Here is a 57,671-nt window from a genome sequence, read left to right on the forward strand (position 1 = left end):
ACTTTTAAGTAATATAAAACGTAATATATGATTTAACTTTAAAGAGTCTCTAATCTATCTTACATAATGACTTTTCATAGTGATTGTTTAATACTTAACTTAATATATTATGTAATATTAACAGTAAGTGGCCAAATTATACCTACACACCACAAAAAAAGAAATATGTACTTACTACTAGGCATTTTGAATTCACCTGTACTGCATAACGGTAAACTTAACATACATAGAGTATGGTGACTAAAACTCCATTGGCTTCATTCACATAAACGAAGAGGTTGACGGTATAATCATTCCAAGTAACATAAAATCGAATACGTTTGTAACAAGCAAGTGATTAGTTGATTCATACAATTATGCAGTTTTTACCCGCAGAGAGTTAATTGAGCAAACATATATGTCTATACAGTATATATTCATGTTTAAAAACCTGAATATATAACTGAATATATTCATATTAATTGAAGATCAAATATATATTCTTTTTTTACGTATGGAAATCAGGACTTATTTGGTTTTAGGCATTCAGTACTTAATGATTTGTTGTAAAAGTATTAGTAAACTCAATATTCACATGAATATATTCATGTTCAGTAATTTGATTATGCAGTATATACGAGCCAGCATAAATCTTATGGATGACTTATAATCATCTATTGAATTGTAGTTCTATGATTTCCAATGTAGCAAAACTGAATATTTAACTGTTACGTAATATACAACGTAATAAATGATGTAACTTTACTGCGAAACTAATCTACCTAATACAACCACTCTTTATAGAGAATGTTTAACACTAAACTGAAACGTCTGTAATAAGCAAGAGATTAGCTGCTTCATACAATTATGTTTTTAGTACCCGCAGAAAGTTCTCATGTTAACGGCTTTTCGAATACCGTGAATATTCAGATTTAAATAACTGAATATATTACTGAACATATTCAAGCTTAGTAATTTGAATAATCATATACACTGGCCAGTACAAATATTTATGGATGTCGTATAGTTCTACATTTCCAATGTAGCGTCAGCTGAACAAGTATCTATTCCATCATATACAATGTAATAGATACTGTAACTTCAAAGAGTCACTAATCTAACTGATACAATGTCTCTTTTTAGTTACTGTTTAATATGTAACTGAATATATTATGTAATATTAATAGTAAGTATTTAACACAAAATAGAAGTATTCACTTCTATGGCCATTAGAATTCTCATGTGAAGCGTAACGAAGCACTTAACATACATAAAGTGTGGTAACTAAAACCTTTCTGTTTAAGCATAAACTCAGGGATGACGAGATAATCATCAGTTCCAAGTAACAGTAAACTGAATACGTTTGTGATAAGCAAAAGAGTAGCTGCTTCATACAATTATGCTGTTCCCACCCACAGAGAGTTATTCCTGTTAACGTTTATCTCTATTACGATGTATATTCACGTTTAGAATCCTGAATATATAACTGAATATATTCATATTAATTGAATCTCAAATACACATCTTCTTTAACGTATAGAAATCAAGACATAATTACTTTCAGTACTTAATGATTTGTTTTAAAAGTATTCAGTAAACTCAATATTCACATGAATATATTCAAGTTCAGTAATCAGATTATGCAGTAAATACGAGTCAACATAAATCTTAAGGATGACTTTTAATAATTCATTGCATTTTAGTGATAGATTTCCAATGCAGCAAAACTGATTATTTAACTATTACGTAATATACAACGTAATAAATGATGTAACTTTAATGAGCTACTTCTCAAACTGATACTACGACTCTTCATAGTAATACTAAACTGAATATATTATGTAACACTAATAATAAATATTCAAATAAGACCTACATGCCACGAAATAGAACTATGCACTTCTATAGCCATTAGAATTCTCATGTACAGCGTAACGGAAACACTTAACATATATAAAGTGTGGTATCTAAAATCTTACTGTTTAAGCATAAACTCAGGAATGGAATGCCGAGATAATCATCAGTTCCAAATAAAAGTAAACTGATTACGTTTGTGATAAGCAAAAGAGTAACTGCTACATACAATTATGCTGTTGCCACCCACAGAGAGTTATCGTGTTAACGTTTATCTCTATTACGATGTATATTCACGTTTAGAAGCCTGAATATATAACTGAATATATTCAGATTAATTGAATATCAAATACATAACTTCTTTAACGTATAGAAATCAAGTCATAATTACTTTTAGTACTTAATGATTTGTTGTAAAAGTATTCAGTAAACTCAATATTCTCATGAATATATTCAAGTTCAGTAATCTGATTATGCAGTATATACGAGCTAGCATAAATACACTGATGGATGACTTATAATCATTCATTGCATTGAAATACTAGATTTCGAATGTAGCAAAACTGAATACTTAAATATTACGTAATATACAACGTAATAAATGATGTAACTTTAATGAGCTACTAATCAAACTGATACAACGACTCTACATAGTGACTATTTAGTACTAAACTGAATATATTATGTAATACTAATAGTAGGTATCAAATAAGATCTACAAGCCACGAAATAGAAGTATGCACTTCTACGGCCATTCAGGAAATACGAGATAATCACCAGTTCCAAGTGAAAGTAAACTGATTACGTTCGTGAAGCAGAGAGTTAATCGTGTTAGCATATTTTTATTACGATGTATTTTTACGTTTATAGAACTGAATATATAACTGAATATATTCAAATTAATTAAACAACAAATACATATCTTTATTACCGCATAGAAATCTAGACATAATTGCTTTTAGTACTTAATGATTTGTTGTAAAAGTATTCAGTAAACTCAATATTCTTATAAATATATTCAAGTTCAGTAATTTGATTATGCAGTATATACGAGCCAGCACGTATAGATGACTTATAGTCATTCATTGTATTGTAGTGTTAGATTTCTAGTGTGAGAAACTGAATACTTATGTATTACGTAATAGACAACGTAACAGTTTGTGTAATTTCAATGAGAATGAAACCTTATAGATTAAATGATTCTTCATTATTGATTGTTCAATACGTTACTGAATATATTATGTTGTTAAACTATCATTTTGTATTCTCCTGAGATGACTTCATGCCATCCATTGGATATGTATTCTCTCGGTAGTCTATTAAATACGCCTGTTGTAAACTGAACACGCATAAAGTGTGGTATAAAACTGCTCAGCTTAGTTCACCATTAACTGAGGGGCTGACTGTATAATCAATAGTTCGAAGTAATATTAAACTGAATACGTTTATATCAAGTAAGAATGTAACTTGTTCACACAGTTAAGTTGTTGAGACCAACAGAATAGTTAAACGAGTTAACACTACTTCTAGGATATGTATGTATTGACGGGTGAAAATCAGACACATGTTACATTAATACAGCGTATTACTTAATTCACTAAATATTATGTCTGAGTTTCAGAGATGTTCAGTAAACTAAATACTTTATTGAACTATATTATGTTCAGTTCATATGAGGTTTATACTTCGAACTAAAAGCTCCCTACTAATAGTATTAGCACATTAAGGATTTGCTATACACGATCTTTTGTATTTCATAAAATTATTCAGTTGTTTCAGTAGTATTAAAGTATTAGAACTCAAATTTTCGAGAAATATGAACATTTACCCGTTACAATTGAGTTGAAGATTAAGAGTAGGAATTAAACAAATAACCGAATCGATAATGTAATTCGGGTGCACTTAAATCTACTACCTACGAGTTTGGGCAATCTCAAGGTGAGATTATGAATCCTATACAATAACTACGAAAAACTCAGTAGTATCAAGGGTTTAGCTTGTCCATTTTTTGAAAAGGGGAAGAATAAACTATAAGAATGGTATAGATTTAAACATGAATGAATGTTATAAAATACGATAACGTATCAATTCTTCACTTAATAATTATCAGTTAATAATAAACTCTTTATTCCGAGTTTCGATCGTTAGTAAATCCAGTGCTATCAAGGATTTGAGAGCTACTTCAGATCAAGAAGGGAAAGAATAAAACAGAAAAATCGGTAAATAATTATATGATAGGATCTCCAGATATACGATAACGTATCATTTCGTTATGTATGACAGTTCATTATCTGTTTATTCTATGTATCACGTAAGTAGCATATTCAGAGTATAAATGATCAATGAAATGAAATATCTGTTACCACCTTAAATATACATAGCTATTCATCATAAAAGTATCGATACATTGAAGAAAATGCTTTTAGTCTTCAGGGAAATTTAAACAGTTTGAACTCCGATTACTTATACAACGGTCAAAAATGGAGAAGGCGTTGGGAAGCGGTACCGATCGAATGAATTTCTCGTAGCCATCAGTTAAGAGTTTAGGCTCGTACTAACATCCTCAATCTTCATGAAATGAATTTATGCACACCTCTATATGAATGTCTAAAGTATTTCTGTATCTATTCCCACAGAATGAACAAATTTCGCTTGTTGGACCCATTGCCCCAATTAAACAAGTTGTTTCCCATACCATTTTATTTTCTCAACAGTCATCACGAGTAGACCTCTCTTATGTATGATTTTTAACCAGCATTATGATATTTAGTGTCTCTATCTATTCTTATACGTTTTTATTGCTCTGTCTTGAAGGTGGTGCAATTTCGTCGGCAGAATGCCGTGTGATGTTTTTTGCTGATTGGTTGAAGTATTATTGATAATTTTCCGTACTTTCCTATTTGAGTTCAGTAAGTTTGCATTGTGTAACAAATTTCTCCTTACTAAATTCCTTACTTTTCTCTTGTACATGAACAACAGTCAAAATCAATAAGAGCTGGACATTTCTTAGTTGTGCGATTAATAGAAGTATTAAGTTTAAATAATATGTTAATATTACTGAACAATAATACTTACTATTTTAAGCTGTAGACGATATTCTATAGAGCAAAGTGATTTAAGTATTAAGTTTTATGTTCAGTAATATATTATTATTCATTAACCATAAGATGAATTTATTCTTGCTCCGGGAAAATAATAATGCATTTAAATGTTTAGCATTCGCTTCCTTATCTCATAAAGATAATTTAATGAACCCGATTAATATACGGGAATTTGAACTCGATAAAATAGTACATAATTGAACAATTAAATATTACATAATATATTCAGTAATATAAGTATTCTATTTAACCTTTCATAAGCAGAATAAGCAGAACCCATTTTTGGGGGAAGGGTGTTGGGAGTAAGATTCTGTTCATCTCTTCACTTAGAAATGAATAGTTATATCTATTAATTATTTGACCTTCCTGATTCAAGACCTTTTCCAACATCCAGTGTTGAGAAACACATTAAATAATGTTATCTTTATGAGAATCAAATAATCCATATGCGAAGTACGCATCTACCCAATCTTGGGCAAGGTGCGTTTTTTTGTGTTTAACCATTCACTAGTTTCTAACTCAGTTTAGGGCTTAAGGAGTTGAATTCATGGACCCGATATTACGAGGCCCACAAGAGGTTCGAGATCAAGCAGAGCAAGACATCGAATCCATCTCTAGTCAGTCAATAATAGCAATACAAGATACGATGTATTATTTACGTGCAGAAAAGCTTATCCCAGGTATTCATATATCCATTAGGATTAAAATAGACTCTTATGATTTAGGATTTTGGAACCGAATGATTTTAGATCGAGTGAATTGTGCTAAAGAATGGTTGAGGTCTACTGATAATTACGATAGCCAAGAGTCTGATTTAAGCATATTCTCAACTATTTATAAGGAATTAACAATTCACAAAACTAATAGTACCTCTAATGATCTGTATCTTAGTATGTCACTCTATATAATCCATTCAGTTATCGCTGCGTTAGAAATAGAATCTCATGTGATGATGTACGATGGAAACAAAAAGGGGCATCAAACTGCTCAGAAATATTCTCAATTAATTGCTGAAGCTGTAGAACCTTATCAGTTGGTAATGAATAAAATTGATCAGGTTTTGTATGGGAAAATTCAAGAGAGGTAATAACATCTGAAGGAAAAAACGGAGGAAATAAATGAATCTTACTAATGTATGGGGGAGAGAAGAAAATACTCTTCACATGCCATGGAGATCATAGAAGAAATCCATGTTCTAATGGGTTAGAAATGTTAAGTACAAGAGGTATTGGCGAAGAAGGAAATATAGGGAGTTGAGGCCTGGTTCTGCTTGACTTGAGAGTCTACTTCATTTCTTAAGAATATCTATTTTGTACAATTGAGAAACACCATTCAGGTCTCTCAATTGTACTGAGTTATGTGACGGCTATTTCTATAGTTATATATGGACATGCAGAATCACAGATGTAAGTCACTTTAGCAGAGTTTCAAGTAATGTCAGATAATCGGTTTATTTAGCTGGATATTAACGTTCTTAATTTGGAAAGGGATTTATAACAATTCAGTTATTGACTGAGGTAGTTTATAGCCTCCTGTAAGTTTCTTACCCCTACCAGTTTAATATTTTCTAAATTGTAGCTAGTTTTTGCTTTGGCAACCTCTTGTTCTTGATATTTAGGATAGATAAAAATATCTACTTTTTCATTCTTTGCAGTCAGCAATTTGAGATCCAGGTTACTTATTGACTGAATATCACCACCCCTAGTTATGCCTCCTGTGCCAGCAATCTTTCTTCCTCTAGCCAAATCGACATTCGGATCGAGTTGCTGTATTAAACCCAATGCCAACATGAAACCCCCTGACTCGCCTGAATAGTTGTTGTCCAAATGGATAACGTCATCAACAGATAACCCTTTAAAGACAAATTTGTTTTTTAAATAAACTCCTAACGTTGCTTTTCCTTGGCGATCCAGTTCCTTTATAGTCACTGGAATCTCTACGTTGCTAGTATCACGATGAACGATTACGTTTACGGTATCTCCGATTTTAAAACTCTCCAGATAAAAATTAATATCTTCTGGCGAGTCAACTTCTATATCATCTATGAACAGAACTTCATCTCCAATCTTAAGATCTTGACCTGTTTTAAACTTCTCTGGATGAAAAACGACAACTGGCTTAGATATCTCTTCTGGTAAATCAATCTTTTCATGTACCATTGCAGCCTTTACGATAGTATGTTTCATATAGGGTAAAAGTTCTTTATCTAAAATAGATAAATCTCTCTCGGTAAAGTCACTATTGCTTTCAGAAGCTGAGGAATAGGACCTTGTAACAGAAGTTCTTGTATAACCCTCAGACCCGAGGAATATTTTCTCCCATACAGAATTAATTTGTGTTTTTTTTACGTAAGTCATGTAAAGATTAGTGGGATGTGCTCTAGCGCTTTCGCGAATTGCTTTTGCATCGATAATAGGGTCAACTGAAAGAATACTCCCAGGTGCTGTCCAAACCTCTGGCACCTTTAAAGGCTTAAGCAGCAACAAACCCAAAAATATGATAACAACAATCAAGGGAGCTATATAAAGAATAATCACCTTGTAATCTTTTATGTCCAAGAGAATCACCTCAGTATTGTAAACTAGCAATGGAACTAATATAACAAAATAACTATTTGATATAGAAGGAATGAGAAGAACCCGATTCTTCATGTCATTAATGATTAACTACATAATACTATAGATGATTTACGATATGCTTTATTAGATGAGTTTTTAACACGGTTAAGGAACAGTAAAAGAAGCAAATCATTTAACGGCTTCATTTCTTGTTGGTGCGTTTTCGAATATAATATATGCAATAGTGAACCGTAGAGATGGGGGAGATATATGCATATAATGGATGATTATGAACAACGCTTAAAAGATCTTCGAGCTACACTTGGAACCCTTATAGATAATTATGATATACTCCCGGATGCCTCCTATCAGATATTTAGTATCGAAGGAGAGATTAGAAGCTTTGAGCAGAGAAAAGAAAGACTAAACCTCAGATTTTCTCGGATAGACTGCCATTTATGCAAGCAACCTATTTGGAACGAAGATGAACCAGCTAAACTTGGGGACAAAGGAAGCCTCCTAATATGTCCAAGGTGTTTATGTACGATTAAGCAGGTGAAAGGTACTACTGAAATGGAACGAGATCTTGACATCAACAGCCCAGGGACTGTAAAACAAGATTGTGAAGGTCCCCTTAAAATGCTGCAATCGCAGTTTCTAATCCGAAAATCTGAAAAATTCTGGCTTATACACGAGGTAGTAGGTGAGATCTACTATCGAGCTGGCCGGCGTAAAACAAACCTACTACATTCTTGGATTGATGAATTGATTAATCGCTTAGATCAACTCCAAGAACAAAAAAAATTTATGGAAGGGATGCGAACCTTAATCCCAGATTTGCATACTCAAATCTTTAGCTTACAAGCACAAATTCAAGATTTACAAAGTAAAGTAGATCGAATCAAAGGTGGAAGATTACCCTTTCGTTGCTCTCAATGTAATGTCTGGTTGAAAGAGAATGGTATTCCAACGTTTTTTGGAAACTACACAATTTGTAATCAGTGCAAAAAGATAATATCAGAAGTAATGACTACATCTGAAGCAGAGAAGAAACATGGTCTACCTAAGGGAACCATACGCCGGGATAACTCAAGAGGATCCCTAGAGAGATATAAGAAATTAGGATTACTAAGACAATCAGGAAGCTTATGGTTGCTTCACGACATAGTTATTTTGGACAAATATAAAAGAATCGAAACAAAAGAGGAAGTGTTACCAGTTCACTCTTCTACAACAATGAGTGAAGAAGGAATACCTTCAGATCTTCTTAGAAGATCTGCTTCGATTTACAAACAACTTATGGAACGAAAACAATTGGAGAAATGAGATATACTGAATAATGAAGTTTAATTGAATACAACTCAAAGTTGATCGAGAATTAAAACGTTGTTCTATATTTTGTGAAGGTTCAGTTGATAGACTGTATGAAGGATGATACAGTAAAAGATAACATAATAAAATATATGCGAAGCACGCATCTGCCCATATTGGGTAGGTGCGTTTTCTTATTTCTAAAGAAAGGTAGAATCATATGAGTTATCTGTTAATGAATTTGCTTTATATCTCTTATCGGTTGATTAAGGTTTTATCGAGAGTTACCTTGTACGTACTTGGGTATGGATTCGTCTTCGCAGTGGTATTATTTTTAGTCATAAGTATTGCCAATGCAATGTAAGGCCCGATTGTTACAGAAATAGAACAATAGGAGATCCGATGAGTATCCTTGAAAAAGAATAATCGTATAATAACTCGTGGAGCCATTCATGTGTATGATGTCATAACTGCTGCTAAGTATTTTAAATGATGTAGAGTTTCAGTAGTTTCAACTATAATCACGGATATTAGTACCCAAGCATTACAAAAATATTATTGATTTTCTAAGAAAAAATGGACTCAGGTAGCTCTACAAAGCAATCTCATTTCAGAGATTTGTTAATAATCGTGTATCAGGCTGGTTGAATAAGCACTGAGATGAAGTGTTAATACAATTTCAGTTCATAAAAAACAACATGGGTTTAAGACAATATATTTACAGCAGTATGACCATGGCTTATAATACAAATAACTTAATAGTAGAAACGGGGAAGCACCTCGATATTGGTTAACCACCAATATTGAGGTGCTTTTTTTGTTTTTACAGTTAGAAGGGTAGGGAGATCTATTGAAGAAGAGAAGGAAAGTTAGGGAGGCAGCACAAAAAGCTACTAAAGTGGTATTAGCTTTAGCTTTACTTGCACCCCCATTAGTGGCAACCGGCGTATTTACACCCGCTGCATATGCAGCAGTAGATACTATTTCTGTTGTTTCCAACACGACATCATTAAAAGCTGTTCAATCTTCCGTAGTAAAAGTGGAAATGAACGATCAGGGTAATTACCGAATTATTTTATTACCAAACACCAACGTATTTTATGGCAGCAATGCCGGTAACGTTTCAACGTTCCTGGACTATAACGGGGAAAGAATCAATTTTAACTCGCTACCTTTAAATTACTTTAGAATTAATGACAATATTATTGAAATGTCACGTCAAAAAGATAATGTTGAATTTATCCTACGTGTGTCGATTGTTAATGCAACATCACAAGGTGGATACATGAAGGTTGAGTTAGAGGCAGTCAATCGAGGTAGTGGTAATCAAAATCTAGGTGGAACCTTTTATTGGGATACTATGGTGAACGGTAATGACGCTTCACCGTTTGAAGTGATTCAAAATGGATGGAGAAATTACAGTGGTGGGGTGCAGATCACTGCTTTTTACGCAAACACATACAACGTAGTAAACGCAGATCGAGTTTTTATGGGAGCTTATCAGAGTCCAGCAAACGCCAGCTTGACAGGCGGCAGTCCTCCTTCCTCTTATTACGTGGGTCAACAGATTACTGCAGGGGATACAGCTGCACAGTTTTGGTGGGATAAGCAGACCGTTTCAAGCGGCGGATCGAGGAAAGTCTCAACCATTGTGGGAATTGGCCCACAGAATACACCGCCCTCATTTGCTTTAAGTTCTCCAGCTGCTAACCAATCTTACTACAAAGGCCAAACACTTCAGATTGCCGGTACTACCAAAGATACGGATATTGGTGACCTACTGACTGTGAAGTGGTCTATAGATGGGGGGGCCGAAAATGTTCTTTCTACATTGACGGCCAATGGATCTAATCAACAATTTAGCAGTAATTATACACTGCCTTCAACCCTATCGGATGGCGCTCACTCCTTACAGGTGTGGGTTATGGATGATAAAGGTGGCGTTTCTACAGCAAACACAGTCAATTTTACTATAAGAAGTTTTGTTGTTCCGGGTCAGCCCGTAATCAGTTCAACTTCTACCAATGGTCTTACGGTCACCTGGGACAAAAAAGAGAACGAGTCAGCTGTGACCTATGAGTTACTCAATGTCACGACGAACCAAACGATTAATGCAGGTTCTGCTAATACAGCAACGGTTACTGGATTATCACCTAATACCAATTATGTCTTTAAAGTTAGAGCTAAAAATTCTAGTGGTTCTTACACGGATTATTCTACTCAAACTAGTAGTTATACCTATGCTAATACTCCAACTTCAGCAACTGTCACGCAGACAGGAAACTCACCAACCGTAAAATGGTCAGCGAATGGAAACCCAACTGGGACTACATACAAATATGAATTACGTGATGCAGATAGCAAAATTGTAAAATCTGGGACAACGACAGCGACAACGCTGAATATTCCATTGGACGGAGTTGCAGATGGGAAATATAACGTGTTTGTCAGTGCGGTAAATGGAGGGGGAATTGCAACAGCATATACTGCGGCGGGCCAAATCATTAAGGATACCACGGCACCGACTGCACCTGAAGTATCGGTTGCTCCTTCAAGTTGGACTAATACATCTGCAATAGTGACCGTAAAAAACGGAACAGATGACTTAAGTGGTGTACAGAAAAGTCAATACAAAGTCGGATCAACCGGTGAATGGGTGGATTATAAAGAGCCATTTGAAGTTTCTAAAGAAGGTCTTCAGGATATCTATGCTAGAACAATAGACAACTTTGGAAATACAAGCATTGTTTCCTCTTCAACAGCTCGTATAGACAAAACTGCTCCGGAAGCACCTATTTTCTCATTGGATCCTTCTAGCTGGACCAATAAAGATGTAAATGTGACGTTATCTCCTGGTACGGATAATCTCAGTGGTGTTCAAAAAATCCAGTATAAAATCGGTCCCGGGGGTGAATGGAAAGACTATACAAAAGGCTTTTCCATTACTACGGAAGGACGAAGTGAAATTTACGGACGTTCCATCGATAATGCTTCAAATATAAGTGTTGAAGCAGTAGTTGAAGCTAAAATCGATAAAACTGGTCCAACAGCACCGAAGTTAACATTGAGTGATTTGGAGTGGACCAACAAAAACGTGACATTCACTATTACCGATGGGGTAGATGAGGGTAGCGGAGTTGCTAAGACGCAATATCGGTTTGGAGCTACAGGAGCCTGGGTTGATTATGTAGCCGAAGAAACCATTTCAGCAGAAGGTGAAACTGAAATATTTGCAAGAACGGTGGACAACGTAGGTAATGTTGGAGCATTGTCATCAGCTCTGGCAAAGATTGATAAGACGGCTCCGTCAACTCCTCAAGTCTTGTTGAGTGAATCATCCTGGACACAGGATTCGGTTACGTTCTCTATTAATGGAAGTACAGATCATAATCCAATCCATTACGAATATAAAATCAATGATACCGAGTTCGTGAAAGGAAGTACTGGAACAATTCATGATAACGGTATTACTACTTTAACGGTAAGAGCACGTGATGCAGTCGGCAATGTAGGAGAAGAAGTTGTCAAAAAAGTATTTATTGATAACCTTGACCCGTCAATTTCAATTACTCCGAATACTACAGATTGGACGGATAAAAACATTGACGTTTCTATTACTTACTCTGATGTACACTCAGGAGTGGATCCAAATCAACGATATTTTAAAATCACTAACAGTGCAGAAGCACCCGTAAGTTGGGATTCTGCTGATGAAAATGAAAAAATAGTTACTATTGATTCTGAAGGGACATGGTACGTGCATGCCAAAGTACAAGATAATGCAGGGAATTCAGTCACTACCGTGACTTCCCGGCTCAGGCTACAAAGGCTGCCCGATGTACCTGAACATTTAAAGGTAACTAATGTCTCTGAAGGGACCGCAAAAGTTTCTTTTGATCTACCTGAAGATGTACTCACAGATGGGTATCAATTTGAAATTGAAAACACAACAACAGGTCAGACTTGGAGTCTAGACTACCCTTCAAATGAGATTTTAGATGAAGCTCTATCAGGTGGAAACAGGTATGAATACAGAGTACGTGCCATGAATCATGTTGGACACAGTGACTTCTCAAGTACTGTTTCTACGCTCACACTACCACTTGCTCCAGAAAATGTTGTAATTCAAAAGGTTGGGACTGATTATAGTCAGGCGAGTGTTTCCTTTGATCCCGTGACGAGCGCTTCTTCCTATAGAATCACAGCGAGAGATAGGAACAATCAAATTGTTTCTGATCAAATCGTACATGGTACAAGTGCACAGTTAATAAGTGGACTTTCTGCAGGGACGGTCTATTCCGTAAGTGTAATTGCCATAAATGAATCCGGAGAAGGCTCTAGTCGAAATGCTGGTTTCTTATCTTTACCATCTGCTCCCGGTCATTTTGCAAGTGTACAAATAGAGGAAAAGAAAATAACACTCGGTTGGGATACGGTCACTTCAGCAACCTATTACTCATTGAATAGAGATGGTGAATCGCTATTTGAAGGACCTGAACTGACCTTTACAGACTCTGGTCTTGAATCAGGGACGTTATATCAATATGGACTAAGTGCTTCCAATGAAACAGGAACGGGCGAGACAGTTACTTTAAATGGACTGATGACACTACCTGGTAAAATACAAGGTTTACAAATCGTGAATCCGACTCAGCATTCGTTGGGCTTAACATGGCAGGCAGTTCAAGGAGCTGACCACTATGTGATTGTTCAAGAAGGCAGAGAGTATTTAACCGTCCCTAGTGAACAAACCACAGCTGTTGTCCAAGATCTTGCTCCGGGAACATCGTATTCCTTTGAAGTTTTTGCAGTGAATGAGAGTGGACAAGGTTCATCTGTTTCGGCAAGCTCTATCACCGTCCCTGATCAAGTACAAGAATTCAAGTTAGATTCAATAACTGAAACAAGTGCTACCGTTTCATGGCTTCCCGTACCTGGGGCAGATAGATATCGACTTAAGATTGGAGACCGTTCATTTGAAGTTGCGGGGACTCATATAGAACTTACGGGGCTTTCAGGTAGTAATGTGTACAACTACACAGTGGAAGCAGGCAACAACTCTGGTTATAGTGATTCTGTAGGAGGCGAATTCTTAACCAATCCTCACTCGCCTAATCAAGTTGAAGTGACTGAGACGACTGAGACGACTATAAGCCTTCGCTGGGAAACAGTAGCAACCGCTAATTCGTACATTGTCTCTATGGATGGACAAATTGTCGGAACTCCGACTTCAGCAGAATTCGAAGTCAATGATCTTATTCCAGGTTCAAAGCATACATTTACTGTTCAGGCTATAAATCAAACAGGTGAAAGTCAGAAGACAGCTTATGTATGGATGACTAAACCTTCATTCGTTACAAATGTTCAGTCATCCCCAGCAACGTATAAAGCAGAAGTGAATTGGGAACCCGTAACCGGAGCTATTGAATATATTATTGAACACGACGACAACGTATTGTATCAAGGGACGGAGACTTCTCTCGAAATAACCGGACTTTCGGATGGAACGAATTATGAATATGTGATTCATGCTGTCAATGAGTTTGGTGTCAGTTCCCAGAATTCAAAATTTGGATTTAAGACGCTGCCACGAAAACCCGTTAACGTGAATACGGTAGACATCGAGAAAGAGTCACTAACGCTTGATCTCTCTGATACACAAGTAACAGGAGCTGACACATATGTGATTAAACGTAATGGGGTACTTATTGCGAAGATTCCTTCATCAGATATCAGATACACAGATAAAGGACTTCTTCCAGGTACTAAATACAGTTATTCGATTCACGGGGAGAACACTAGTGGAGCAGGAGAAGTTAGGACGGTTCAAGTTACGACAAAGACAGAAGTCGTAAATGAGAACTCTATTGTAGTTCATCCTGAAACGAATCAAATTAACGTGACATGGTCTCCAGTCAAGGGAGCTGTTTCTTATCAAATTTTAAATAATGAAACGGGCGATAAATATTCAACTTCGAATTTGGAGAGTATCATTCCTAGCTTAAGTGCGGGTTCAATTTATTCGTTTACCATCACTTCTTTTAATGTAGAAGGTATTGAATCCGAGCCTCTTACATTTACAAGCTTAACAAAACCGACAGCACCATCTACAGCCACTATCAGTGGTATAACGGATACCTCCCTAACTATCGATTTATCCATGAGTGCTGTTCGCGGGGCTGAAGAGTATATCATTGAACGTGACGGTAAGGAAGTTGGACGAATCCCGTTGAATGAAACTTCATTTAAAGAAGATGGACTAGAAGCTGGAGAAGAATACACTTATGTTATTAAAACTTCAAATAAGTCAGGTCAGAGTGTAACAGGATTTGCACTAACAGCAAGAACCGTTCCAGCTACATCTTCAAAACTAGCTGAAGTTCTGTCTGTATCAGATAATAGCGTATCGATCTCGTGGGATAAAATTCAGGGGGCAGAGGGGTACAAAGTTTATTTTGACTCAGAATTAATTACTATAACGACCGAATTTAGTGCATCAGTGGACAATTTAATCAGTGCACAAACGTACAATAATATTCGTGTCGTTCCATTTAACAATGCAGGCGACGCCATAGCATTCTCGGTAGAAGAATTTACGACGCTCCCAGTAATTAAAGGGTTGATCGTGAATTCAAAACCTAAAACAACGGAAGCGGAGCTTTCATGGACTCTTCCATTGAAGAATGAAATTATGGTCATTGAGTATCAGGGCGAGGAAGTTTACCGAGGACAGGAAACGAACTTCACATTAACTGAATTAAGAGCGGGAACAAACGAAGAGGTTACATTTATCACGGAGAACAGCCAAGGAGATCGATCAGAAGAATTTACTCATTCTCTACTTACATTACCTGCAGCACCTCCAACTGTGAGTTACACATCTACATCGAACGGAGTATCTCTAGATTTTGCTTTAAGTCAGGTAAAAGGGGCTACAGCTTACATTGTTCAACGAGGTGGAGAGGAAATCGGCCAAGTCACAGTGACGGAGTCTGTATATAATGATGAAAACCTTGAGCCAGGAAAGACATATAAATACTTCATTAGAACCTTAAATGACACGGGTATAAGTGAGGAAGGTTTTGCATTAGATGCAACAACACTACCCGCTGATATGACCATCTCTCCATCTATTGATAAAAGAGATGTCGATGGAGTAGAGATTTCTTGGGAGCCTGTTATAGGTGCAACAGGATACAACCTATATGATGATGATACAATCATTACATCCACGGAGAACACATCATTCTCATTGACTGGACTTCGCAGCTCTACGAAATACGGAACATACCGAATAGTTCCATTTAATGAAGTTGGTGAAGCTAAGGGGATCGATGTGCCGATCTTTGAGACGCTACCAAGTGGAGATTTCGAGGTAAAAGCTGTAGGTAAAACCACGAATGAAGTTGATTTCACCTGGACGCTCCCATCCGCCAACGAAATTTTCGTTCTTGCTCATCATGGGACAGAAGTATATAGAGGAAAGGATCAGCACTTTACGCTGAAAAATCTTAGTGGGGGAACAGTGTATTTGATGGAAGCTTGGACAGAGAACGAGAATTCTGACCGGAGTGAAGTTAAAGAGATCACTGCTCGGACTTTGGGCTTCCTCGCACCTTCTGGAGGAAATTTCAGCGGGCAACCTGTATCAAAACCTACAGAATCAATTAAAGATGTACCTGCTGATCTTGAGGTAGTACCAACTCCGCCTGTAAAACAAGTGTTCTTTGAAGACATAGACAGTACTTTTAATAAGGAACAGATCATATTCTTGGCGCAACAAGGAGTAATCTCAGGGATTAGCGAAACTAAATTCGAGCCGCAACGTGCGATCACAAGAGCGGAATTCACTGCATTAATCGTCCGTTTAATGGGAATTGAGTCGGCAGAATACAAAGGGACTTTTAAGGATGTAAGCCCAGAAGACTGGTTTGCAGAATATATTGCAGCCGGCATTAAAAATAAGGTTATAGCCGGTATGGGAAACCAAGTGTTCGCACCACATGAACTTATAACAAGAGAACAAGCATCGGTGATCTTAGCTAATGTGTTGAGAGGAATGAACGCTTCAGGAACTAGTGAACAGCAGAGATTTGTGGATGAGACCAAAATTTCAGGATGGGCAGCTGATAAAGTAAACTACCTATCTGAATTAGGATTAGTCAACGGGTATCAAGATGGTTCGTTTCGTCCGTTGAAAGATCTCACTCGGTCTGAGGCAGCAGCACTAATTTTCAGATTGATGGAAGTGGTCCACAAGGATTTGGAGAATAATAACAAGAAGTCACAATAGGAAGGTTAACATTTCCTAATGCACCAAAAGTATGAAAATGGTAAAATGAAAATTCATTAGGTTACGACAAGGAGCACCTTGAAATGGTTTTTTCAATTTCTGGGTGCTCCACCTATTGAATTAGGAGGTAATCACTTGACCCTACATAAAGTTCCATCAAACCATAAGGAAGAACTTAGCGAAATTGAGTTTCTCCAATTAGTACTTAGTCTTCTAGAATCAGAATTGAGCTATTTTGCCTCATACTACTCAGATGATCGTATCTCATGCAATCAGAGAGAAGATGAAGAACAGTTGAACTTAGAAATACAAAATATCCAATGTAGAATTCAAACGTTAATCGATGATCAACCTATGATTAATATAAAAGTAAGGAAATAAATATTTCCGAGATTAATGTTTGACTATCTCGAGTGATATCGTTAGATACAATAGGGTCTATGAAAATAATAAATCGAAAGCAATTGCCACCTTAGAACATTCATACCTGTACCAAACGGCATAATTCCACGTTCCTCCAATTTATTTATGAGGTTTTCCCACAGAATTCTCCTTGGTTCCTCAAGTGGTGCCTTTGAAGACTATTTTGATCAGAGAGAACTTCTAAAATATGAGCATAAGTGGATGACAGTTACAGAAAAAACGATAAGCGCTATAATGATAAAATAGTGATCTGTTTGTTGGAGGATGAATTAAATGCTGGAAAGAGAGAGAGCTCTTGATCCCGAATCAGTAGGGAGAAAAATCCGTGAAATTAGGAAAATAAAAGAATATACACTTATCGATCTCGCCAATAAACTAGGTTATGCTACAGGTAAACTGAGCAACATCGAAAAGGGTAAACGAGCTAAATTTCCCTTTGAAGAATTAGTTGACATTGCAGGTGCATTAGAAGAACCGGTTGAGTTATTTATTATAGATGAATCGGATCAATATATAACGGAACAAGAAAATATTAGACAGCAAATAAGCTTAGCGAAACATCGTCTCAGCGTAGGTTTATTGGACGGGTTGAAAACTTCTCTTCATGAACTGCAAGAAAATATAGAAATACTATCATTTAAGAAAATGATAATACACATTAACTTTCTTTGGGGAGAATACTATAGAGAGCTGTTGGATTATGACATGGCCTCGGAGTATTATAATGAAGTAATTAATGCTGAAGTCTATGATAAAGATAGCGTTGAAGTAAAGATACGCACCTATAATGCACTTGCGTCGCTTCAGTTACAGGAGCGTCATATTAAAGATGCGATCACAACACTTAAAAAAGCTTTAAACTTCGTTGAAAAAGATGACAGGGTTCTTAGTTTAGATATTTCGAATGTACATTATAACTTAACTCTTATCTATATACACATCGGTTATATGGATCTTGCCGAATATCACGTACAAACTTGTATTGAAACAATTGAAGGAAGAAGCGAACAGGCTTATTATCATGCACTCTACCTATTATCCATAACCTATTGGCTCAAAGAAGAATATGAGAATGCTAGAAACTTGTTATTTCGTTCGATGAACTGGTTTCAAAGACAACGCGACTTAGCAAGTCTATTTAATTCACTAGAGTTCATTTTTGTAATGTATCGTGTTAAACCACATCTTATTATTGAAGATATGTTTCAATATTTAAGAGAGATTACTGCTGTTACAGTTCCCGAAAACATTGTGTCCCAGAAAGTAAGATGTCTTTTCATGTTAGTAGAGCTGGAAATAGAAAAAAAAGAATATCTCGTAGCGGAGAGTATACTTGCCACATGTAAGGAATACATTAAGGAATATTCGTTCTCTGAAGGATACCGAGCATATGTACTAGAAGCGTTGCTTATTAGAGAAGTTAGCAAAGATGCGATAAAGGAGCGCTGTGCTCTTGAGAAGGCACTCAGCTTTTTTCAAGGGTCTGATCGCTCACCTCAAAAAGCACATATTTTATATCAACTCGGGAAGTTAAACAGTTCTGACAATAGGGGTACGATGTATGAAGAGGCTCTTAGCATTTTTAATGATAATCTTCATGAACAGGCGTATTTTAGTCAGAATAGTTTTTCGATTCTCCCTCACTTACGGTATTAAGGAAATCCATTGGACTTAGAGAATGACTCAAGATCTCGTTTTTAAATGTTGGTGTACTCACTAACCAACCTAGCGACAAAAAATAGAAGCATCTTGGTGAGATAACCCCTAAGGTGCTTCTACTGTCAATTATCATTCGTTTGATCGCCAAACTTGTGTACGTGATTTAGCACGACTTTTTTGCTTCTGTTTGTCTTCTTTAAGTTTTTGGCCAAGATAGGTAACTAATTGATTTTTCTCTTGTAGTGTAATTTGTAAATCATTGAATAGCAATTCTTCAAGTTGTTCCCAAGCTTGTTGTAGTGCTTTAACTTCAACTTCTTTCTTCTCATCCAAGCTAGCTATGTATTCAGCATCTACATTTGGATTTAGAGCAGGATTGATTTCACTATAATCCATAGGCTCACGTGCTTTTAAAATTTCAGTTAATTCGTTCAGTATTACAATTTTCCTGGAGTTATTGTTATCCATGTTACGTTCAGACATTACTGGACCGCCTTTCTAAATACGTTCCTAATGTATAAACTAACCCATTCTCTATTCAATTGTCAAAACATTGAGTAACATACTCTTGTCTATCATTTAGCAAGGGGCTATAATGAAACTAGAAATTGAATATTCGGAAACTGGAAGCACCAGTTATAGCGAGCCTTCGCTATAGCTGGTGCTTCTTTTTTTGTTTTAACAGGTTTTCAAGGTTTCAATTTCATAATCAGAATAAGAGGTAGAAGGAGGATGCCAATGGAAAAGGTTGCTAACAACAATACAGATGAAAGAATGCCTCCCCAATTAAGATCGTTCATAAGGAAGTGGTGGATCGACAACCGAGAGCGAATGGATGAGTGGTATCGGATTTATTTTCATACGATTATAGTCACAATGATGATAGTCATCAATATGTGGCTCGGATTTTCATCATTTCTTATTTTTTTTGCACAATGGTTTAATGTGGATTCCGGGACTATGGGTTTTTTAAGCGTTTTCTTTGAAGAACCTCCTACACTGTTAATCATGTTACTTGATTTCATTTATGTTCCACTTCATCATTATGAAACGTTGTGGATACTGATCGTGTTAAATTTTCCTATCATAACTTGGATCTATTCCACGGTAACCCAACCCATTATGCGGGGGTATAAGACTTTAATTAGCTGGACTTCCAAAAAAGGAAGAATAGCTGCAGCAATTCTGTCTGGAATACCTTTCTTATGCTCATTCACAGCTGTTTTTTCTTGGTATGTGCGAAACTACCTCTTCGACTTCTTTGTGACTGTTCAATCGGACAAAGACTATTTAGTCGTTAGGTCCATGGAGAGCTTTGGGTTTGTTCTTATGTGTATTCCTGTTTTCATCTCCCTCTTTGCAGTGTACATAGTTGCAAAAGAATTCTATCGAAATGAAGATCTCCAGTTACTGTTTTACAACTGGGAGTTTTCTTTACTTGCAAGCCAGTCCTTCACGCTGCGTGGTAAATCATCTGACGTGATTGTCGGATGGGAGAAGGATACGAACAAACCTATCGTATTGACTGAAGGCTCACGATATTTACACGAGTTGATTGTTGGTGCTACCGGTACTGGTAAAACCTCTACATCTATTCTAATACGTATCGTTCAAGACTTAATTCGAATCGCAAGAGGTAGGAAGTTAGGTGTTGTTGTTCTTGAACCCAAAGGTGATTTGATCCGAGATGTGCAAAAGCTTTGCAGAGAACTAGGGATACCTGACCATAAAATTAAAATTGTCGATCCAACCGATTTGGTAAGATCTATTAAGTTTAACCCTTTTGTTGGACCACTAGAGTCAGCTGCTGAAACGTTTAGAGGCGTATTAGATGCGCTGGCAGGTGACCAAGATGAATTTTTTAAAGGTCAGCAAAGTGAAACGGCAAGTTTGTATACGATGCTAGGAAAAATCCGTTATGGAGATTTGTTTTCCATTGTACAAATGCAGCAGATGTACACGGATCCTCGGTACCTTGCGAATATCACGGAGGAAGTTCGTAAAGCAATCGATAGCGAACAAGCTGATCCAGAACTTGACCCAAACAAGAAATCTGTTCTCCAGCGCTACGACAGGATCGTATCATACTTTGAAAGTGAGGTCCTGGATTATAAAACGTTCCGAGACAAAGAACAAAACGTTCATCCGGTGACTTATCCATCAGGACACAAATACGAAGGTAAACAAATCATTGAAAATAAAAAAGACAAGTACGTTGCCGGTGGTAAAAAGTATCTAAACGATATCGTCATGAATGAAATGTTATCCCAACTCATGGTGGCTAATGAAGGGGAAGAGGCATTAAATATAGATCAATTCCTTCAAGATGGAGGCGTGCTTCTGGTTAATACCGCACTTGGTGAATTAGAAGAACTAAGTCTATCTTTTGGACAGTTCTTTATTCGTCAATTTCAATCCTCTGTATTTCGACGTCCACCAGAAGAAAATGGGTATAAACGCTGTCCTGTTTTCCTCAATATCGATGAATTCCCACTATACATTAACGAAGCTTTTGTGCGTTTGTTAACACTTGGTCGTTCATTTAAAGTCGGAACGCTTATTGCAATTCAGTCACTGGGTCAGCTGAAAGCTGTTGTGCAGGGATATGACAACACTGTGCTGAATTCTGCGCGGAATAAGACCGTATTTGGGGGAGGGGAATATGAGGATAATGAGCGCTTCTCTAATAACTTTGGTGAAGAAGTGCAGGTCGAAGAATCTTCCAATGAGTCAATGACACCGGTCAGTATGCCTAACCAGTCCTGGGGGATGCGGCATAATATGCAAAGAACCCTTGCAGCGAGATTCACTCCAACGGATATAAAGGAGCAAGAATTCAAACACTTCATTGTTGATTTCGTTGATGCAGATGGTAGTGTGAAAGCCCCTACCCGTGCGTACGGTAAGTTTATTACCGAAACTAAATACCTTTCGAAGTTTATGAATATCGGTAAAATTGAATTCGAGACGAAAGACCACAAACCTTTAGCTATTGCAGCTCACAAACTGGCTCACATCCACTTATTAAAGCCGTTGTTCAACGATAAAGCAGCAGACGATACGGGTGAACGTGAATCTGCGGACATCTCAGAGCAGCCAGTGCAACAGAAAGAAGAAGATCTGGTGGAACTGTTACCGACTTCCCCATCCACGATGACACGTGAATACAATGAAACGGAGCAGTCCGCAGCTATGCTTGATTCATCAGTAGCTAACGTGGTAGCCATGGATGATTTCTTAAGGGATCGGGGTCAAACTACAACCAATCCTTTAGAAGAAAAAGAGTCAGAACCTGCATTGATTCCAGTGGATGAAGAGGAGACGTTCAACCTAACGAGTTCAAGTACTACACCTCCGAAATCAATCAATTTATTACTGGAGGATGAAGAGGATTATCGTTTTTATTCAGAAACATTACAGGATATTAGTATGAAGCCCATGACAGATAAGGTTGTTTCAGAAAACACTGATTCGAAAGATGATCAACAGTCCGCAGACCTGAGCCTTTCACTGCCTTCAGGTGTTGAAAGTTCATTGAATGACTTATTCATAAAACTAGGTCACAAGAACATGGATCCGCAAGATCTAGGTAGCGAACCAGAACTAATAGATTCAGATGAGGGTTGGGGGATTCAGGATATCGAAATAGATCAAGTGACTGAACAGAACACAACTGATCAAACAAAAAAATACATTGAACATCAGTTACCCACTAGGACAGGTCAAGCGGATCAACTTTCTAACACCTTTATTGATCCGGAACTTAGCGACTTAGTTGCTACGGGGAGGGGTGCCCGAACTAAGCAAAAAGAAATAGCTCAGTCCCGAATAACCAAATTGGACAGCACTGTTATAGACGATGATTGATAGTTGACAATATGGGAGATTGTCATTACTATTATAAGTAATTGAATAAGTTCGGATCGGGGAAGCACCTCGCACACATGTCATCGACATGTGTACGAGGTGCTTCTTTTTTTGTTTTCCGGACGAACATGTATATTCTCAAATAGATTAGGAAAGCTGAGGGGTAACTATGCGCCAAATTGAACAACGCTTTGATAATGTTGGGGATGAAAAACTAGGATGGGCTGATATTAAAGAATCGCAGCGTGTGAAACAAGTTCTTTATGCTGAAGCTATCGGATTAGAAACATTGAGTTTGGGTGACAAAAAGGAAGAAATGTTAAAACTCAACTACAAAGGAGTTTTTGGTTATCTTCCTAAGTCCCGGATTGATAATTACGAATTCAAAGGACTTCATCATTTTCTGGGAAAAGAATTCGAATTTGTTGTAGAGATGGTGGATATCGAGGGGCATTGGTTTTTAGCTGATCGGATTCAAGCACTTGAGGTTTCTGCAAGGCGTTTTTGGAAGTCTGCTAAAGTAGGACAAGTTATGGTCGGATTTATTCGTGGTATTGATATGTCTCGCCTGTATCTACTCGTTGAAGGTGTTCCAGTCGTGATGAACAGGGAGGAAGTTAGTTACTCTTATATTGAAGATATGCGAAGCGAATTCGAGATCGGTGATACTCTCGATATTAAAATTACGAAACTCGAAGCTCCTACAGAGGAAAACCCAAGTGGGCTTCTTGAAGTCAATGCGAAAGTTCTATCGAGAGATCCATGGGGACAAATTGGCGACTACAAAGAAGGCGGATCATACACAGCGGTTATTACTAAAATTCACCCAGAGCATGGTGTGTTTTTGGAGCTTGTAGGTGTATCTGGTTTAACTGTTCGCACAAACTTCCCACCAAACGCGAATCCGGATGTGTTGAAGAAAGGGAAAAAAGTAACCGTTAAAATTCTCGAGATTAATCACCGGGATAGACGAATTAAGGCCATCACTATCCTTCCTCAGAGATCCATCAATGCTGGAAATAGACGCGGCGTTCGTGTGATACACTAATGGTTACAAATTCAAGAGTTCTTCAATTTGAACAATCTGGATCCGATTTGCAGGCGAAGCAACATCCTGCTTCATTATTCCAGACAGTACCTCCAGAAATGAATCCTTATGGCCAGGATTCCCCAGGAGACATTGGAGAAATGTTACTGCCAGACGGATCTGAGTTTGGATTATTTAGCGATCCGTATGCACAGCAAATCTTCATTAAAGCAAATGAAGGAATTCGAAATGGTCAGTACTGGTTAGAAACGAGGTTATCAGATGGCCATTTCACTGAAAAAGAAGTTAAACTACTTGATCTGCTTTCTACTATTAGAATAGCAACAAGAAGTCAGATACACAGATCCTTAAATCCAGGTCAAGAAGATGATCGGAGTACGGTTGATTTCATTAAAAAGTGCAGGAAGAATGGAGTTATATGTGCCTTTTCATGGGTTTCACCTTTAACTGGTGCTCAGCAGCGTAAAAAGCCTCAAGTATATGCTTTAACTAAAGCAAGCGCACAAGCAGCTGAACTTATTTTCCAAAAGAGACTTCCAGACAAGTTCTGGCTCCAACCGATCGTTTTCCCACCTGGGCGATCTCCATCTATGGATAATTTCTTTCTGGATTTAGCGGCAAATGAATTGTATAGCGAATTGGTGCGGATTGACCGCTTAGTTGAATGGACCAGACGTCCGCCTATCAAAATCCCCAATGCCCAGTCTAATCATTATCCTTATGCCTCCTTTAGAGTCATTAAAGATATAAATGATTTTAAGTTGTTCTGGATAGAGGTATTTCGTCCATCCCGAGACTGGATCAACAAAGTCATTACGAGATTTCAGCGTATGGAACTCGCGTTCACTTTCTTACCCGAACATCAAAGACCAACTCGGGTTATTATGATTGTGGATGGAGATAGCCGGGTTAAGTTTCTTTCTGAATTGCAACGAAAGTATATGCCAAGTGTCGAGGTTCGCTACACTACGGATGAACGTTTACTTTCTGGCATTGGACCAGAAACGTTTATCAATTACCATATGGAAAAGGATTCTTTGATCGGTGTTTCCATACCGTATTTGAAAGCAGGATACAAGGGGATGACGGCTTCGGAGTATTATTCAAATTTGCAACCAGATATTGAAGATGATGACGATATTTAATATAGGCGAGATAGGGTGTCTTCAAAGACAAATAATTGCTTTTTCATAACCTGATGGTTTTAGTTGACAACTTATATTCATTTATTTAGAGTGTGAATATAATTGTTATGATTTGATAATTATTACTTTTAATAATGTAGATACAAGCTGAACTATATAAATAAATTAGAACGGGGACTGAAGAAGATGAGTGGTAATTTTGAGAACTTTCCGGTTGATTTAATTATTATTAGCGATAAATTGGATACTAGAACGAAGCTTAAGTATCTGAAGATGTTTTATATTGAGGAACAAGGTTACGTGGCAGCAAGCACAAGTGATACATCATATAACCTTTTTAAAGTAGTCGAAACCGAAGGTGCATCGTCTGAGCTACATGACATTGTGGATGATTTGGAATGGAAACGAGCGAATGACCATCTTCTTACATATTATAAAGATGTATTGAACTAATAGAAGTGTCCCCACTTTCCTGGCATTCAGCCAGGTTTTTTCATAATCACAATGTTTTGTGCCATGAATCTTGGGTAAATCTTGCGAATTATGTAATTTGGTAGACAGCACCAAGGTTGTAGGGTTTTAACCTATTAAAGATTCGGATAATAGACTTAATGCTGCCGAGCTATTACAATACAAAGGAGAATTCTGCGGAATGAAGGTGAGTAAAGATATGTCTAAATTTAAAGACCTAATATCCAATGAGATTTCTTCCCTTGCTCAAAAAACGGTTGCCATGCAAAAAGTTGGAATAGATTCCGAGAAAATTGAGAGTCTTACTCAGAGCGACTTGCAGATTATCTCAAAAGGGTTTATGAATAGTAATCTGCACGAGTTGAAACCCCTATTGGAGAAATATAGAGATAAAGAGAGGGAGCTATTAAAGAGGTACTTAACGATACAAAGCTCCGGTCAAAAAATTACAGAAGCAGATCGCTTAGAACAGGTGCATCATGATTTGATTATCAAAGCGATTGAACTGGCAATTCAAATGAAACGGGAATATAGAAAACAATATAACTCGCATTCTCATATCTTAGAGAAAAATTTAATTAAAGGCGGACTCTTTCTTAGTGGAACACCTCACGGGATGAACAAACTTACAGGAGGGGATATCCTGGAGTTAGAACGACGTGGTTTCCGTCCTATGATATACAAGAATGATAATGGGGCTTTATTAAATACTTATGATACAAGAGTGTTAATAGGGCTGTTTAAATTGTGGTTGAATCAAGGCAAGAATAAACAAATCAAGTTCGAATTTAAGGACCTTGCCGAGGCTATGATTACGAAACCTTCTGGGGGAGAGTACAAACTAATCCATAAGAGTTTAAAAAATATCGCGGCGACGTGGATTGAGTATAAGGAATACTTTGATCCTGCGATCTCTGAATACTACTCTGCTACGATTCAACATAGACCGATTAAGAGTTTAGCCTGGATTGCACGGACTCAAGAAGAGGAAGGAAAGGAACGAGCTGCAGTAATAACTTTCCATGAAGTACTACATGACTCATTACTGGCTGGCAATTATCTTTTCATTAATATGGTGATTTACAATGAGTTGCCCACCTCCTATGCAAGAATGATTTATTTAAATATTTTAGATGCTATTGAGAATGGGACTACGTCATTCTCGTTGGATCAGCTCATGGATCATATTATTCTGAAAGATGGAAATGATGCGAATTTTAATCGTGCGAGGACCATTCGGACGATCGAAACATCTTTTGCGCACCTGTTGGATGCAGATATCATCTCTGATTTCAAAATGTGCAAAAGCAAACGTAAGTTTACCCATATTGAGTTTACACCAAGTGAGTGGCTTCAGGGTCACCGAGGCAAGACGGGAGCAATTGAACTTGACTCGTCCCAAAAAATGCTTTGAGAGCTGTTGGTACAGGCTCTCTAAGTACAATTTTTGTTTACTATTTATTTCTGGTCCAATATTCAACATACATTCTACTCCGTAAAATAACATACATTCTACTCCCTAACAAACCATACATTTTACTCCGTCATGGTTTATTTCTTGTTCTTGTTTTTTTACCCTCCAGAATGAAACGCACAAATAGCGAGATGGAAGTTTAAAAACTGTGGATTATTCGGTCGAATATAAAATATATTTCGCGAAAATCACGGAGTAGAATGTATGTTAATGAACGGAGTGGAATGTATGTTGGTGGGAGTAAAAGGTATATTGTAGGGAGTAGAATGTATACTTAAGGGAGTGGAATGTATTATTGAAGGAAGTATACATTCTACTCCGTCATTGATCATACATTTTACTCCGATTGACCAACAAAGATGGTTAATGATAATGTCGAATTAGGTAAAAAGGTAAATCATTCCTTAGACTTGTGGATAAAATTAGAATCTCCATTTTAAGGGGTTCTGCTTGAGGAAAATCATTGTCTTACTGCGTCAAGTTTCATGGTTAACTAGACCAAAGAAATGTCTTTAAAAGCTGTTTTAGTTTTTATATTGCGAATTTTAGCGATGGATCAATCCCATTCTACCACTTACATCATTGGAGTCCATTTATATAGAGAAAGGAGGCCCAACGTGACTGAGATTGTATTTGAAATCACCCAACCTAAAGATAAAGAATCCGGATCAAAGGATATTGCGCTAACCGATGGTTTTATTGATGCGCTTTTTTCAATCTCCGAAAAGATACACACCAGTGAAAAGTTTAGAACACGTTCTAATGGAGTTGGCCGGTTAGTGTGGCATGTGACAGAAGCAGACATCATGCTCATGGTTACACTACACGTGTGTTTTAATTCAGAAGGTAAGCTTGAAAATGTATCAAGACACCAAATCTATAAAAAGCTTTATGATCTCTATGAAGATCCGTGTTGCGATGATCAATTTTACATAGCATTTGAGAAATTTGTACGTTTGGGCCTCATTCAAGAAAAGCTATCTGGCGTCACAAGTGAGTTTTCTCTTACAAATTTTATTAATCCGGATACGAATAAGATTAGTCGTCTGGTTGTCGTAAACCCTTTTGTCTTTTCTAAGGGCTTTACGGATCTTCCTATTTCTGCGCAAAAGTTAGTTTTTGATCTGCTTCGTAAACAAGGTAACGAGAAAGAGAAAGAGGTCTTTTACTGGCTCAATAAAGATAAGGGGATATTAAAACAGCTTCATAAGAAGCATGTGTACGAGTTGAAAAATATACTCCATCTTCTTTCAACGACAACCATACAACATCAGAAGCCAATCATAACATCTTGGAACATCGAGGCTAGAAGAGGGACCACCTCACCAAAATTGACGGTAATCGTCAATGAAGCTTATACAAGCAAATATGTTCCTGGAACCCAATATAGAGATGTCTTGCAAGGCAAAAAGACATATAGAAGGGTTATTAGACATCTCAAGAATCTCCTCTCTAAAAATTTGATTGGAGAGTTTGAGTATCTTAATGATGGAAGTGACTTCTATCAATTAGTTCGCTTGCTGCGTGGGAAAAGTTATAAGTATATGGTTTATGTGATCGAGAAAATCAGGGAATTATATGAAAAGAATCGGATGTTCCCGATTAATATTATGGAATTCATAAGAGATGAGATGCGTCACAAAGGTATGGTGACTTATCTGGAAATCGCGAAGCAAACGGGGGTATATAAGTTTATATGCCCTCGTAAATTAGATGAGAATAGATTATACGAATTTGCAGCTGCAGCAAGTATGTTCAGCCAACGTGAATTTACTAAACTTTGTTTGGCTTCCGTCAGATCCTTAGAAGGTAGTTATACAAGGCCACCGGCATTTAGCCTATATGATTATACTCAATCTAATGAGTTACAGTATTATCTTGATGCGGTAACGATGAGGAATCACGCTTTCTCACTAAGGAAATGTCCTGACAAATATAAAGAACTTGAGATTCAAGCACTTATTCGCTTAGAGAATGAATATGAAACACGAGCAGTGCGAGAGTGGATGATCAACAAAATAGAGATGTTGCCAGCTTGGACTACAATTCCAGATGTTCCTCTCGACTTCAAACTTGAACATCATATTCTAACTAAAGAGCATACCGCCTAGCCTTCTTTGATCAGTAAAAAAAGAGGGCTATTCGTTTTGATGAAATAGTTATGTCTGTGAATTCTTACGACACAGACTATATTGTAATTGTTAAGGGAGAGAAGAGGGTAAACAACGGATCACTACGAACCGTTGTTTTTTTTGACATTGTTCATATAAATACAGAATAAAAATTGAAATCTTATCAGAAAGAATTAATTTTCCTCGTACAAATACAGAAAGATACTGTAGATAGTTTGATAAGATGTATCATCATCATATAGTTTTCATATAAATACAGAGTCACTTAGTAGATTAAATTCTGTATTGTGGACAATTGCCAAGTGTCATAAGTCAGTATATTCAAAAGTATTTTCCTCTCCAATATTTTCTGTAATCATATGACTGATTTTTAGTTATTCCTGTATTTATCAGATTCGTATTACCATAGTTCTGTATTTATCTGTTGATAAGTCTTTACACGTATATGGGACGAGTATGTACCCGGTTCTATATCGATCTTTTATTAAGTAGATCATTTAGAAATAGTTTCTCCTACAGTCTTCACATCATTTTATTTGCTTTCTCAAAAGGATTAGCTATGGTAAAATACAGATATACCAACAGCTGTTAATGCCTATAAGTCCTAGCTTGCGCAAAAGGACAATTCTATTTCAATGCACTTCTCTTTCGAGTGACCAACTATCTCATGCTGAGATACCTATTCCTTTTTAGGATGTATTGGTCATTGGAAAGAGTTAGTGTATTTTTTTGTCGTTTTAAGAATTTAGGAAAGAGGAGAAACTGTGATGGCTAAATTTATAAGTGAAGAAACGATTGATGAAGTCAAAAATGTTACAGCGTATGAATTGGCTGTACAAATGGGTTACAGCGTAAAAAGTTCAGGCACTTCTTGGGTCACGTATTGTCCCAACCCGAATCACTGCTCAGAAAAAAGACTTAAAACATATATCTCCAAATATAAAGGTATTTTTAAGTGCTTTGATGGAGGAGGTTGTGGTTGTAAAGGTGCAGATGCGATAACCTTTTATTGTTGGAGTCAATTCGGAGAATGGGACAGAAAACACTTTTTTAATTGTATCTTAGGAATCGCAGAGATCATGGGAATTAATGTTGCGTATGAAGATGGTCAATCTAAGCGTTCTGATGAAGATAAAACTCCCAAATATCAGGTGCGACCTTTCATTGAAGAGGTTAAACCGCAATCGGATGAAATATGTGATCGAGTGTACCGCAGATTCCTTTCCTTGTGCCCGATATATGAAGAACATGTCCATGAATGGAGATCTAAAAGAAAATACTCTGATCAAGAAATTGTAGCGATAGGGCTCCGGTCAGTGCCTAAGAGTTACAAAGAATTGAACATAATTATTCGTACATTATTAAGTGAAGGCTTCTCTTTAGAGCGCGTTCCAGGATTTACAAAGAGGCTTCGGAAAGGCGGAAATCCCATTCATGAGGGAGATTGGTTCTGGACTATCTCTGCATCGGGGAAATACTTTATTCCTTTGCGAAATGCAAGAGGGCAAATGATCAGATTGCGTGTATCAACCGGAAGAGATGATAAAAAGTACATGTGGTTTTCTTCTGCTCCTAACATTGAGTATGTTGATGATGTATATGAAATGAGAAAGGCTGGTGCATCCTCTGGAGCACCATTAAACATCATTGCACCTTCTTCAATACTTCAAGCCTGGGAGACAGGAGTAGAAGTCACTAAATATCTTGCGTCAGATGTTGTTGTTTGTAGCGAAGGCGAACATAAATCCTATATATCTAGCAACATACTTCAAAAACTATTAATTGGTATACCTGGCGTAGGTATTTACAAGGATGTGATCCCCCTCCTTCGTCAATGGAGAACCCAAAAGCTAGTGATTGCTATGGATATGGATGCTCTCTTAGACGAAACGAAAGAAGCAGGAAAGAATAAGTACGTATTTGAACATCTGACAGAGTTTGCAAAGCAAGCTTTAGATGATGAGGGCATTGAAGTTGTCATTTGGTGCTGGGATCCACAATTGGGGAAGGGACTCGATGATATCTTATTGCAGTCTATTTTACCCATTGAAATAGACTTACGTACCAAAGCAAGACGTCTAGTTACTTTATGAGTGAGCGTTGTTAAACCTATTCTTTAGTATATGAGAAGGTAAACGCTCGTTGCGACGTTTAAAGTTATTAGACGCAACCGACGATTGGTGTTATTCCCCAAAGTGTAGATGCGCCTCATATGGCTGATGATAAGAGATATTACAAACGATACAACTTTAGATCGGCTCCTATGGAAGATTATGAAGTACGTGATGTAAGGAAGAAGACATAACCATCCTAATTTGAAGTTGAACTTTTCTATACACTCCGATGAAATGAATATAGAGAAAGAATTAGAGGTGCAAGTATATAATACTTCTCCCGTGATAGCAGAATACTATGGAGTAACATTGTATATTGAAAAAAAATTCAATTAGTAAACAATGGTGGCTTTGTGTTTGATAAAGAAACTGTGCTGTTACATGATAATGATTAACTTACACCTGTCTTCCAGTTAATTCGAAATTTCACCTTACCCAATGCTATGCCAATTTGGGAAGGAGAGCCCTTTCTTCTGGGTACAATAAAATTGATACTGTAAGTGAAAAAGATTTGTATCATATAGGATGGAGGATTACCGGCCCTGGATTTAAAAACACTAATTTTAGTATAGTAAATCTGTAGCATCCTTCGGGGTGCTTTTTAAATTATTGACTGACTAGTAGTTATATTGGTCACTATAGCTGCATTTGTTTCATAAAACATAGGTAGACTGACACTCGTTGTTATATAATTGTAGTAGAAAAGTAAGTGTAAAGTGAGAGCCAAGTGTAGTATGTACAAATACGTCATTATTATAATTCGCAAAGTTATGTGAGTGAAATAATACTTTCATTAACAGGATGAATAATCATGCTATATGACATTAAATTTTCTTCTGAGGTTGCAGGTAAGCCATTTAAATGTACTGTTAAGGCACTAGATAAGGGTGAACTAGTCCGCAAGGTCACACTCGAGTATAGAGGAATCTACAAAGTCATTCCTGATAATCCAAACAAACTCAAGCATCGTGACAAAGTGGGTACATTAGTAGGCTTCAAAGTAGATAAGTTAAATAACCCATTGAAAGCTAGAATAAAGTTTGATGAAACTGGAAGCATAGGCTATGTGAAACTTGAAAATTTACATCATTTTAAAAATGAATAGATAAAACATTCTTTCATTCGGATGTGATGGCATGGTTAAAATTAATTTTCAAATCAACTGTAGCGACACAGGTGAAACCTTTGCCTCATATCCCGATTACCTAAATAGCAACCACTGGAAAGGGATCAAGGATTGATTTGGTGCATCAGTCTACGTTTTTCACATACTATAGTTTTAGTATTGAAAGAGTACATCGGGTAGACTTATCTTTTATTTAAAATGGAGATGCTTATGCATCCCCAACTTGTACTTAATCAATTAAACTTTTTTGGGTTCTTTATCTACTATTGTACCTGAGTTAATTGTATAACCGTAAATCACCTTGTATCTTACTTACACCGCCGTAATTAATCACTTGTATTCTATAAGTTCCCGCGGGAATATTGTTGAAGCTTCGTATAGTGTTTTGATCTGTAAAAGTCCCACTTACATAAATACTTTGTTCAAAACCATTAGCTCCAGAGCCTATTAATTTATATTGCACTAATGGATTATACTTAGGATCAACTGTTTTTTGATGTATCCAAATACTAACTTCTCCCGTATTGGACACTTGGAACCATGATGATTCATAAACAGAAGTAAGACTAAATGAAGTTGAATAGACCATGCTTTGAGCTAGTGAGACGGTAGAATTTGAAGAGGTTCGGTTATTGACTTTTGTGTCAACTTGAATGTTAGAAATATTTTCGTTCTCGTTTTTATGTTGCTTGTTTACATCGATTTCTGCCGATGCTGCTGAAGATATACTGCTCACCAGAAATCCAATTGATAAAAATGTAGTTATAATTTTTCTCATGAATATTGGGCCTCCATTATATAAAATATATTACATACTAAAGATAGTTCGGCATCTATTTCAATTCACCTTCCATATTGTGATATTTAATTACAATATATTTATTTAATGTTAATTGTTACAAATGTCACTAAAGCATTCTCTTTATTGTTGTACTATATATATGTAATATATTTCTTTTATAAGGAGAGATTTGTATGAGAAAGAAAATGTTATTGCTTGGGTTAGTTTTCATTCTAAGTTTGCTCGGCGCCTCATCTGTTTTTGCAGAAACCAACAATGCAATTGTACACCCTAGTAAGTTGGTTGATACTGCGATTCCCGTAGTAGGTCAAGGTCAATATGGAAGATACGGTCTCGAAGTAACAAAAGGTCAAGTTCACATTATTTTGGATGAGCAGCAGGCAGACTATAGCTGGAAAAAAGTGCATGAATTCACATTGTATACTCCTTCTGGACCATTGGCTCACTATTATGATTACTGGATGAAAAATGGAACCAGATATACTATTACTTTAATTGCTGTAAGAGACACCGAACTTGGTGTTGGATATGTTAGAAACTAAGTGAATAAAAAGAGGACTGTCTTTCGGTCCTCTTTCTTTATATATAATTAATCTTTCTTAGAAAAAAGAAAAAGCAGCCCGAAGGCTACTTAAAATGTAGTAATGTATTGGAAAGATTATTCTGATACAATCAACCCACCCTTAATGATAACCTCTTCAGTTCCGAATCGCTCTCCGAAAAGGCTTCCTTTGAGAACTACACTTCCATAGTTGTTGATACTACCTGCTATTTGACCTCCGCTCTCTACGGTTGCTTGGCCTCCAGAATCAACGCTCAGAGTTCCATTGAGAGTGCCCTGAATTACTACCTCTCCACCATCAAGAACACCAATAGCCCCATTGACACTTCCCTTAACCGTCGCAATTGCGTTATTGCCTATCTCAAGCGCGCCTTCTATTGATCCTTCAACCAGCAGCGTTCCAGATCGGACGATTATCCTTCCTATATATTCGCTTTAGACAAACTTCTGAATATAGCTACGATCTAAATTGAAAATCGGTACATCCTTATCTAGACCACATCTAGCTCCTATAGTTACCTCGTTTTCTGTTTCTAGATCGAATTGTTCTTTTGTAATGCAAACTCCTCGTTTTACCACGTAAGTTAATATTTTTCTCTTGAAACATCCCTATTTTCTAGTGAATAATGTATTTCGATTTTCATAGTGTTCTCGTCCTTTCATGTAAACTAACCCTCCTATGTATCCTGTTTAAATTCTAATATGTTCAATTTATTTGGAAGTTTTAATCATAATAAATGTTAAAAAACCCTTAATAAGTAATAATTTTAAATAATCCTGTTATTCCAAATCAATTGGTTGAAGTCCTCAGAACACAACAAGAAAAGTATGATGCTTTGAAAAGAAAACTGGGCAGAGAGTTTCTTGATCTCGATTTGGTTATATTCAATTTGAAAAATGGCGGTACTGTTTTTCCAAGTAATTATGATGAAAATCTATCCCAAAGATGTTAAAAGAGCAGATCTTCCACATATAAGATTTCATGATTTGCGACATACACATGCAACCTTACTATTGTCTAAGGATATCAATGATAAGGTGATTTCCGAACGATTAGGACACAGTAAGATTTCAGTTACGTTGGACACGTACAGTCATGTGATACCAAGCATGCAACAAGAAGTTACAAACACTTTAGAAGAAATCGTATTTCTGTGACGCATCTGTGACGACTGGCATACTGAGAGCTTAAAAACCGTTGATACACCAAGGTATTTTGAACTTTTATATCATGTGCGGTGCAACTACCGTATGCCATTTTGGAATAGAGTCGTAAAGTACTGGTACACGTCATGCACCCATATGGGACAAGCTTGATAATACTTCAGTATAAAAAGGGATTTGTTAGACGAAAATGATGCTCCTTTTAACAATATGGATATAATCACATCAAGTGGAAACATACCTATTTATATTGGCGACTTAGAAGATGGTTGCAGGAAAGGTAGCATTTATAACTGAGTGGTTCATTGATAAAAAAAGAACTTCGATAGTACTTCTCTTAGCCGCAGAAAACAAGGTCAATTTTCTTCAAGCTACATACGAGAATAATACTTTGAAAAATGATTTAGATGAGTTGATGAGGGCTCAAGGTATTAAATAATTATAATATTGTAAGAGCTACCTCATTTCTGAGGTGGCTTTTACATGCCCATGAAAGCATACTTTTAACTAGCAGCGTAGGAATACAACATCGTATGTGTTTTTTAACACACAATTTGTATGAGAACTCAAACACATTATATGTGAGAGTCATCGCACATCCTGTTGCATATACATTGTATATGTTATATGAAAATGTTATATTATTCCTAGGAGACTAGTATTTTATTCAGCTTTCGTGAGTAACTAGTAGTCATATTATCAGGTGATCCAATCATAGAATGAACTGTCTAATCTAAATTAGATAGGAGATGATTGCATTGGCTGGCAAAAAAGGAGGAAAACGAATGGCTGTTAGTCTTCGTGAACGACCAACTCTTGAAGGAAAAGATGCAGAACGTTTTATTAGCAAAATGAAAAAAAATGAAGAGTTTATGAAAAAGCATGCTGCAAGAAAAATTAAGGAGTACCATGACAGACTTTCTAGAGGAGAATGAAAATTATACACTCACACACAAAATTATATCCATAGATGACCTAGCTCATTTAAAAAATTTTAAGTGTGGTAATGGTTCTATGGATCTTTTTCTTGCCGTTGAATCCTACCCTTCTCACATAGAAAGAGAATCAAGCACCACAGTTGTCTACATTAACGATAAACTTGTTGGGTACTATACGTTGCGACACATTAAATTGTCCTCATTGTTAACAACAATCACTCCAGAAGAAGATCGCGATGTTTTAGATATTGCACGACTAGCTGTAGATATTCAACTACAGGGGAAATATATAGGCACTGCAATAATGGAAAATATATTAAAAATGGCTGTTCAACTCAATGAACGCTTTATAGTACTTGACGCTCTAAAAGAGAAATGGAGTTGGTACGCTAAAAAATTTGATTTTGAGCCACTGTTTGAGAGTGACATAGAAGGTTCTGGAGAATTAGTTACAATGCTAATAGACTTGTACGATCAAGATTTGATAGAACGATACTATGACGAATAACAAATGAAATACCAAATTTACATAGAAATTAGCTATGGAAGCCTTATAAACAGGGCTTTTTTTATTTGTCCAAATTTTATATTGGAGGTGATTTTGCGTGACTGCCTTTAATCTATTTTTAATGTGTTTAAATAAGTCTGTAGTATATTGTGCAGATATTTTTTTGTCTGTCAGTCCAACAAACCATAACTTTCATCATATTAATTCGCAAATAAGTAAAAAAGTATCTCTGATCTCTTCTTGGGCTAGGAACTAGTTAATTTGAAGAAGATTAGAGGCTTTTGACAGAATGTCATAAGTGCAGCAGACGAGGCTTTTAAATTTAGGGTATCCGTCTAGCATCTATTAGACAAGCGAGAATACATCTTTGACTGGAGTAGACAATAGAAGCGTATAGAACAGTATCCGTGATGATCATGGAGAGATGATACTTTCGTAATACGTTTCGGTTTAGGTACAAAAAGGAGCCTTATTTAGTGGGACCGTTGTTTATATGTATACATATTATTTAAATCTAAATGTTTCAAATGTCTCAAGAAATTCTGACAAGGCATAAAATCCAATTCCAATACAGACAAATCCAAGGATAAAACAACCGATGATTGAATTAGAAAATCCACTTCCTTGTCCATAATGTTCACCACAATTAGGACATATAATTGCAGATCTTGAGATTGGATGCCCACAAGATCTGCAAGGTTCTATTTTTTTAGATCTCAATCCTATCAATCTTCTGTAGATATTAAGAAACACTCCAGCAATACCCATTAAGCCCAGTACAAATAGAGCTATGATCAATCCTGCAAAGAATACCATACCAAAAATCTCACTGATGTTATGAATCAAATCATTTACTAACTCCTCCAACGTTAAAGTCAATCCGGATTAGTCTACCAGACCTAGGTATATTTTTCTATCAGAGTGTATGGAAGTTACAGATCCTTAAATAAATCTAACAAATAAAATAAAAGCCCAATTCCTCCAGCCAAAGCTACAACTCCGGCGAAAAAGTTGGCTAATATACTGGTAGAGAATGAATTGGCTCTTCCGAAAGTTTGGCCACAATTAGGACAAAGAATAGCTTCTTTAGATATCGTATGACTACACGAATGGCAAGGTTCTAAGCTAGAATTATTACCTTTGATTGCCGAAATTATATTTCCGAACATTCTGCCAAAGAAACGAATAGACATATAAAAGAATGTCAGAATGAAAAGAGATTGTAATGTTGTTCCAACTATAATGCCTATTTTCTCTTCCATGTATTCCCTCCAAAATTTAATCAATCCAGAATAGTCTATCAGACCTATATGGGTATTTCCATCAATTTCTATTATAAAAAGCAAAAAGGAGTGACTTCCGCTAGGGTGTCACTCCTTTTTGGTCTTTAATTTACTTCCTTCAATAATTCCTCATAGTTATTCCGCACATTACCTACTTCTTTGGGGACTTCATATACTCGCATTTCTGACGCTTGATATGGTTTGAGCAGACTGAGCAGGGACTGGACATCATGATTATCTCTTCCAAGCCATTCAGCCTCATCCTCTGAGCGCAGAATAACCGGCATGCGATTATGAATGTCTTCCATGAGACTGTTAGGTTCGGTCGTAATAATCGTGCAAGTACTCAACTGATTGTCGTTTTCGTCTGTCCAGGTATCATAAAGACCGGCAAGTGAAAATAAGCGGTTATCTTTCATCAGAATGCGCATTGGTTGCTTTTCCTTTCCTTCCTTCCGCCACTCATAAAATCCGTTCGTGGGGATGATACAGCGTTTGGAGCTGATCAGACGTTTAAAGGACGGCTTCTCTGCTAATGTTTCTGCGCGGGCATTAATCATCTTGTTCCCGATCTTATCATCTTTTGCCCAAGTAGGCACCAGACCCCAGCGGAGAGCGCCTAATCTATTACCGTTTTTACTTCCGATAATAGTTGGGATGTACTGCATGGGTGCAGCATTATAGTTAGGCTTGTACTCAAATCCATCTGCAATAGATGCATAGTACCTATCCAAGATAGATTCTAAAGGGTCAGTGATTGTAAATCTACCACACATACAAAACACCTCCTGTATTGTGCTTACAATATATAATCTTACACTGGTGTACGGGGTAATCTTAAATTTGGGGGAGTACATAATAACACTTCAACCTAATTATAGCGGTTTGCTATAAAGGATTGAGGCGGTAAGTTATGGAGAATACGACAAGTGTTGATCAGTTCATATAAGTTTGTTCAAACCATTCAACGGACTCTGTTAGACTCGCAATTCCTACTACGAAAAGTCCTACTCCAAAAAGAAAACAGATAATTATTGAATCACCTAATCCGTTCATTTTACCGTAATGTTCACCACAGTACGGGCAAATAATAGCAGTGTTTGAAATCGAACGTCTACATGTTGTACAAGGCGTCATTCTGTCTATTTTTACACCTTTTAATCTTCTATAAATATTGATAAAGCTCTTAATAATAAACATAATTGATAATACAAAAAGTGATAATGTTAAAGCACCTAAACAAAACACACCAACGTAGTCACTAATTTCGTTAATCTTTTTACTCATAGAACAGTTAACCCCTCATTCAAGTTTAAACTCTTTTAATGGGTAGCAGCATCCGGAATTCTTCCAACTGGTTGTCTACCTAGCTACCAGCACCACGATTTTCTGATGGACTTATGTATTGGATATCTACACCTTCTCAGCCATTCAAAGCTCGACCTAAATTTAATTATTCGGCAACTCCTTACAATACTCCTTCAACTGACGCTCAACGTGTATTGGCGCTTGATTTACCACTCCCTTTCTTTGTACGTTTCTCCAGAAGTGGTTACCGGTTTTGTACAGCGGTCTTTTGAAGAGAACTATGCGTAATGGTTAACTAAACCAATCATTATCGCTATCCAATAAGATCATTTGGTCCTCCGAGGCGCATTATCTCAGATGCGACAAACTAAGTTTGAGATAAACTTAAAGGATCATGGTTGTGTGCAAAATGAAAGAAGCAGTTTGCCGTTCGCAGCTGCTCCACATTTCGTTGAGCTAGCAACATAAGTTACTTTAGGTACGTCTGTGTAGCAAAAAGGAGGAGGAACATGAGGAAAAAAATATGTATTCTACTAGTGCTACTCATGGGGGTTACGATCGTTGCTTGCAGTATACCTCAAGCTGAGAAGCTGACCACATTGACGTTGCAAGAACTCTATCCAGGGGATATTGCGAATGTGGATTCCATTGAGATTACGGATGGTAGCTCAGGCGAGCGGAAAATGTTCTCTAACCAAAAACAGATTCTAGAGTGGGTTGATCAAATAAAAGATATGAAATTCGAGCCTGATTCGAACCAAGAAGAGAGAAGTGGCTTCATGTACTCGGTATCTTTGCGGGAAGGTCACATGAGTAAGTTGGGATTCACTCCGAATTCGCAGGGTGGACATAATTACATCCACAACGAGGAATTGACGTTAAAAATTCAAGAGATGTTTGGAAACATGGATTTCCATAAATGAGAGGTGAAGGCGTGTCACAAGTCTTGAATCGGTGCTATTTTACTACTATTCTATACATAATAAGCCAAGCACCCGATAAATAATTATAGTTACGATTAAATCCTAGAAGGACGGTACAATAATGAAAAGTATTACACGTATGACTGCTTGTTTGGTTTTAGCCGCATCACTATTGGGTTCTACAACTGCAGTAGCCGAATCCGAGATGCAGGAGCAGAATGAAAAAGATATAGCCACTTTGACGTGGAGAGGAATTCCAGCATTAGACATGAACGAGCACTGGGCCAAGCGTCTCTTTCAATGGGGTATCTCTGAAAATATAATTAATGGATATTCCGATTACAACCTTAAGCCTGATCAAGTAATCACAGAGGCTGAATTCCTCAAGATGTTATACAGAGCAGAGGGTATGGCCATTCCAAATGCAAGTGCAAATAGTGCATATCTACCCAGTGAGAGTTGGACAGAAGGTCTCTACAGGGTGGCTAAACTATATAACCATCCGACAACGGGAGAAAACAACTTTGCGATGAGAATGCAGCCCATTACCAAACTACGTGCTGCAGAAATTATCAGTGCAACTCAAGGCGTTCATTATACTGGCCAATATGCTGTCGCCTATCTGATCGGACATGGATTATCCAACAGTGAAGCTAATTCTCCAGAGCAGTTTGATGAAGAAAGTACGCTTACGAGAGCAGAAGCACTTCAATGGATACGTCAGCTTGCTTTTCATGGAAAACTTAAGATCGACGTAAGACCAAAAGTTCCTACAGATCTTAGTCTTCTTCCTGATCTAATGGACATAAATTCTGAAGTGATTCCTGATTTTAGTACGGAGCCCGTTACTGATGAGGATTTTAGTTTGTACATTCTTGGCGATGTTCCAGAACTTAGATTTGGAGACTCGAAAAAATCAATTGATGAACAATTCGGAGAATCTAAAGGAAAGAATATATTTGATTCTGATACATATCCGTTATTCACCGCACACTTTAACCAGAGTGGAGAGTTAGATGGTTGGAGTATTGACTCATACATGGATGGTTCCCCTAATACAGCTTCTTCACTACTCACAAAAAAAGGGATTGTGTTGGGTGAAAGCACCTTGTCAGATATTATAGATCGATATGGGTCAGCTGGAGTGAGCGGCAAAGGGATCATAGAGTATTTTTATAAAAGGATGAGCGATGGCACCTATGAGGATATTTCAATTTATGATCCGATCCAAAATATTGAAGACGTGTATACGATCTCGTTTATTGTCGATGATGAAACCCAAGTACTCTATCATGTAATGGTGACTTCTTTTAAGGTTGCTTTCGGTTATACCTAAATCCTTGTGTTATTAAAATCACGGAAAACCAAAGAAGCAGCTGATGAGTATAATCGGCTGCTTCTTTGATTCAGCTAACAGGAAGATTAGCGTAACTCACCATTATTTGTTGGGGTTTAAGAGATAGAGCTCATAAAGAGTGAAGAGCCATTGACACTCCCACCCCTAAAGGGGCAAGATCACTAAAGTGATTGGGATTCTTAGCTAAGCTTAACGTCCTCATTTCATTTCTGCTTTGGACAGATGCTAAGATTAGGGTATGCCATTACCCCTCCTAAGACAGTGCATATAGCACCTTAGGCTGATTGACTGTTACCGCCAATCACAGTTGCGTAGCGAATATTCATCGCCCCAACGATATCACGATGTTTCTTGAATCCACATGGGCACTTATATCTTCTATCTTGCGCCTTGTTCTTTTTTGAACATGCTGGACAGGTTTGACTTGAATATGCAGGGTTCACATATTCCACTTTGATCCCTGCCATATTTGCTTTGTATTCAATGAATTGTGCCAAACGGTAGAATGACCAACGGTGTAGATTCTTTTCGTTTTTACGACTTGTTCTTGTCGTCTGCCTAATATTCGTTAGTTGTTCTAAGCGAATGACAGAAGTCTTATTTTCGACTGCGAAATTAACGATTTCACGACTGACTTTGTGGTCTTTGTCTTTCATCCATCGTTGTTCTTTATCATCTAACTTGCGAATAGCGTTCACTTTCTTTTGTTTTCCTAGCTTTTGACGAACACTACGAAACTTCCGTTTCTTGTATTTGTTTTCTCGCCCATTCCCAAAGAAGCGAGCGCGATCATGATCTGTGATGGCTACGGCAGGGATTTTCAGCCCTAAATCAACGCCCAAAATCCGCATCCCCGTTTTTTCAGTTGTTGGCATGGTGACAGCAATTTGGGCTATCCACTTACCTGAGCTTTTCGTGACACGGAGCGTACCAAGTTTATGCTTCAAAAGGTCAACGTTTCGATGGTCTTTGTCGATGAACAATGCACGAATTTTTAAACGCTTAGATTTTCCCTCTACCATGAATGGAATGGAAATGTGCGTGAAGTCCAGAGAATAGTTTTGGTTATTCCATACGCAAATCGGTTTCTTTAGGATCGGTATGATTGCGTATTTACTTTTCTTAACTTTGGTAGAGAAGACACTATTCGCATCTTTAATCGCTTGATTTTTTACTGCACTTGGTAGATTAGCAGGAATGTCTTTAGTTGTCTTCTTCAACCTTTTCTTTTCTTCTACCATCTCGGCCACGAGTGTATTAACAACTCGGATATATTCATGACTACTTTGTTGCAATAGTTGGATCTGCTCTTTAGTCGGCAGCAGCTTTACCTTAACCGTTAGGGTCTGAGACAGTTACTTCACCCCCTTGTCTTTTGTTGTTCAACATAACGCTTGATGGTCTCACTTGATACATTTCCAGCGGTAGAAACAAAATAGGAACGTGTCCACAAACTGGGCAAATGCAGAAGGTGTGGAAACTCTTCTCGTAGTTTTTTTGATGTGACTCCTTTTATTTTGGCCATGATATCAGCAGGGCTTAATGTTGGAAGTGCATTGAGAAACATATGTGTATGGTCTTTGTCGCACTCCATGGCAACAATCACAATATTAAGCTCTGCACATACCTCATGCACCAGTTCCTTGAAGCGCTGTTCTACCTCTAATTTGAGAAATATCTTTCTTCTGTATCGTGGGCAGAACACAAAATGATAGTTCAACAAAGTTACGGTTGTGTTTGTTCTTCTATATTCATTCATATCTATATTGTATCAGTTTAATAGATGAATTGAAACGAGCTAAAAAATTAAGAACGCAGACATTTCGGATACTTGAAGCATCACAATAGTGATACTCCGTATCCGACCTCACTTTTATCCCACATCTAAAGAATTGGGCTTTCTCGTTCGGGGTTTCTGTAAGTATACGAAGTGAACACTTGTGAAGATGTATTCTAAAGGAGTCATAATAGTAATTTTGTGGTTATTATGATTAGTGTATCGGCTAAGCCTGTTCTATCCCAATTTACAAATGCTAATGATACGATGAATCAAAGCCATCGTGATATAATTAAGAAAATTCAACGCTATTACTGAGATATACATATGGAGTGCAGCCAAAGATGAATAAGAATCTCAAAGATATAATTTGCAGGTTAAAGATAAGCTTGAAAGAAGATCCAAATGGGATAATAGTTGGTGAGTTAAATGAGGGGATCTCTGGTATTGAGTTTGAGTTTAATTCTGTTCACCTCACTCAGTACATTTCATTTCTAGAAAAAACAAATGGTGCACGCTGTGGGGCGATTGATTTTTGGACCTATGAAGAATTACCTGATAATCAATATAGGGTAAGCGAATTCCCTGAGTTTATAAATAGGTGGCTTGAGATAGGACAAGTAGTGTATAAACCGCTTTTTATAGACAAGTTTTCTGGTTCGTTGATTCTAATAAAAGATGAGGGGAGATTCCAAGAATTCGAAAGTTTAGATACGTTTCTTTTGAGTTTTGTTTTCGGCAAGAACTATGAGTTAATAGTTCCGTATGTTGAAAAAGAAGAATGGTTTCAGTTTCTTATAAGAAATGAGACTATGAGTTTTCTCTAGTAGCCTTATGACAAGACAGCATGGCTACATACAGGTTTAAAAGTAGATATCGTGACTAAACGTTCAATTTTTGGCGGCTAAAATTACACCTCAGAGTCGAGAAAATCAAACAAAAACAGTTACGGGCGAACTAAGCTCCGAATAATTCGGAATCATAGCTCCCTGTAACTGTTTTTGATGTAGAGTACTTTTATTGACTTGGTTGGAGTATTTTGATGTCTGGCTCCATCAGCATTTTGTTCAACAATGGGCCGTACACATTGTAATGTGCCAATGAACGTCCTGGAAAATAAGCTTCTAGAATTTTCATCGTATCGTGCTCTTTCCCTCCTGAAATGTAGAAATCTCGCCTAACCTGAGATATTAATCCATCATTTTCAGCTTCATATATAGTACCATCCATGCTTTTTGCAAACCAGTTCGAGGCTTGGAAACTTGCATAAGGTATCCCTGCTTCTACAAAGAGCATATGACTTCTGCTTATTGGATATGAAGGAGAAAGTACAGAATACTTTACGCCCGGAGAAGGGTTTGAGCTTGTCCATGGGTTGGTATATATCGTATTTTCGCTAATTTCGGGACCTTTGCCATGTGTGTTGTAATATCCATCTAGCGCCTCTGTATCAAATACATTAATTCCTAATTCTAAAGCTTTGGAAACCGCTAATTTATATGCTTCCGTATGTACAACAGAGTTATTATTTGGATCGGTTATGCCTCCATAAACATTGGGGTAATCACCACGTGCGATATTGTCGATACTGAGTATGAAAAGAGTATTCTTCTTATCTGCTGCAGTCATTTTCTTTGCATAGTACTCTGATCCCTTATTAAATTGTTCAATATCAAAAAAAACAAATTTTACGGTATACGGCAATTTAACTGCGTGAGGAGATTTCTTGTCTACTAGCTCCTTGATTTGAGCGAGCATTAATGCTACCCCCGAAGCGTTATTCGAATAGCCTGATCCGTCATAATGGGCACTAACAATGATTTGTTTGCTAGGATCTTTCCCTTTCAGTGTAACTTCAATATTCGAGCCTTTAAAAAATACATGATGTCCCCACGGCGCAGAAATTACGCCAGTAGTGTCTTTTTGTGTGTTGAAATTTTGCTCATTAATATATCGAGAGTCTACGCCAATTTCTCTTAGCGTGCTCCTAATCCATCGTTTTGTCTGTCCATGAACTTTACCATTTCCCATGGAATTATCTGTAGGAGAGGCTGAACTATCTTTAAGGTGTTCACCCATATACTCCAGATATGTTTGTGCATTTGTTGCGATGGAAGAAGAGCCTGAAGCCAATGCATTTCCAGGAACCGCAATAACCAGCAGAATAGCCAATAGAATACCCTGAACCTTTAAAATATTTTTCATATTTCCTCCTCAAATCAATTCGTTCTTCAAGTTCTACAAAAGCCTTACACCGTACGTTCTATTCATACTTAATTACCGTTAATTTTTGAGAGCGGCCTCCCAAAAACATACTCTATGTACTAGCAATGTTTAGTACCTAGCTTGTTACTCTGATAATTCACCTCACAATTTAGAAAATGTAATTCATCTTTTCATTAAAGATATCCATCTAACACTGGTAGGATTAGGAATATTGTATCACATATCATAGTTCTTAAGAATCACTGAATAACTAAGAAATGGGGAGGACGGTGGAGAACTATATTAGATAGGCGATACTTGTTAAGCTAACGGGCAGAGTAGTTTCGGTATGTGGTATGATTTGATTGATGGAGTAAACGAAAGGTGCGACATGAGTCAGCGTCGGCCAACAAAGGTGAGGATAACGATTAAGGGAGTGAACTATATTGAATGTACAGCATGCCTATTTACGACAAATTCAGCTCAAAAGGCACGAAGTCCCCACTTATAATCGTTACCCCTTTAATTTGGCAGTCATTCGAAGTCTAAATACTCTTGATTTTCACCCCAAGGTAACCTATATCGTAGGTGAAAATGGGATGGGCAAATCAACACTGATGGAGTCCATCGCTGTTGCATGGGGATTTAACCCGGAGGGTGGGACCATCAACTTTTCCTTCTCAACCCAGGCTACCCACTCGAGCTTATATGAATATATACAATTGATCAAAGGTCCGCGACGCCCGAGGGATGGCTTCTTCTTCCGGGCAGAAAGTTATTATAATTTAGCCACGACGATCGATGAATTGGACAGCCAGCCTTCATTCGGTCGCCCTATTAAAGATTCGTACGGTGGCAAGTCCTTGCATGAGCAATCGCACGGAGAGTCGTTCTTTTCCACGTTCATTCATCGATTCGGGGAGAATGGATTATATATACTGGATGAGCCTGAGGCTGCACTGTCTCCCCTTCGCCAAATGGCGATGCTGACACGAATCCATGAACTTGTTTTGCAAAACTCTCAATTTATTATTGCGACCCATTCCCCAATCCTTATGGCATACCCAGATTCGATTATTTACAATCTAAAGCCAGATGGTATCGAGGTTCAAGTATTGGAAGAAACCGACCATTTTATGATGATGAAAGAGTTTGTGAATAACAAGGATAGGATGCTCAGAGAATTGTTTGAAGAAGGTCAAGATTAAATCCACTGCTATACCATGGAAACCTACAGCCTAAGAGAGGTCGTTTTAAAGGAAAAGATCTATTGTGAAGATTAAGCAACAGGCAGTATAGTTCTAGTTATGTGGTATATTTCGAACTAAGGTATGACTCGTCATGCTTGAAAGACTATTGTGTTTCAGGAGGGTCATTTGTATGGGAAAGACATTCCGCAAGAGAGCTAAAAAGATAATGGTAAATGGTTATCAGTTTCACTGTGTCATTAATGAGATTCCTAGTAATACGTTTGTTAATTTTAAGGTTTATTCATCTAAAACCTCATATTTTGAAGTGTTATTTACATGGGAAGGTAGTTGGCACTTTAACCCACACAGACCTAGGAATTGCGAACTTTTAATAAGGCACGCGAATGAAATTGGTTGGGCGTTTAAACAAGAAAAGAACTCATTGAAAATAGAAGAAGGTGATTTACTCATTAGTAAACTTGGACTAACTGTATGAATGCTTAATTCCTATTTATCGAAACGTTAACTTAATAAAACTTAAGAAGGCAACACCGAGATCAACTACTGTTTTCAACTAGCGGACTGACAATAGGGATCGTTGCGGAAATGCTCAAAATCTTTTTTTTGTGTACCTTTAGGAATCGTTCAATCGAAGTTTTAGATACATAAAATCCAACTTGGTTTTTGCAGGTATTTAATCGCTAAGCCTATGGTGACGATAATGAATATTGAGGAGTTTTCTCCTAAATCAAGAGCGCCGAATCAAAAGGAGAGAGTTCATGAAAAAACAGTTTATCAAAATCGCAGGAATCACACTGACAGCAGCGCTTATGTTAGGTACGATGAGTATCACAATACCTAACGCGCAAGCCGCTAAAACTCCATTTTCCGACGTTCAATCGACCCACTGGGGCGCCGGTGCTATTACTAATGGCGTTTCCAAAGGTTATGTCGATGGATATACGAATGGTACCTTTAAACCAGACGCCAGCGTCACGCGCGCTGAATTCATGAAGATGGTCGTCTCGGCCATGGAGCTTGAAACCACCCCATCCAGCGGTAAATGGTACACGGAATACGTTGATACCGCAAGCAAAGCAGGTCTTTTCGCAACTGACGATTTTAACGATAACGAAGCGGCTTGGGCGAAAGTGATGACACGCGAAGAGATGGCCCGTGTTGCAGCTCGTGCGATCGGGGAAACAACAAAGGAAGATGACAAATGGATGTATCTCGCTACGAAAGCCGGTCTCATTAAAGGGGTAGGTATAGGGCAGATCGCTCCGAACGGACTGACCACGCGTGCGCAGGCAATCGTTGTAATCGAACGTATTCTTACCAAGAATACCGGCGCTTCCCTTGACGTCGACAGGTATGCGGTCGGTAGTGCAGAAATCGCATGGCATGGTACAAATATCTTCACCGTGATGCCGGAAATGTGGGTAACCACGGAATCCGATCTGAGACAAGCTAGAAAAGAATCGGTGGAAGAAATGTGGAACAAAAAGCTTATGACCATCACATCGAAAGATGGTCTGTACCAAGCTAAGCTGGACGCTCTTATCGCTATCGACTTGGCTGATCCTAACGACCCGAACCTTGGACTGATTGCGCCTATCAATACGCTTAAGTGGTATAATAACCGCCCTTCAATCACTAATTTGATGGTTAAAGACCAGAAAAAGAGTTATGTCCTTTATTTCAAAGGTGGGCCGGTATTTAACAAAGATACAAAAAAATATAACCCTAACACAAAAATTCAATTTCAAGTCGATGGATTTAATAGTCCCGATCGGGATGCCTTTTTCCAAAAAGGTGTGCTGAATACAGTTGCAGACGTTTATCGCAATAGCCGGACAGACACCACTGCTGTGATTATCCCTAAAACAGGAACTATTCAACTAACCGATCTTGTAATCAGACTTCAAACACCAGCAGCTGGATCGAACTTCAGTGAAAGCATTCCGCTCCGTCTCAGAGGTATCAAATAAAGAAAAAACACCCAACATACTGCTCCTAATGAGCGTATGATGGGTGTTTTTTACGGTTTAGTTATATATCGCAAACAAAGGCCACCTGCAAATTGCAGATGGTCTCTTAAATACATTTAGGTATATATACGTAAATGTATACGTAAGTAATTAAGTGAATGTATTTAGCTGGTTTTTCCGTAGGTTCGGCAAATTTTTGTTGTTTCATCACAATTTAATGTGTGGCGTTACGTCTCGATCTCGTTCGTGCTGATAAGGAGCCATATATGGATTGGAATTGATTCTAAAGAGTACACGCTGAACATTAAATTGAATATCGTCTTATACTGGAAATTTTGTGCTTGGATAAAGTTGAAAGATAAATACATAAGTATTGCCTTTACGAAAACATATTTGTTATATACTTCTCGATTCCTACTAATCCGTATAATTACCGTATGAAGACACGTCATAAAAGATAAAATGGCTATAGTGATGAGGCAATCATTCCTTCACACTGCCTTCTAGTAATTGTATAGCCAATATTGATGTTGTAGCTCTGTATACATATCCCCTCTTCAGATTCAAGGTCAGGTCAGATTAGTAGTTTAAGAGTACATTTAATTTCATAAAAAAATACCAGGGCAAGCTTATTTACACATAAAGCTAAGAGATGTAGATATAGCCGGGGGATTCCCGCAGTTCACCGTCCCTAAATCCCAAGCGACCCCAGATAAGTCGTCCGGGTTCCATTGGAATTCTTAACGCGACTAGCAAGGAAGCTAAAGACTTGCGGCAATGCTCATACATCATGGGCAAGACTTCGCTCCGTTTCACTTCACTTCACAATACCCACCATGTACTACGAAGCAAATAAGGAACCATGACTCCATTACGCTCGCTTCATTCCTTCATCGTTCCAAAACCGTCTGAGTAGACCTTTTGAAGCAAAACCCTTGTTTGCATAATCGAAGAAGAAAAACAATGCACGTTCGCATACTTGTGTGCAGCCTTACCATATTCCGTTTTTCAAAGAGATCATTCGTATTCCGTAGCCATCTAATCGCATGGGATCATATAGAACCTCTCCGGGCAAGGCGACAAAATTATGTTGAGAAAATCATTCCACCTAATTTTGTCGTCCCTTCGGGCAGCCTTGCCCTGCGAGAACCTATATGATCTTAAATCTGCGACGGCTACGGTATACGAATAATTTGTTTCTTTGAAAACTTCATAAGGTAAGGCAAGTCAGCTAGTAAGATAACTGCTCATCAACCTTAAAAGATTCCGCTCATCGCCGCTAGGGCTAGACAGGCAAACGGTGCCGAATGAGGTTTAGGGTAAAAAAAGTCTGTTCTAATTAAAGGATTTATAAAGGAGGTGAGCTCAACATGGGTACGGAGGCGTTGGGTATTCAAATTGAGGTGATGCGACAAGAGCTTATTGATTTAGCGCAGCGGATGGGTTTAACAGCAGTGGAGGTAGTGGAGAAATCGCAGAAGTTGGACAACATACTGAATGAATATGATCGACAACATCAACGAAAAAAATAAAGCCCGTTTGTTTAGGAGAACAAACGAGCCAGGGCGAAGATTTGGACCCCTTCGGCCCTTGATTATACCACATACAGGAGAGCTTAATACGAGAGGGGATTTATGAATTAACATAATCGTACGGTTTATCGTCCCTCTAACGAAATGGGGAGCAAGGGGGACAGCGATACTTCGAAGAGTGGAGTGCCTGGCAATTGTCTATAGCCTATGGATAAGACTGATGAGGGCGGTTAGTGACGTAGGTTTAAAGATGAAATGAAGGTAGTCGTATAAGCAGCAGGACAGGCAAAAAAAGTTGCAGTACATAAATTAGGCATACTATTTCAAGACGCCTTTACAATTAAATAGAACGATCTCTGTGTTTCTTTGTATAACTATTTTGATGAAGTGCCATATAACGGAGTATGCACGTACAATGTACGTTGAAAGGAAAAACAAGTGATTCCCATGTATACCCATAGCATGTTGAGAAATGGTAGACTATATAAGAACCCGTTGGGGGTATAGGAATCATTTGAGATTGCTTTTACTTGATTTATAATACGTTGGAGATACGATAGGATTCGGTGTGGTTGATTTAATCGAATCTATTTAATAGGAGGTTTGGGTGAATGGAAACTATAACAGAACTTTTTAAGAGATTGGAAAAAGAAAGAGAAGAAGGATTAAAGCTAAACCCTAGATACGATATTGATAAACTTGCAGATGAAAACGGCGAAGTATCTATCTACTTTCATTCAAGTATAGAGTACCAAATGTACTTGGATGGCAAAAGTGTCATTGGCTCAACGGAGCGTTTTCTCCATTCAGATATATTTCGTAATGTACATAAAGATAGAATTGAGAAACTGACAGATGGAAGAACTTTAGCACATATTCCAGCTTTATCCGCTAATGATGAAGTGTGATCTTGTGATAAGGAGTGTACGATGAGTTCGTATTGAATGAACGTGAGTTAAGATGGGTGTTGAGAACGATGGAGAAAATGAGTATGTGAACGTGAACTGTAGTAAAACAATGATATTCCAAGTATCTATATCCAGCACTAAAAGCTATTGAATCAGGATTCTCTTGCAGATTAGTCACAGGTATTGGGGAGTATCGCAACAGCCCGTTACAACCCGTTTTGATTGGGACGAAGGAATGTTGAGCGAAGGCGGGCAAAACGAAGTACATATGAATTTGATTTCAATCGACTAAGGAGCGGGTGGATATATTAAAAACACATTGGGGCAAATATGTAATTCTACTAACCATTATTTTACCGATCTCCATTGTTGCTATTTTTACGCTCCCTTATGATAAACGCTATATGGCAGTTGCTATATTCCCGTTACTATTCTGGGTATCGTATTATTCGTGGATCGCATTCGAGAAGAGAAAGAAAGATACATCAAACAAGGCTTTCTTTAGGAAGGGGTGAGGAATAGTGAAGATACATCATCGGGAAGCCGTATTGAGAACCGTTTCGGGAAGCATTAACCGCAACTTAAATGATGAAGCATCAGATAGGGATGTCAAATACTTTGTGTTACCGAACTTCAATGATTTGTATACAGGATCTCTATATAAGAACTTTCAAACTTCAACGACAGAAGATATCGAAATTCATGATGTTAGAAAGTTAGAAAAACTACTGACCAATTCAAATCTCACCTTCCTCGAACTTCTATATTCCGTAGAAGTAGATACCTTTGGATATGCTGAGATCGAGCAACTTCTTAATTACAGAGATAGGATTTCAACAATTAACTTAAAGAGTCTGTTCAATAGTTGTTTTGGCATGTATAGAGGACAGGTGAGGGATCTTACCAAACCAAACTCTGAAACACAGAAAAGCATGATCGCTCAATATGGATATAACACGAAAAAGGCGATGATGTCCTTACACTTTCTACTCTTCTTAATCCGTTTTCATAAGTCTGAGTTTAAGGATTTTAAAGGTGCGATTACATATGAAGGAACGGATAGAGCATATATGCTTGGATTGAAGCATGGTGAGCTTTCATTGGATGAGTTTAAAAAGATCACACGTTTAAACGAAGAAAAAGCTCTGAAATTGGAGCAAAGTTATTATGAAGTTCCGCTTGATAAGGAAGCGAATTATTATCTGAAGACTCTCTTACAAACTCTTGTCAAGAATCACATTAAAACAATGTGAAGAAAGTCTACATTTACAAACAATAAGGAGTGCCAAGGAATGAATTTTAACCAATGGGCTTCAGAGAATATCAACATCATTGGCGTATTTAATATTACACTCACTATCCTATTGACCGCTCTCAACGTATGGTTTGCTAGAAACTCTCAACGGTACAGTGCTGAATCATTAAAGCAAAACGAAAGAATTCGTCAAGAAAATAACACGCCCAATGTTATCGGTTATTTTCACTCAAACGATCTTCAGCTGGTTTCATTTTTGTTGACCAATAAGAGTGACAATGCAGCCAAGAATATTAAGATACATTTGAAACCAAGAAATGGGGAAGAAGTTCCTAAAGATTTAATAAATGCATATATGCTTAATGAAGGCGTTGCATTTTTAGCTCCAGGTCAAACCGTTAACGCTTTGGCAGGTAGTTTTATAGAAATCATGGATGAACGTAAAAACTTCCCTATATTTGATATTCAAATTGATTATCAAGATATTGATTCAAATAGTTATTCAAGATCATATGTACTAGATATGAACATGTATAAAGGGAATTTCATGATTAAAGAGAGAGGACTAAAGGATATCTATGTCCAGTTAGATTTAATGGAGAAACATATCAGAAAAGCTGTTCGTCTCTATGGAATGCAGGACAAAAGAGAACAAGAAAAATTAAAAAATAAGCCAAGAAGAATTAGAAGATAAATAAACCTGAAATCTAACGACACGTAGAATATCAGAGAATACTAATTAAAAATGGAAGTTCTAGCGTGCTGGATGAGACAAGTTAATCGGATTCAAGTTTAGATTATATCTTTCAAAAGGGTGGAATCAGGGTGGAGGACTGGAGGTTAAGTAAGGCAGAATACGATATATTACTTTCCTACATAGGTTGTGGTGATATTCTTAATGCAGATATTTTAGTTTTCGGAAATGAAGAGGGCACGGGTGGTTATACAGTAACAGAAAATGTTAAAGCCAGGACGCGATTGATTACAACGGATGAATCTTCGGATGTAAGGAATTATTGTATTGAAGCAAATAACTGGCGAGAGGGATTTTATTATCCAGATTTTGAGGGATTGTTTACTGGTTATGAAAAAAAACACTCTAAGGGTTTTACAAAAGGCGTTTTTAATGCAGCTATTGCAAGGCTTTGTCTAGCTCATGAACGAAACAGCCAATCCAACTGGTTTGAAGGTTCTCCGAATACCGACGAATTTTGTGTAATCAAGGAATACATTGGCGACAAGCTCTACAAACCAAAAACGGAGGGAATTCAAACCGCTTTAATTGACTGGAGACCGCTTCCCAGATCAACAGAGAGAAAATGGTATCCAAATGAGTATGGAGCAGTAGCTCTATCTCCTGAAGATAAACCAAATCAAGGCAACCCTTATTTAGCAGCGTTCAATAAACCAAAAGGTAGATTCAAGCCCCAAAAATACTCCACATCGAGTTTTAGTGACTTCAAAGAAGATACGAATCTCAGAGCTAGAATTATCAAAAATGCTCTAACAAAATCTAGGGCACAAATTCTCCTTGGAATTGGCGGAGCTGCTGGCTTTAAGAAGGATGCTCTTGAATTAATGTTTGGAAAAAATCTATTCTCATCCATCCCATTCTCTTGTGATATGAGGAACAGTAAGGGGCAATTACAAAAAGCCTTTAAGGCAGAAATTTCATTAGATAATAGGGTCTTATACATTTTCTTAATACCCTTCCCATCTGCAGGACTAGGATTTATTTCACAAGAGAATGCGTTAGGCATGCTAGCGGAATTATCGGATAAATATCTTAAACCAATATTAATGAACAAAAACTAAATTTTCTAATTCAATTTTAGAGTTAAGTAATTTGCATAGTAGAGTAGAGCATGAAAAGAAGGAGATGATTGATTATAACAACTAATCCATGTTTAAATCGGGCCTAGGAACATAATGAATGATTGAATTCACGATTTATCTAATAACAATCCCTATTGTGTATGTGATGTGTTTTGTACATACAAAACGATGAAGTGAATACTTCCTGATCGTAGAGCTAACAATTTCATATGTGAGATGTGGTCCCTATAACTCGGCTTATGTAGGAAGTAAGTTTAATTCGATGTAGAGAACCATTCTATGAATAGGTCAAACTAAGTTTCTAAATGAGGGTGATAGATAGGTGTATTTACTAACAAGAACTGCAACCATTGTGACGTGGATTTTTGATCACCTTGGACTTGTTGTCGGGATTTTGTTTGGAATCGTAGCTTTAATAGGCTTACTTAGTGGGATTTTCTCAAGCCGAACCCCCATGAATCGCTCGCTTACCCATGAAGAACAGGAAAGAAGCATAGACCGGAGTTTAGGAAAGAAAGAGGCATGGGAAGGCGAGCAAAGTAGCTCATTTGTAGATACGCCAGCAGTCCTTTTAGATAAGGGGCAGCAGGGAGAAGCGATTGTACTTGATGCTGTCTTAAAAAGTCATCCCCATATCAAATGTCTTTCATCTCTTTATGTACCAACGAGCGGTGGACAATACACTGAAGTGGACTTGGTTGCCATCCATAGTACTGGAATCTATGTAATTGAATCCAAGAACTATCGGGGAGTAATTGTTGGGAATGAAGATGAACGCATATGGAATCAGGCGTTTATTGAGGATCGAAATGAATTTTACAATCCAATTATGCAAAATGCGGGGCATATTCGAGCTATTAAGCTTTTTTTGGGTGAACGCTATAAAGGCATACCGTTCCATTCCATTATCGTATTTAATAACGACTCAAATATCGATTTGATCAAAGTAAAATCAAAAGGCATTGTTATTACGAAACATATGAATCTAACAAGCCAATTACAGGGTTTATTTCACATCCTTCCTGATGTTTTAAATGAGGAAAGTACGACAGTCGTTTATGAATCTCTGCTGCCACAAACAGAGGTGTCAGAGGACATAAAAAGGAAGCACTTGGAATTCGTCCAACATCGTAAAGATGCGTAGTGTAAAGTTGAATCAACTTGAATCCAGTTGCGAAGGATTCACATGATCGGTTCGAAGATATGAAATATTATGCGGTGAGGAAGTATGCTTTCTATTGTTTGGCTCGAGCGAAGCTATGTTATTAGCTATTTGGACACTGGCCAGGTAGAGGTGCGAATGCCAAGCTCACATGATTTCCCCGGGAGATTCGCACCTCGAAATTTGTCGAACACTTCAGTTTTGTGACCTTTTGGTAACAAGGATATTGAGTTTATATGTTGTTGTGGGATATAGTGGAGCTAATATGTGGAAAAAGTATCGGAATTACGTATGAAGGTATTTTAAACATAACTTGATACGTGTATCTTCGCTGTCGCACTCCGTATGGAGTGCGTGGATTGAAATAGCCCTTCAGATGGATTGTGCTTTTGAGTGTTTTAGTCGCACTCCGTATGGAGTGCGTGGATTGAAATAGCAAGGACGCTTTAATCTCGCTATTACGGGCGCGGTCGCACTCCGTATGGAGTGCGTGGATTGAAATCGAAATTATCGCGAGCTGTTTCGATTGAGCTTCCGTCGCACTCCGTATGGAGTGCGTGGATTGAAATTTGTTCGCGAGATAGAACCGGTTGGCGTGCGTTGGTCGCACTCCGTATGGAGTGCGTGGATTGAAATCTCTGACTGTACCAGAGCCTTGACGATAAATTCTCGTCGCACTCCGTATGGAGTGCGTGGATTGAAATTTCTGAATTTGAGGGATAGTGGTGAGGCCTTGATCGTCGCACTCCGTATGGAGTGCGTGGATTGAAATCACGATACGCGCGTCAAGGTAATGCTGAGATTGGAGTCGCACTCCGTATGGAGTGCGTGGATTGAATTAGTTTGAATCTCAGAAAAGTTATCTTGGGCGTTTTTCGCACCCCTCTTGCATATATTGAAATCAGGAGGGATTAAGGAATTATTTGGAATTAACTCTGTATTGAGACTGTGGATTGATTTGATGAGGATCTAGGAAGCTGAACCCAGTAATCATGTCGCTCTTCGGATAGAGTTACCTTCACCCAGCCGGTGGGAATTAACCAAGGAGAATAGAAATGGGAAGGTAGTCACTATTAATAGGTAGTGTTGTTTTCGTTACTTTTTACCATTTAGTACAGCTTCAGCAGTCAATAGTAAAGTCACCTTGAAATCTTACAATTATAAGGGACAACCATAAACATGAGCCGGTTGCTAGCGTAGATCGACTGAAGGAACTGGAAGCAGAGCTCCAAGAGATGATGCACCGGTTGTTTCAAGAGAAAGAGCATACGCTTGCGGATACACAAGAAGAACTGGCGATTGTAAAAAAAAGCAGTGCACATCTTTAGCAAACCAAAGAGCTAAGATTTCAGTTTGTGGAAGACCATCGCTCCGAGTTTCCTTTAGATGTGCAGAACCTTTCAAGTATCACGGAGCGGATATTACAAATGGCGAATGGCCCGAACTAGCAAGCGGCAGAACCGCAAAGACGAGGTCATGAAGCGTATTCGGTGTCATTTTTACGACCATCAGATGCGGTCGTCAGCCCTATATTACGTATCTGCTCCATTTAAAAGAGTTGCGAATCTCTTCACTTACCGTCAGTATATACATGCGTCAAATGAATCTAAGTTCTGTGGTCATGCCCGAATATCGTGTTTAGACTACGGATTCCAAATACGATCATCCCCTTGCGCCGAAAACACTGAATCAGCAATTTAAAACGTCCAAACCGAATACGGTATGGGTTACCGACATCACCTACATTCCTTGCCGAGGAGGTCGTCTATGCCTCGCCAGCGTTCTGGATTTGTGCACACGTGAAATTGTAGGCTGGCGTCTGTATAATCATATGAAAACCAGTTTGGAGATGGGTGCATTGAAGGATGCTTACAAGGCCAAACGTCCCGCTCCGGAATTACTCCATCACTCGGATCACGGTTCTCAATACACGTCAAAAGAATACGTGGAGCAACTGAAATCATACGGAATGGAATCAAGTATGAGCCGCCGAGGAAATTGTTATGATAACGCCTGTATTGAGTCGTGGCACAGTATTGTAAAGAAGGAACTCATTTACTGCAACCCTCGTTTTAAGACGCCGGAAGAGGCCTATACCGTCATCTACCAGTAAAATGAGTTCTACTACAATCGCAAGCGAATGCATGGTTTGCTAGAGTAACTTTCCCAATTCGCTTTGCGATGAATTTTACGGACAAATCCGCAGCATAGTGTCTACTTTTTTGACATAGGTCCAAAATACATGATAATAGATAAGCATTTCAAAAATTCAAGTGAAAAGAGGTTATCTTAGAGAAAATTATTATATACGCAGATTAAATAATACTAAAGTTAGAGAATGGGGTTATGCAATTTGAGTAAACAATTTCTTTTTTGGAATAAAATCAATGTTATTTTGATAGTTTTTTTGAGTTG

Annotated in this window: 40 protein-coding genes, 1 pseudogene and 1 CRISPR repeat array (1 of these 42 running past the window's edge); of the genes and pseudogenes, 31 read left to right on the plus strand and 10 right to left on the minus strand. The window is 37.6% G+C overall.

The features are described 5' to 3' along the window. The first annotated feature begins 5,481 nt into the window (after positions 1 to 5,481). A complete protein-coding gene (locus V6668_RS30380; protein ID WP_101314351.1) occupies positions 5,482 to 6,021 on the plus strand; it encodes a hypothetical protein in 540 nt (179 codons plus the stop codon). 418 nt (positions 6,022 to 6,439) lie between these two features. Here V6668_RS30380 and V6668_RS30385 read toward each other — a convergent pair whose 3' ends face one another. Next, positions 6,440 to 7,585 carry a PDZ domain-containing protein gene (locus V6668_RS30385; protein ID WP_338709124.1) on the minus strand — a complete coding sequence of 382 codons (1,146 nt, stop codon included), beginning with the start codon at positions 7,583 to 7,585 and terminating at the stop codon, positions 6,440 to 6,442. A 186-nt stretch (positions 7,586 to 7,771) separates the two neighbouring features. On the opposite strand from V6668_RS30385, the gene V6668_RS30390 reads away from it, so the two are divergent. The 4 genes from V6668_RS30390 (at position 7,772) to V6668_RS30405 (ending at position 19,175) form a co-directional block, all read left to right on the plus strand. Then, positions 7,772 to 8,818: a hypothetical protein gene (locus V6668_RS30390; protein WP_144029812.1), complete on the plus strand. Its 1,047-nt coding sequence runs from the start codon at positions 7,772 to 7,774 to the stop codon at positions 8,816 to 8,818. A gap of 835 nt (positions 8,819 to 9,653) precedes the next feature. After that, on the plus strand, positions 9,654 to 17,096 hold the full coding sequence (locus V6668_RS30395) for a fibronectin type III domain-containing protein (protein WP_338709125.1): 7,443 nt from the start codon (positions 9,654 to 9,656) through the stop codon (positions 17,094 to 17,096). A gap of 135 nt (positions 17,097 to 17,231) precedes the next feature. Beyond that, positions 17,232 to 17,477: a hypothetical protein gene (locus V6668_RS30400; protein WP_101314347.1), complete on the plus strand. Its 246-nt coding sequence runs from the start codon at positions 17,232 to 17,234 to the stop codon at positions 17,475 to 17,477. A 315-nt stretch (positions 17,478 to 17,792) separates the two neighbouring features. Further along, positions 17,793 to 19,175 carry a helix-turn-helix transcriptional regulator gene (locus V6668_RS30405; protein ID WP_338709126.1) on the plus strand — a complete coding sequence of 461 codons (1,383 nt, stop codon included), beginning with the start codon at positions 17,793 to 17,795 and terminating at the stop codon, positions 19,173 to 19,175. A gap of 132 nt (positions 19,176 to 19,307) precedes the next feature. Here V6668_RS30405 and V6668_RS30410 read toward each other — a convergent pair whose 3' ends face one another. After that, positions 19,308 to 19,661 (minus strand): hypothetical protein, encoded by a 354-nt coding sequence (locus V6668_RS30410; protein ID WP_100526668.1) that lies wholly within the window; start codon positions 19,659 to 19,661, stop codon positions 19,308 to 19,310. Between the two features lie 255 nt (positions 19,662 to 19,916). Between V6668_RS30410 and V6668_RS30415 the strand changes: the two genes are divergently transcribed. The 8 genes from V6668_RS30415 to V6668_RS30450 all read left to right on the plus strand — a co-directional run bounded on the left by V6668_RS30415 (position 19,917) and on the right by V6668_RS30450 (position 32,534). Continuing rightward, positions 19,917 to 23,045, plus strand: a complete 3,129-nt coding sequence (locus V6668_RS30415) for a type IV secretory system conjugative DNA transfer family protein (RefSeq protein WP_338709127.1) — start codon at positions 19,917 to 19,919, stop codon at positions 23,043 to 23,045. Between the two features lie 169 nt (positions 23,046 to 23,214). After that, a complete protein-coding gene (locus tag V6668_RS30420) occupies positions 23,215 to 24,093 on the plus strand; it encodes a S1 RNA-binding domain-containing protein (RefSeq protein ID WP_338709128.1) in 879 nt (292 codons plus the stop codon). Next, the gene (locus V6668_RS30425) at positions 24,093 to 25,238 is read left to right on the plus strand and encodes a hypothetical protein (protein ID WP_338709129.1); all 1,146 of its coding nucleotides are present in this window, start codon (positions 24,093 to 24,095) and stop codon (positions 25,236 to 25,238) included. Before V6668_RS30420 ends, V6668_RS30425 begins: the two co-directional genes overlap by 1 nt. Before the next feature lie 186 nt (positions 25,239 to 25,424). Beyond that, positions 25,425 to 25,691 carry a hypothetical protein gene (locus V6668_RS30430; RefSeq protein ID WP_091036794.1) on the plus strand — a complete coding sequence of 89 codons (267 nt, stop codon included), beginning with the start codon at positions 25,425 to 25,427 and terminating at the stop codon, positions 25,689 to 25,691. 199 nt (positions 25,692 to 25,890) lie between these two features. Beyond that, positions 25,891 to 27,123 (plus strand): hypothetical protein, encoded by a 1,233-nt coding sequence (locus V6668_RS30435; protein ID WP_091036796.1) that lies wholly within the window; start codon positions 25,891 to 25,893, stop codon positions 27,121 to 27,123. Between the two features lie 677 nt (positions 27,124 to 27,800). After that, a complete protein-coding gene (locus V6668_RS30440; protein WP_100526671.1) occupies positions 27,801 to 29,294 on the plus strand; it encodes a hypothetical protein in 1,494 nt (497 codons plus the stop codon). A gap of 788 nt (positions 29,295 to 30,082) precedes the next feature. Further along, positions 30,083 to 31,408 (plus strand): DNA primase, encoded by a 1,326-nt coding sequence (locus tag V6668_RS30445; RefSeq protein WP_100526672.1) that lies wholly within the window; start codon positions 30,083 to 30,085, stop codon positions 31,406 to 31,408. 832 nt (positions 31,409 to 32,240) lie between these two features. Then, on the plus strand, positions 32,241 to 32,534 hold the full coding sequence (locus V6668_RS30450) for a hypothetical protein (protein WP_091036803.1): 294 nt from the start codon (positions 32,241 to 32,243) through the stop codon (positions 32,532 to 32,534). 298 nt (positions 32,535 to 32,832) lie between these two features. Here the strand turns inward: V6668_RS30450 and V6668_RS30455 are convergent, their stop codons facing one another. Beyond that, positions 32,833 to 33,333: a hypothetical protein gene (locus V6668_RS30455; protein WP_091036805.1), complete on the minus strand. Its 501-nt coding sequence runs from the start codon at positions 33,331 to 33,333 to the stop codon at positions 32,833 to 32,835. A gap of 197 nt (positions 33,334 to 33,530) precedes the next feature. Between V6668_RS30455 and V6668_RS30460 the strand changes: the two genes are divergently transcribed. The 4 genes from V6668_RS30460 (at position 33,531) to V6668_RS30475 (ending at position 36,529) form a co-directional block, all read left to right on the plus strand. Then, complete coding sequence (locus V6668_RS30460) at positions 33,531 to 33,899, plus strand: hypothetical protein (protein ID WP_091036808.1); 369 nt, start codon at positions 33,531 to 33,533, stop codon at positions 33,897 to 33,899. Between the two features lie 947 nt (positions 33,900 to 34,846). Next, a complete protein-coding gene (locus tag V6668_RS30465) occupies positions 34,847 to 35,077 on the plus strand; it encodes a tyrosine-type recombinase/integrase (RefSeq protein WP_243391258.1) in 231 nt (76 codons plus the stop codon). A 764-nt stretch (positions 35,078 to 35,841) separates the two neighbouring features. Next, on the plus strand, positions 35,842 to 36,018 hold the full coding sequence (locus tag V6668_RS30470; RefSeq protein ID WP_165789821.1) for a hypothetical protein: 177 nt from the start codon (positions 35,842 to 35,844) through the stop codon (positions 36,016 to 36,018). Continuing rightward, a complete protein-coding gene (locus tag V6668_RS30475) occupies positions 35,993 to 36,529 on the plus strand; it encodes a GNAT family N-acetyltransferase (RefSeq protein WP_165789822.1) in 537 nt (178 codons plus the stop codon). Before V6668_RS30470 ends, V6668_RS30475 begins: the two co-directional genes overlap by 26 nt. 504 nt (positions 36,530 to 37,033) lie before the next feature. Here V6668_RS30475 and V6668_RS30480 read toward each other — a convergent pair. The 4 genes from V6668_RS30480 to V6668_RS30495 all read right to left on the minus strand — a co-directional run bounded on the left by V6668_RS30480 (position 37,034) and on the right by V6668_RS30495 (position 39,099). After that, a complete protein-coding gene (locus V6668_RS30480; protein WP_133120412.1) occupies positions 37,034 to 37,375 on the minus strand; it encodes a hypothetical protein in 342 nt (113 codons plus the stop codon). Positions 37,376 to 37,461: 86 nt separating this feature from the next. Continuing rightward, positions 37,462 to 37,791, minus strand: a complete 330-nt coding sequence (locus V6668_RS30485; protein WP_100526674.1) for a hypothetical protein — start codon at positions 37,789 to 37,791, stop codon at positions 37,462 to 37,464. A gap of 125 nt (positions 37,792 to 37,916) precedes the next feature. Then, positions 37,917 to 38,588, minus strand: a complete 672-nt coding sequence (locus V6668_RS30490; RefSeq protein ID WP_338709130.1) for an SOS response-associated peptidase — start codon at positions 38,586 to 38,588, stop codon at positions 37,917 to 37,919. 160 nt (positions 38,589 to 38,748) lie between these two features. Continuing rightward, positions 38,749 to 39,099, minus strand: coding sequence for a hypothetical protein (locus V6668_RS30495; protein ID WP_338709131.1), 351 nt, complete (start codon positions 39,097 to 39,099; stop codon positions 38,749 to 38,751). A 530-nt stretch (positions 39,100 to 39,629) separates the two neighbouring features. Between V6668_RS30495 and V6668_RS30500 the strand changes: the two genes are divergently transcribed. Further along, positions 39,630 to 40,043 (plus strand): hypothetical protein, encoded by a 414-nt coding sequence (locus V6668_RS30500; RefSeq protein WP_338709132.1) that lies wholly within the window; start codon positions 39,630 to 39,632, stop codon positions 40,041 to 40,043. Positions 40,044 to 40,164: 121 nt separating this feature from the next. Then, complete coding sequence (locus V6668_RS30505; protein ID WP_101314325.1) at positions 40,165 to 41,379, plus strand: S-layer homology domain-containing protein; 1,215 nt, start codon at positions 40,165 to 40,167, stop codon at positions 41,377 to 41,379. Positions 41,380 to 41,675: 296 nt separating this feature from the next. Here V6668_RS30505 and V6668_RS30510 read toward each other — a convergent pair whose 3' ends face one another. Together V6668_RS30510 and tnpA are read right to left on the minus strand one after the other, a co-directional pair. Then, the gene (locus tag V6668_RS30510; protein WP_149847045.1) at positions 41,676 to 42,755 is read right to left on the minus strand and encodes an RNA-guided endonuclease InsQ/TnpB family protein; all 1,080 of its coding nucleotides are present in this window, start codon (positions 42,753 to 42,755) and stop codon (positions 41,676 to 41,678) included. Between the two features lie 5 nt (positions 42,756 to 42,760). Further along, positions 42,761 to 43,159, minus strand: coding sequence for an IS200/IS605 family transposase (tnpA, locus tag V6668_RS30515; RefSeq protein ID WP_101314323.1), 399 nt, complete (start codon positions 43,157 to 43,159; stop codon positions 42,761 to 42,763). A 362-nt stretch (positions 43,160 to 43,521) separates the two neighbouring features. On the opposite strand from tnpA, the gene V6668_RS30520 reads away from it, so the two are divergent. Further along, positions 43,522 to 44,004 carry a hypothetical protein gene (locus V6668_RS30520; protein ID WP_100528652.1) on the plus strand — a complete coding sequence of 161 codons (483 nt, stop codon included), beginning with the start codon at positions 43,522 to 43,524 and terminating at the stop codon, positions 44,002 to 44,004. A 190-nt stretch (positions 44,005 to 44,194) separates the two neighbouring features. Here V6668_RS30520 and V6668_RS30525 read toward each other — a convergent pair whose 3' ends face one another. After that, a complete protein-coding gene (locus V6668_RS30525; protein WP_338709133.1) occupies positions 44,195 to 45,382 on the minus strand; it encodes a M28 family metallopeptidase in 1,188 nt (395 codons plus the stop codon). Positions 45,383 to 45,858: 476 nt separating this feature from the next. On the opposite strand from V6668_RS30525, the gene V6668_RS30530 reads away from it, so the two are divergent. The 11 genes and pseudogenes from V6668_RS30530 to V6668_RS30580 all read left to right on the plus strand — a co-directional run. Next, the gene (locus V6668_RS30530; protein ID WP_422395305.1) at positions 45,859 to 46,590 is read left to right on the plus strand and encodes an AAA family ATPase; all 732 of its coding nucleotides are present in this window, start codon (positions 45,859 to 45,861) and stop codon (positions 46,588 to 46,590) included. Positions 46,591 to 46,762: 172 nt separating this feature from the next. Continuing rightward, a complete protein-coding gene (locus V6668_RS30535; RefSeq protein ID WP_338709135.1) occupies positions 46,763 to 47,068 on the plus strand; it encodes a hypothetical protein in 306 nt (101 codons plus the stop codon). 283 nt (positions 47,069 to 47,351) lie between these two features. After that, positions 47,352 to 48,563 carry an S-layer homology domain-containing protein gene (locus V6668_RS30540; RefSeq protein WP_338709136.1) on the plus strand — a complete coding sequence of 404 codons (1,212 nt, stop codon included), beginning with the start codon at positions 47,352 to 47,354 and terminating at the stop codon, positions 48,561 to 48,563. A gap of 1,370 nt (positions 48,564 to 49,933) precedes the next feature. Continuing rightward, entirely contained in the window at positions 49,934 to 50,095 is a 162-nt protein-coding gene (locus tag V6668_RS30545; protein ID WP_338709137.1) for an aspartyl-phosphate phosphatase Spo0E family protein, read from the plus strand. A gap of 611 nt (positions 50,096 to 50,706) precedes the next feature. Then, positions 50,707 to 51,003, plus strand: a complete 297-nt coding sequence (locus V6668_RS30550) for a hypothetical protein (protein WP_091036840.1) — start codon at positions 50,707 to 50,709, stop codon at positions 51,001 to 51,003. A gap of 521 nt (positions 51,004 to 51,524) precedes the next feature. Further along, a complete protein-coding gene (locus V6668_RS30555) occupies positions 51,525 to 52,256 on the plus strand; it encodes a DNA polymerase beta superfamily protein (RefSeq protein WP_338709138.1) in 732 nt (243 codons plus the stop codon). Between the two features lie 39 nt (positions 52,257 to 52,295). Next, on the plus strand, positions 52,296 to 52,952 hold the full coding sequence (locus V6668_RS30560) for a hypothetical protein (RefSeq protein ID WP_338709139.1): 657 nt from the start codon (positions 52,296 to 52,298) through the stop codon (positions 52,950 to 52,952). 131 nt (positions 52,953 to 53,083) lie between these two features. Further along, entirely contained in the window at positions 53,084 to 54,073 is a 990-nt protein-coding gene (locus V6668_RS30565; protein WP_338709140.1) for a hypothetical protein, read from the plus strand. Between the two features lie 343 nt (positions 54,074 to 54,416). After that, a complete protein-coding gene (locus V6668_RS30570) occupies positions 54,417 to 55,238 on the plus strand; it encodes a nuclease-related domain-containing protein (RefSeq protein ID WP_100528641.1) in 822 nt (273 codons plus the stop codon). 351 nt (positions 55,239 to 55,589) lie between these two features. After that, positions 55,590 to 56,096: a CRISPR direct-repeat array (repeat unit 33 nt; unit sequence GTCGCACTCCGTATGGAGTGCGTGGATTGAAAT). An 814-nt stretch (positions 56,097 to 56,910) separates the two neighbouring features. Further along, positions 56,911 to 57,369: pseudogene (locus tag V6668_RS30575) on the plus strand (IS3 family transposase); the annotation flags it as partial. Between the two features lie 240 nt (positions 57,370 to 57,609). Beyond that, a protein-coding gene (locus V6668_RS30580; protein WP_165789982.1) for a fibronectin type III domain-containing protein crosses the window boundary here: on the plus strand, positions 57,610 to 57,671 show its start. The gene runs 1,450 nt beyond the window's last position; only the first 62 of its 1,512 coding nucleotides appear in the window; the start codon lies at positions 57,610 to 57,612; its stop codon lies off the right edge, out of view.

The sequence above is a fragment of the Paenibacillus amylolyticus genome, assembly GCF_036894225.1.
GTDB lineage: Bacteria > Bacillota > Bacilli > Paenibacillales > Paenibacillaceae > Paenibacillus > Paenibacillus amylolyticus.

Excerpts from the sequence above, each read along its gene's own strand:
- V6668_RS30380 (WP_101314351.1), top strand. The coding sequence starts at position 5,482 with ATGGACCCGATATTACGAGGCCCACAAGAGGTTCGAGATCAAGCAGAG.
- V6668_RS30385 (WP_338709124.1), bottom strand. The coding sequence starts at position 7,585 with ATGAAGAATCGGGTTCTTCTCATTCCTTCTATATCAAATAGTTATTTT.
- V6668_RS30390 (WP_144029812.1), top strand. The coding sequence starts at position 7,772 with ATGGATGATTATGAACAACGCTTAAAAGATCTTCGAGCTACACTTGGA.
- V6668_RS30405 (WP_338709126.1), top strand. The coding sequence starts at position 17,793 with ATGCTGGAAAGAGAGAGAGCTCTTGATCCCGAATCAGTAGGGAGAAAA.
- V6668_RS30410 (WP_100526668.1), bottom strand. The coding sequence starts at position 19,661 with ATGTCTGAACGTAACATGGATAACAATAACTCCAGGAAAATTGTAATA.
- V6668_RS30415 (WP_338709127.1), top strand. The coding sequence starts at position 19,917 with ATGGAAAAGGTTGCTAACAACAATACAGATGAAAGAATGCCTCCCCAA.
- V6668_RS30420 (WP_338709128.1), top strand. The coding sequence starts at position 23,215 with ATGCGCCAAATTGAACAACGCTTTGATAATGTTGGGGATGAAAAACTA.
- V6668_RS30425 (WP_338709129.1), top strand. The coding sequence starts at position 24,093 with ATGGTTACAAATTCAAGAGTTCTTCAATTTGAACAATCTGGATCCGAT.
- V6668_RS30430 (WP_091036794.1), top strand. The coding sequence starts at position 25,425 with ATGAGTGGTAATTTTGAGAACTTTCCGGTTGATTTAATTATTATTAGC.
- V6668_RS30435 (WP_091036796.1), top strand. The coding sequence starts at position 25,891 with ATGAAGGTGAGTAAAGATATGTCTAAATTTAAAGACCTAATATCCAAT.
- V6668_RS30445 (WP_100526672.1), top strand. The coding sequence starts at position 30,083 with ATGGCTAAATTTATAAGTGAAGAAACGATTGATGAAGTCAAAAATGTT.
- V6668_RS30450 (WP_091036803.1), top strand. The coding sequence starts at position 32,241 with ATGCTATATGACATTAAATTTTCTTCTGAGGTTGCAGGTAAGCCATTT.
- V6668_RS30455 (WP_091036805.1), bottom strand. The coding sequence starts at position 33,333 with ATGAGAAAAATTATAACTACATTTTTATCAATTGGATTTCTGGTGAGC.
- V6668_RS30460 (WP_091036808.1), top strand. The coding sequence starts at position 33,531 with ATGAGAAAGAAAATGTTATTGCTTGGGTTAGTTTTCATTCTAAGTTTG.
- V6668_RS30465 (WP_243391258.1), top strand. The coding sequence starts at position 34,847 with ATGAAAATCTATCCCAAAGATGTTAAAAGAGCAGATCTTCCACATATA.
- V6668_RS30475 (WP_165789822.1), top strand. The coding sequence starts at position 35,993 with ATGACAGACTTTCTAGAGGAGAATGAAAATTATACACTCACACACAAA.
- V6668_RS30485 (WP_100526674.1), bottom strand. The coding sequence starts at position 37,791 with ATGGAAGAGAAAATAGGCATTATAGTTGGAACAACATTACAATCTCTT.
- V6668_RS30490 (WP_338709130.1), bottom strand. The coding sequence starts at position 38,588 with ATGTGTGGTAGATTTACAATCACTGACCCTTTAGAATCTATCTTGGAT.
- V6668_RS30495 (WP_338709131.1), bottom strand. The coding sequence starts at position 39,099 with ATGAGTAAAAAGATTAACGAAATTAGTGACTACGTTGGTGTGTTTTGT.
- V6668_RS30500 (WP_338709132.1), top strand. The coding sequence starts at position 39,630 with ATGAGGAAAAAAATATGTATTCTACTAGTGCTACTCATGGGGGTTACG.
- V6668_RS30505 (WP_101314325.1), top strand. The coding sequence starts at position 40,165 with ATGAAAAGTATTACACGTATGACTGCTTGTTTGGTTTTAGCCGCATCA.
- tnpA (WP_101314323.1), bottom strand. The coding sequence starts at position 43,159 with ATGAATGAATATAGAAGAACAAACACAACCGTAACTTTGTTGAACTAT.
- V6668_RS30520 (WP_100528652.1), top strand. The coding sequence starts at position 43,522 with ATGAATAAGAATCTCAAAGATATAATTTGCAGGTTAAAGATAAGCTTG.
- V6668_RS30525 (WP_338709133.1), bottom strand. The coding sequence starts at position 45,382 with ATGAAAAATATTTTAAAGGTTCAGGGTATTCTATTGGCTATTCTGCTG.
- V6668_RS30535 (WP_338709135.1), top strand. The coding sequence starts at position 46,763 with ATGGGAAAGACATTCCGCAAGAGAGCTAAAAAGATAATGGTAAATGGT.
- V6668_RS30540 (WP_338709136.1), top strand. The coding sequence starts at position 47,352 with ATGAAAAAACAGTTTATCAAAATCGCAGGAATCACACTGACAGCAGCG.
- V6668_RS30545 (WP_338709137.1), top strand. The coding sequence starts at position 49,934 with ATGGGTACGGAGGCGTTGGGTATTCAAATTGAGGTGATGCGACAAGAG.
- V6668_RS30550 (WP_091036840.1), top strand. The coding sequence starts at position 50,707 with ATGGAAACTATAACAGAACTTTTTAAGAGATTGGAAAAAGAAAGAGAA.
- V6668_RS30560 (WP_338709139.1), top strand. The coding sequence starts at position 52,296 with ATGAATTTTAACCAATGGGCTTCAGAGAATATCAACATCATTGGCGTA.